The sequence below is a fragment of the Arthrobacter sp. UCD-GKA genome, assembly GCF_001863355.1.
Classification (GTDB): Bacteria; Actinomycetota; Actinomycetes; order Actinomycetales; family Micrococcaceae; genus Paeniglutamicibacter.
The window spans coordinates 113212-170544 of the sequence record NZ_MOLR01000001.1; the positions used below are offsets into that span (position 1 = coordinate 113212).

The window sequence follows — 57333 nt, forward strand, 5'->3', positions numbered from 1 at the left end:
ACGCTGCGGCTCAAGGGCCGCGGCGTCAAGACCTCCAAGGCCACCGGCGACCTGCTGGTCACCCTGGACGTGGTGGTCCCGCAGAACCTCTCCAAGGAAGCCAAGGCGGCCGTCGAGGCCTTCGCCGAGGCAACCAAGGGCGAGAACCCGCGCGAGTCCCTGGTCGCCCGCGCAAAACTCTAAACACCTCAGGGCCCCGCGCCGCTTGACCGGCGACGCGGGGCCCTTGGCCCCACCGGGATATTGGCTACGGTGGATGAAACCGGATGAAAGGCAGGGATCATGGGCAATGACCGACTAAGGCCGATCTTCGTCATTTCAGTTGCAGCCGAATTGGCCGACATGCACCCCCAGACGCTGCGCCAATACGACCGCCTCGGCCTGGTTTCCCCCTCCCGCCAGGGCGGCAAGCAACGCAGGTACTCCGAGCACGACGTGGAATTGCTCCGCGAGATCCAGCGCCTGTCCAAGGACGGGGTCTCGCTGGAAGGCATCAGGCGCATCATGGCCCTGGAAAACCAGGTCGCCGCCCTGCGCATGCGGATCGGCGAACTGAGCAACGAGGTCTTCGCCCTGCGCAGCGCCCACCAGGCCGCGGGCCTGGGACGCGTCTTTGCCGCCGGGAGCACCGGGGACGTGGTCTCCCTGGCCCGCGGGCAGCGCCCGCGCGGCCGCAGCCAGGCCGTGGTCGTGTGGAAGCCGCGCGGCAAGTAGCCGCCGCACCGGGACGCCCCCTATGCCACCGACCGAGGACTATGCCCGTCTCTCCGCCGCGGCCCAGCGCCGCTTCGAGGCGTTGTGCAAGATCCGCGGACGGCTGCGCACCTCCCACCGCCAGGCCCTCGACGGGACAGCCCATGCGCTGCGCCCCGGAGCCATGGACCCGGCCATTCCCGCACGCCACCTGCTGTACCTTGATTTGTCCGGCCGCGAGCCGCTGGCCGCGGTTGCCGTGGGCGAGCTGGACACCGCCACGCACGTGACCTTCCAGCTTTCCGGAACCGGCATCAGGGCGCGCAACGCGTTGTGGGGCAGCGTCCGGGAAGCCGGGCAGCTCTACCTGGAACAACTAAAGGTCGGGATCGCCGAACCCGCGGTGGTCGCGTGGCTGGGATACCCCGCCCCCAACTTGGCCAGCGCCCTGCTGGACAATGCCGCCCGGCGGGGCCTGCATCGGCTCGGGCAAGACCTGGGCACCTTTGCCCGCTTGAGGCCCGACGCCCCGCACCTGGCACTCGAAGCCCACTCCTACGCAGCCACGCTTGCCGCCCAGGTTCTTGACCCGGCATCCGGGTACGCGGTCCACGCCCAGGCGCTGGCCACCATCGGTTCGGCCGGGATTCCCCGGCACCTGTCCCGCAGCCCGGGGCGGCTGAACGTGCCGCCACACAACGTCTACGAGGCCATCGCCCCGGGCGACCGACTGGCGTGGTTAGGCCGCGCGCTCTCGGGCCGCAAGATGCTTTCCGGCCACGAGTTCAGCGTCGGTGCCATCCCGGAACTGGGACTGCATGCCGCCACCGGCCACAACACCTCCCAGCACCTGCCGGGGAATCCGGCCTCGCCCCGAGGCTACCGGGACCCCGACACGCTGTCCCTGCGCAATCTGGCGTTGATCACCACCGGGCAGCAACCGCTGGCTTAAGCACGGCGGGCGGTGCCGGACCGAAACCCGACACCGCCCACAGCAACACCGACCGGCTACGGCGCCTTGCGGTAGGCCAGGTCGAAGATCATCCGGCCGGCCTTGAGCGCCTTGCCCTCGAAGCTGGTCAACGTGCGGCCCTCGAAGCGGGGAGCCCAGCCCCCGCGCTCGTCGATGAATGCGGGATCCTTCTCGTCCTTTTCCAGGCCCAGGCGGCGCACCTTGGTGAGGTTGCTGTCCTCGCCGGCCAGCTCGCCGGGGTGCAGGCTGGTGAACGCGTCGGCCGCGTCAAAGACCTCGCGCATTTGCTCGGCGTAGTTGGACCAGTCGGTGGCAAGGCGGACCACGCCGCCGGGGACCAGCACGCGCTCAAGCTTCTTCACGAACGAATCCTTGATCAGGCGGCGCTTGTGGTGGCGGATCTTGTGCCACGGGTCGGAGAAGAAGATCCAGACCTCGTCGGCTGAGGCCGCCGGAAGCATCGAGTCCAGGACCTCCGGCGCATTGGCCTGGACCGCGCGCACGTTGGTCAGCTCGTTGTTTTCCACCCGCACCATGAGCGCTGCCAATCCGGGGCGGTACACCTCGACGGCCAGGAAGTCCTTGTCGCGGTGCTCGCTGGCGGCAAAGGCCATGGCTTCGCCCAGGCCCGAGCCGATCTCCACGATCAGCGGGGCCTTGCGGCCGTAGATGGCTTCCTGGTCGAACTGGTAGCCCTCGGCCACGGAGGTGTCTGCCTGCTCGCGCGGCGGCTCGATGATGTACTTTTGGGCGGTGCGTTCCCAGGCGTCGGCACGGCGGCCCTGCAGGCGGTTGCCGCGGCGGACAAACGAGACGGGTTCGGTTCGGTAAAAGGCGAGGTCTTCGACGGCGCGGCCGCTGACCGGCATCTTGCGCTCTGGGGGAATGCTCATGGGCTTAAGGGTAGCGAACTTCACCGGGTGGCTTTGGCGCCCTTGGCACCGGAGGCTTTTGCCGGTTGCGGGCCGCGGGCGTAGCTCTCTCCGGCCTTGAGCGCCGAATCGCCCATGAGCTCGGTGACGGTAACAAAGGTGTACCCCTTGGCGCGCAGGCCGGCAAGGATCTTGGGGACCGCCGCCACGGTGCTGGAATGGATGTCATGCATCAACACGATCGACCCCGGCGTGGTCTGGGAAATCGCGGCGTCGACGACCTTTTCGGTGTTGCGGTGCTTCCAGTCCAGGGTGTCGACGTCCCACAGGATCACCGGGGTGCTCGCGAGCCGGTCGCTGATGGAGTTGTGTGCGCCGTAGGGAGGGCGCATCAGGGTGGCGGGCTGGTCGACGGCCTTGGCGATCGCCGCGTTGGTGCGGTCAATCTCACGTTGGATCTGCGCCGAGGACAGCGAGGTGAGCGAGCGGTGGTTCCACGTGTGGTTCCCGACTTCATGGCCCTCGGCCACCATGCGGGCCAAGATCTCGGGTCGCAGCTTGGCATTGGGGCCGACGACGAAGAACGTGGAGGGCGCGTTGCCCTCGCGCAGGGTGTCGAGCAGTTTCCCGGTCTTCGGGCCCGGTCCGTCGTCGAAGGTCAATGCCACGCACTTCGTTGCCGTGCAGTCGACGGCACGTTGCGGTCGCCGGTTGCGATCGGCCCCCTCGGATTTCTTGCCGGCATCGGGAACGGATTCCGGACTCGTCGCCGCGGCACCGCCGTCGGGTGCCTGGCTGGCCCGGTCCTGCAGCAGGCCCAGCTGCACCCTGGGGCTCGGAGACGTTGCGGCCGTGCGGGCCAGGGTTCCGAACCCGGAGAGCAACGCGGCAACGTGCTCGGCATCGACCTTCACGACAATGGGGCCGGCCGAGCCGGGGCCGACACTGTTGTCATCGAATTCCACCAGGGCGTTTCCATGCGCGTCGAAATTCACGGAGTCCAGCCAGGCATCATCGAGGTCCAGCAGGCTCCCGACGAAAACCCTGGGATCGGCGGTTGCTGCCTGGGCGATGAACTCCTTGAACTGCGCCCAGTCCTCGTCGCTGTCAAACAAGTCCCTGGTTCCCAGTGCCGCTGGTGCGTCTTGGGTGAACCACTGTGTCACATACCGGGTTCCGGCACCGGCGCCGGTGGACTCATAGGTGTTGACCCGGATGCCCAGGACCCGGGTGGAAACGGCCGTGAGATGGCTGCGCATGTTCAGTTCCGCCACGGGCCGTTCCCCCGTAGCCACATCCGGAACATTCGTGGACTTGAATGCATCGACCTGCTCCGTGACAAGGTCCGACTGGGACCGGGCCACCGCGGGGACGGAAGAAACCTCGAAATGCTTGGTGAAGATGCGGCGGTGCTCATCGGTCGCGGTCACCGCATTCAGGTCTGGAACCAGGAACAGGGGAAGGGCGTCGGAGTTTTGGCCCTCCGCGTTGGATGACGCGTTTGCGGCTTCCTGGATCGAATCCCGCGGGGACTTGGGGGATCCTGGTGCCGGTGCGCAACCTGCCAGAAGTACGATCACAAGGAGTCCGGAAAGAAGCAGGGAAGATTTTCGAGCAAACGCATACGGCATCCAATAATCTTGCCTGTTTGCCGTACGCTTATCGAATCCTCGGGGCCATCGGCGCGAATCGTTAGAAAGCGTTATCAAGCAATTGGGGGACGACTCAGGGTATTACCCCATGGCGCGGCACGGGCTCATGGGCGAAGCTGGATACATGCGAAACACTCTCTCCGTGGTCCTGAACGTCATCTGGCTTGTTTTCGGCGGTATCTGGCTGGCGGCGGGATACATGCTGGCCGGCATCATTTGCTGCCTGCTCATTGTCACCATCCCCTTCGGCATTGCTTCCTTCCGGATTGCCCTTTATGCACTGTGGCCTTTTGGGCGCACGGTGGTGGACCGAGGCGGGGTAGGAGCTTTTTCAACCATTGGAAATGTCATCTGGGTATTGGTGGCCGGCATTTGGATCGCCATTGGCCACGTGCTGACCGCGATCCCGATGTTCGTGAGCATCGTCGGCATCCCGCTGGGCATCGCCAACCTCAAGATGATCCCGATTTCCCTCATGCCCCTGGGAAAGGAAATCGTTCCCAGCACCCAGTACATTCCCACGTACCGGTAGGTCTGCCCTCGCGACTGGATCCGTGCAACATCCGTGGGCGAGAGGAATCCCACGGATGCGGCGCGGAAAACTTCCGCACCCGTTTTGTCGCCGGCCCCTTGAATCATGCCGAACACCTTTCTAGCCTTTGGGGGTGGGAAACAATTCCCCACACCAACCGGATGGGATCATCACATGAAAGACCTGATCAACTGCCTGTGGTTTGACGGCCAGGGGCTGGAAGCCGCCCGGTTCTACACCGGGATCTTTCCGAATTCCGGGATCGTCTCCCACCTCGACATGGACTCGCAGGGGAATCCGTCCAGCGAACCGTTGACGGTGGAGTTCAACCTCAATGGCCGATCCTTCGTGGCCCTCAACGGAGGCCCGCTTTTCAAGTTCAACGAGTCGATTTCCTTCCAGATCATGTGCGAGGACCAGACCGAAGTCGACTACTTCTGGGACAAGCTCACCGCCGGTGGAGAGGAAAGCCAATGCGGATGGCTCAAAGACCGTTTCGGCGTTTCCTGGCAGGTGGTCCCGGTGCGGATGGTGGAGCTGCTTGGCGATCCGGATCCGGAGGTTACGCGTCGGGTGACGGAGGCGTTCATGCCCATGCGGAAGTTGGATATCGCCGTGCTTGAGGCCGCCGCCCGGGGATAGACCGGTCTGCGCATCCCTGATGCGCAGGTTCCGGGCGAATGCCCGCGGCCTTTTTGGATTCCTGCCCGGTATCGCCTCGAGGGGCGGTGCCGGGGTTTCTCCGTGTCGCTGGTCGTACAAACCCCGCAGCGCCGGGGAGCGGCCATCCCGGGACCTCTTCGTCCCCGTGGCAGCACCAGCAGTTGTTGCGCCGCGGGCCTTGGCAAAAAGTCGCGGGCAACAGGAGACGGGCGGACATTGCGTTGGTAGTGTAAGCACCAGCCGGGCGGACACGTCCACCCGTACAGCAACCACAAGGGGGACCAATGACCCAGCTCGATCCAGCCTACGCGGGGACGTGGCGATTCGATCCAGGGCACACTCGCATCGGCTTCAATGCGCGCCACGCGATGGTGACGAAAGTGCGGGGCGCCTTCAACGAGGTGGAGGGAACAGTCCACATCGATGCCGAAGACATGAGCAAATGCAGTGTCGAGATGACCGTGAAAGTCGCCAGCGTCGACACGCGCAATGCCGACCGCGACCAGCACCTGCGGACCAACGACTTCTTCGACGCACCCAAATACCCAAACATCGTTTTCCGCTCCACGCGGATAGACCAGGTCGACGAGAACAGCTTCATCGTCAACGGCGAACTGACGATCAAGGAGACCACGCGAGAGATCGCGGTACCCCTCGAATTCACCGGCGTCGAGACCGATCCATTTGGCAACCTTCGTGCGGGCTTCGAGGGCAGCCGACGCATCGACCGCCGCGAGTACGGCGTGAGTTGGAACAAGGCGCTTGACTCCGGGGGAGTCCTGGTATCCGAACGGGTCCTGCTCGAGTTCGAGATCTCCGCCATCAAGGATGCAAAGGGCGGGGCTGGAGCCACCTAGCCTCTCCTGCCGGACGGCCTGTTTGGGCCCCGGCCCCCGGGGCCGAACCTCACGTAACCGTCCCGCGGCCGCACCGCAACCTGTATGGCAAAGCGCCGGCGACCCGTGTCCGGGTCGCCGGCGCTTTGCCATTCACGGGAATATCCCTCGCCAGAGCATAGTTGAGTGGAGTAGACTCAAGTTTGAGTGAATGCCCAACCATGAAAGGAAGAGCGTGGACACCAAGCTAACAACCAAAAGCCAGGAGGCGCTCGCCGCGTCGGGAATGAACGCCTCCACCGCTGGGAATCCCCAAGTGGAACCCGCCCACCTGCTCAAGGCGCTGGTCGACCAGCGAGAATCGGTCGCGGTCGCCCTGTTGAAGGCCGCCGGTGTCGACCCGGACCAGGTCTCGGTCCAGGCCAGTGCCGCCATCAAGGCGTTGCCCAGCTCCTCGGGAAGCAACGTGGCGCAGGCCCAGTATTCCCGCGGGATCCTGCAGGCCATCACCGCCGCCCAGCAGGCCGCCGCTTCCTTGGGGGACAGCTTTGTCTCCACCGAACACCTGCTGCTTGGACTCAGCGAGGACACCGGGGCCGCCGGCAGGGCGCTGCGCGAAAGCGGTGCCACCCGCCAGGCCCTGGACAGCGCGCTGCCCGGCATCAGGGGCGACCGCAAGGTCAACAACCCCGATCCCGAAAACACCTTCCAGGCCCTGGAAAAATTCGGCACCGACATGACGGCCATCGCCCGCTCGGGCAAGCTCGACCCGGTGATCGGGCGCGACGCCGAGATCCGCCGTGTCGTCCAGGTGCTCTCCAGGCGCACCAAGAACAACCCGGTGCTCATCGGGGAACCCGGAGTCGGCAAGACCGCCGTGGTCGAGGGCCTGGCCCAGCGCATGGTCGCCGGAGACGTTCCCGAGTCGCTGCGCGGCAAGACACTGATCGCCCTGGACCTGGGTTCGATGATCGCCGGGGCCAAGTACCGCGGCGAGTTCGAGGAGCGGCTCAAGGCCGTCCTGGAGGAAATCAAGTCCTCGGACGGGCAGATCGTCACCTTCATCGACGAGATCCACACCGTCGTTGGCGCGGGAGCCTCCGAGGGGGCCATGGATGCGGGCAACATGCTCAAGCCCATGCTGGCCCGCGGCGAGCTGCGCCTGATCGGTGCCACGACGCTGGACGAGTACCGCCAGAACATCGAGAAGGATCCGGCGCTCGAGCGCCGCTTCGCCCAGGTCTATGTGGGGGAGCCGAGCGTGGATGACACCATAGCGATCCTGCGTGGGCTCAAGCAGCGCTACGAGGCCCACCACAAGGTCACGATCGGCGACTCCGCACTCGTGGCCGCAGCCACGCTGTCCAACCGCTACATCGCCGGACGCCAGCTCCCGGACAAGGCCATCGACCTGGTCGACGAGGCCGCCAGCCGGCTGCGCATGGAAATCGACTCCGCACCCGAGGAAATCGATGCACTGCGCCGTGCGGTGGACCGGCTGACCATGGAGGAGCTTGCCCTCGACGGGGAGACCGATCCCGCCTCCCGTGAACGCCTCGATGCGCTGCGCGCCGACAAGGCCGACAAGAAGGAGGAGCTTGATGCGCTGAACGCCCGTTGGGAGGCCGAGAAGGCCGGACTGAACAGGGTCGGAGACCTGAAGGTCAAGCTGGACGAGGCGCGCTCGAGCGCCGAGAAGCTGCAGCGCGAGGGCGACCTGGAAAGCGCCTCGCGGCTGCTCTACGGCGAGATCCCCGCGCTGGAAAAGGAGATGAAGGACGCCGCCGCGGCCGAGGCCACCGCCGGCACGCAGGAATCGATGGTCGCCGAGGAAGTCACCGCCGACGACATCGCCGAGGTCATCTCGGCCTGGACCGGCATCCCGGCCGGGCGCATGCTGCAAGGCGAAAGCCAGAAGCTGCTCGAGATGGAGGACTTCCTGGGCCACCGGCTGATCGGCCAGCGGAAGGCCGTCGCCTCGGTCTCCGATGCGGTGCGCCGCGCCCGGGCCGGGATCTCGGATCCCGACCGCCCCACCGGCTCGTTCCTGTTCCTGGGCCCCACCGGCGTGGGCAAGACCGAGCTGGCCAAGGCCCTGGCCGACTTCCTATTCGACGACGAACGCGCGATGGTGCGCATCGACATGTCCGAGTACGGGGAGAAGCATTCCGTGGCCCGGCTGGTCGGCGCCCCTCCGGGGTACGTCGGCTACGAGGAGGGCGGACAGCTCACCGAGGCGGTGCGCCGCCGCCCCTACTCGGTGGTGCTGCTCGACGAGGTGGAAAAGGCCCACCCGGAGGTCTTCGACATCCTGCTGCAGGTGCTCGACGACGGGCGCCTGACCGACGGGCAGGGACGCACCGTCGACTTCCGCAACGTCATCCTGATCATGACCTCCAACCTGGGCTCGCAGTTCATGGTTGACCAGACGCTGGAGGAAGACACCAAGCGCGCGGCCGTGATGAACCTGGTCAACGCCTCGTTCAAGCCCGAGTTCCTGAACCGGCTGGACGATGTGATCATGTTCGACGCACTCTCGCTGGACGAGCTCGGCTCGATCGTTGCCCTGCAGGTCGACGCGCTGGCCAAGCGCCTGGCGGGACGCCGCCTGGTGCTGGAGGTCAACGACGATGCACGCGACTGGCTGGCCTTCACCGGCTTCGACCCGGCCTTCGGCGCCCGGCCGCTGCGCCGCCTGGTGCAACGCGAGATCGGGGACCGGCTGGCCCGCCAATTGCTGCTCGGGACCATCCTGGACGGCGACACCGTGGTGGTGGGCGTCGGCGAGGACGGCAACGGGCTGACCCTGACTTCCCGCCGCAACTAAGGATCCAAGGTCAACGGCCGGTGCCCGAGGCGCGAACAGCGCTTCGGGCACCGGCCGCGTCGTGCCCGGCCTGCTTCCGCGAATGGGGTGGCAGCGGGTGTCAGGTGTTCAATGCCGCGGATTCGGAAGGCAGCATCGAGACCCGAACGCTGCCCTCGTTCAGTGACAGGAAGCAGGCGACCAGCCGGTCGCCGTTCTTCCAGGTGGCTTCGGACGGCCGCGAGAATTGATATGACCAACCCGTGTCCAGGGGGCTGGCGGGATCCAGTGCAATCGACTTGCACAGTTCCTCGGACCGCGACAGGATTCCTGCCGGACCGGGGAACTGGTCCCCGTCCATGGTGAAGGTGCCGATCAGCTGTGCGTTGTGTGCGGTCAGGCAGGTCACCACCGTGGAGGTTTCCAGCGGGCCGTTGAATCCCTGAAGGCAATCGCCAACCTGCAACTGGTCCGCCGGGACGTCCGTGGCAATGACCCCGTCGATGCCGGGGGATGCGTTTCGTGTCACTTCGGCGACCGGCGCCGCGGCGTCGTGGTGGCCAAAAAACCTGTTGGCTCCGTAGATGACAATCAGCATGATTCCCAGTGCCCCGAGCAAGGCCCAAAGGGCCGGGGCACGCCACCACGAACGCGTCTGTGACATGGCACTTAGAGCAGGAAGCGCAGCTCTTGGCTCTGGCGGTGGCGGATCAGGCAAGCAAGCTCCCGGGCGGGTGGCAGTCGACTTGGTGGACAAAATAATACTCTACCGGCGGAACGGTGGTTCCGGGCAGGCACTCGCCGCGGAATCATGTTAACCTTGAAATACGAAAGAATTAGTCACATATTCTGGGGCCTCCGCCTGACATAGGTGGACCACCTCCAGATCTACTGAAAAAAGGGGGTCACGCCATGGGGCGCGGCCGTCAGAAGGCAAAAGCGACACGACAGGCCAGGGACATGAAATATTTCTCCCCGGCCACTGATTTGTCCGCCTTGGAACGCGAGCTTGGGAAGAGCCGTGGTCACAGCACCACGACACCAAGCCCTGTCGACGTACCCTTCGAGTCCGATTATTCGGATTACGAAGACAAGTACGCAGACGATGACGACGAGGACGACCAACGGCGCATCAGCTGATGCGCCGACTCCCTGAAGTGACCCCAGAGCAATCTGTGGTTATCGGTTCTCCAATACGTGAACACGGCAGCCGTGGCCACTACGCCCCCAGCGGCGCTAGTGACCGCGGCCTTTGCCTTGCCCGGGAAACAGCGATGGGACCACATGCTGCATGAAGGCGAACTAGGCATCCGGATGGCGCATCGTGCCGCCATCCGTTCCATCGAACGCGTGGTGGGGGAGACCGCACCGCTGCAGGATCCGCAGGTCGCCGCCGCCGGCATCCGCAGGATGCTCGAGGCCGGCTCGGTGCTGGTGCTCACCGGCGCCGGGGTCTCGACCGACTCCGGGATCCCCGACTACCGGGGGCCCCAGGGGTCCCTGCTTCGCCACCGGCCGATGACCTATCAGGAGTTCCAGCACGAGCCCAGCGCCCGCCACCGGTATTGGGCACGCAGTTTCGTGGGATGGCGGCACATGGCCCAGGCCTCGCCCAACCCCATCCACCGACGCCTGGCCCAATGGGAAGCGCAGGGCAAGATCAGCGGCATCGTGACGCAAAACGTCGACGGGTTGCATGTCGCGGCCGGCTCGCTGAACGTCATTCCCCTGCACGGGGACCTGCAGCAGATCAGCTGCCTGAATTGCGGGGCCCTGGAGGACCGGAAACACCTCGATGCGAGGCTGCACGAAGCCAACCCGGGGTATCTTGAACGCGTCGACCTGGATCCCTCGCTGGTGAACCCTGACGGCGACGTGTCGCTGGATGATGCGCACGTGGCCGAGTTCCACATGGTCGGCTGCCTGGTGTGCGGCTCGCAGGCCTTGAAGCCCAACGTGGTCTATTTCGGGGAAAGCGTCCCGGCTGAACGCAAGGTCCGGCTCAAGGCGATGGAGGCGCACTCCGCCTCGCTGCTGGTGGTCGGTTCCTCCCTGGCGGTCATGAGCGGCTACAAGCTGCTGCTGGACGCCCGCGGCGCCGGCAAGCCGGTCGGGCTGATCAACGGCGGCCCCACCCGGGGAGACGCCAAGGCCGATTACCGGTGGCGCAGCAACATCGCCGAGGCCCTGGCCATCCTGGAAGAACCGCTCGGCGGGACCACGCGCCGACCCATGTAGGGCTTCCGCCTCCGCTGTCGGGCGCTGGCAGTCGACGCAGGCCAGGCGTTGGAGCCGAGGCCGGCGGCGAGCCAGGCCGGGTCGAGCGCCCGGAACAGGGGTTTCCCCTGCCGCGGGAGGCATCCCCACCGTCTGAACCCGTCTGCCGGTCGGGACCGAGGACTTAAAAGAGCGAGGGACCGCACCCATCGGGTGCGGTCCCTCGCTCTTAAGGGCCTTGTGGCAGTTAGCCGGCGAAATTGCCGCGCATCAGCACCGCACCGCCGTCGACGCCCTTGGCGCCCTGGACGTAATCCAGGCCGGCGGCCTTGGCTTCGTCGGTGACGGTTCCGACCTTGCCCATGACCCAGGAGGTCATGCCGCGGGCGTTGAGGCGGGCCAGCGCAGCGTCGGCCACCGCGGCGTCAACGATGGCAACCATGCCCACGCCCAGGTTCAGCGTGCGTTCCAGGTCCGGCTGCGGCACGGAACCCAGCTCGGCCATCACCTTGAACACGGCCGGAAGTTCCCAGCTGTTGCGCTCCACGGTGGCCATCAGGCCCTGGGGAAGCACGCGGGCAAGGTTGGCCGCCAGGCCGCCTCCGGTGACATGGCTGAAACCGTGGATGTCGATGGCGCCGTCGACGTTGAACGTGCGGATCAAGTCCAGGCAGTCCATGGTGTAGATGCGGGTCGGTTCCAGCAGTTCCTCGCCCAGGGTGCGGCCGAACTCCGGCACGTGGCGGTCAAGCGCCCAGCCGGCGKGCGCCACAACGCTGCGGACCAGCGAGTAGCCGTTGGAGTGGATGCCCGAGGCGGCCAKGCCGATGACGACGTCGCCGTCCTTCACGCGCTCCGGGCCCAGCAGGCCGTCGGCCTCGACGATGCCGGTGGCGGCACCGGCAACATCGTATTCGTGCTCGCCCAGCAGGCCCGGGTGCTCGGCGGTTTCCCCGCCGACCAGCGCGGTGCCGGCGATGGTGCAGCCCTCGGCGATGCCGCGGACGATGTCCGCGATGCGCTCGGGGACGACCTTGCCGCAGGCGATGTAGTCGGTCATGAACAGCGGCTCGGCGCCGACCACGACGATGTCATCGACGACCATGCCGACCAGGTCCTGGCCGATGGTGTGGTGGATGTCCATGGCCTGGGCGATGGCGACCTTGGTGCCGACTCCGTCGGTGGAGGTGGCCAGCAGGGGCTTCTTGTAGGAAAGGAACTTCGAGGCGTCGTACAGGCCTGCGAATCCGCCGACACCGCCTAGGACGTTGGCGTTGTGGGTGGCCTTGATGGCGCCCTTCATCAATTCAACGGCGCGGTCACCGGCCTCGACATCGACACCGGCCGAAGCGTAGGTGATTCCGGAATTCTCAGGGGTGGCGCTTGTCATCTCTGATGGTCCTTTACTTAGTTGCGCGGTGTTTTGTCTTCGGCGGTGAGAGCCGACTCGAACTCTGCATCCGGGCCCGGCTCACATCCTGCCTGGTTGCTACGTTCAAGCAGGTTCTTGCCCCGCAGTGCTGCTTCGGGCAGGGCGATCGGGTAGTCGCCGGTGAAGCAGGCGGTGCACAGGCGCTCGCGCTTCTGCTCGGTGGCACCGATCATGCCGTCCTCGGAGATGTAGGCCAGCGAGTCGGCGCCAATGGACTTGCCGATTTCCTCGACCGCGGCGCCGTTGGCGATGAGCTCGGCGCGGGTGGCGAAGTCGATGCCGTAGAAGCAGGGCCACTTGATGGGCGGGGAGGAGATCTTCACGTGGATCTCCGCCGCTCCCGCCTCGCGCAGCATCCGCACCACGGCGCGCTGGGTGTTGCCGCGCACGATCGAATCGTCGACCACGACCACGCGCTTGCCCTTGATGACCGGTTCCAGGGCGTTGAGCTTGAGCTTGATGCCCAGCTGGCGCAGCGTCTGCGAGGGCTGGATGAAGGTGCGGCCCACATAGGCGTTCTTGACGAAGCCGTGGGCGAAGGGGATGCCCGACTGCTCGGCGTAGCCGATGGCAGCCGGAGTGCCCGACTCGGGCACCGGGATGACGATGTCCGCCTCGGCGGCATTCTCGCGTGCCAGCTGGCGGCCCATTTCCACACGGGTCTCGTAGACCGAACGTCCGTTGATGGAGGCATCGGGGCGGGCCAGGTAGACGTACTCGAAGACGCAGGCCGCGGGGGTGGCCGCGCCGAAACGCCGGGAGCGCACGCCCTCTTCGTCGATGGCGATGAATTCGCCCGGTTCGATCTCGCGGATGAAGCTGGCACCGACGGTGGCCAGGGCGGCCTGCTCGGAGGCCACGACCCAGCCGCGTTCCAGGCGGCCGAGCACCAGTGGGCGAACGCCGTAGGTGTCGCGTGCCGCGTAGAGGGTGTGTTCGTCCATGAAGACGAAGCAGAAGGCGCCGCGCAGCTTGGGCAGCAACGACAGGGCGGTCTCTTCGAGGGATTCGCCTTCGGCGCCGTTGAGCAGCGCCGTCACCAGTGCGGTGTCGGTGGTGTTGCCCTGGGCGATTTCGCCGCGGACCTTTTCCCCGGATTCTTCCTGCTCGTCCCTGACCATTTCCATCAGCTCGGCCGAGTTGGTCAGGTTCCCGTTGTGCGCCAGGGCAACCGTGCCCGCGGCGGTGGGGCCGAGAGTCGGCTGGGCGTTGGCCCAGTGGCTGGCGCCCGTGGTCGAGTAGCGGCAGTGGCCAATGGCCAGGTGCCCCTGCATCGAATTGAGGGTGTTCTCGTCGAACACCTGGGAGACCAGACCCATGTCCTTGTAGACATTGATCCGGGCCCCGTCGCTAGTGGCCAATCCGGCCGATTCCTGCCCGCGATGCTGCAGCGCATAGAGACCGTAATAGGTCAGCTTCGCTACTTCCTCGCCGGGAGCCCACACGCCAAAGACACCGCATTCATCCTGCGGGCCCTTCTCGTTGGGCAAAAGATCATGATTTAGGTTTCCGTCACCACGCGCCATAGCAATTATTCTCTCACGAGCCGGATGCCCGTTTGGGCGTGAAGTCTCCCACAAGCCGGCTTCTAGCGGTGTTCTGGGTCACCCATCGGCACGGCAAGCGCGCGACGTGCCTTTTTTCGTGTGATGCGATCCACAACCAGAAAGACGACGCCGGCGAGCAATACGCCGAAGAAGGCGAACGCGACCGACAGGAAGCCCGCCACCGCGGCCCGGGAGAAGTCGGTGGATTCCTCGCCGGTGAAGGCGGAAACAAACGCGATGACGATGCCCAGCAGGGCGCCGATGCCCATGAACGGCCAGAACTTGGGTGCAGCGTAGACCTCGACCTCGATGTCGCCGGCGGCCTTGTCTGCGGGGGTGGGATTGCTGGGGTGCTGGCTGGATTCCATACCCTCTAGGGTACTAAACCAGCGGCAGTTCGGCCGACAGGTCCGCCCGCAGCCCGGAGGCGGTGACCTTGCCCGTGGCAAGCGCGGCTTCCCAGCCGATCTTGCCCGAGGCCAGCGCGAGCCAGAGCGCCGCTGGCAGCTCGATGACGTTCGGGGGAGTGCCCCGGGTGTGCCGGGGACCGGGAATGCACTGGGTCACCCCGAACGGCGGGACCCGCACCTCCACGGAGTTGCCCTCGGCCCGGCTGGCCAGTTCCTCCAGGGTGTAGCGCACCGCCATGGCAATGAGCGGGCGCGGCAGCGCGTCCGCCTGGGCGTCGGCGGTGTCGATCCAGCGGCGGAAGGCACGGTTGCCCTCGGCCGGATCAATGCGTCGCTTGATGGCCATGGCTTTTCAGGAATCCAGCAGGTCCATGACCGGGGAGGCCAGGCGCAGCGCGCCGACCGGGACCCCGCCGCCGAGCACCGGGCTGGTCAACTTGGCCAGGATGTCGGTGAGCTGGTCGGTGGAAATGGCGCCGGCGTTGGCCAGCAGCGTGAGTCCCAACAGGTCGCTTCCGCGGCCCGAACCGTCGCTCATCTTCACCGCCACCGCTATCCCGCACGGTGCTGCCAGCAGCAGCACGCCCTCGGCGCCGAGCTTGGCAATGACGCCCAGGTCCTCCATCACCACGGAGTTGGGCTTGCCGTGGCCCTGGACGGCCCACGGATAGTCGAGCATCGCGGTGGCAATCGTTGCCGCCCGCGCATCGGCATGCTTGTTGCCGGGGGCCTGGGCCAGCTTCGAGGCGGCCCGGGCCAGCCCGGCCAGCGAGATCACCGGAACCGGCGCGCCGCAGCCGTCCACTCCCAGGTGCGAGATGGTTTCGCCGGCGTACTCCTCGATGACGCCGATGACCCGTTGCTGCACCGGGTGCCCGGGGGACAGGTAGGTCTTGGTGTCCCACCCGTTCTCGGCGCACGCCCAGAGGAACGCGGCATGCTTTCCGGAGCAGTTGAAGCTGATCGCGGATTTGCCAAGCCCCGCTCGGATCCGCTCGGTGCGGGTTTCCTCGTGCGACGGCCAGGAGGCCGGGCACAACAGGTCGGCTTCCGACAGGCCGGCCTTGGCCAGCATGGATTCGACCACCTCGGTGTGTTCGGTGCTGCCGTCGTGGCTGGCGCAGGCCAGGGCCACCTGCGCGCCGCGCAACGGGACCCCGGATTGCATGGAGGCCAAGGCCTGGAACGGCTTGAGCGCCGAGCGCGGATAGACCAGGACGTTGGGGTTTCCCAGGGCGTCGAGCACCTCGCCCGCGGCATTGACGACCACCGCTGTTCCGCGGTGGCGGGATTCAATGAAGCCGTTGCGTTCGAGCACAACGAGGTCCACGGTGTCGGAAGCAAGCAAGGTTTCGGCCATGTGACCTAGTTTACGGTGCGGGCAGGCTCAAGCAGCGCAACGACGAAGTCCGCGCCGGGCCGCAGGGGCCGCATGTCCCAGGTGGAAAAGAGCGTGCCGATCCGCAGTCCCGCCGCCGCGGCGTCCGCTTCGAAGGTCTCCAGTGCGTAGCCCTTCAGGGGTGAGAAGCCCACGACGAGCCGACCGTCCGGTGCCAGGTGTTCCGCCAGCGCGCCCAGCACGGTAGCGGCGGTGCCCGGGGCGACGAAGGCCAGCACGTTGCCCGGGGACATTACCAGTTCGAAGAGCTCGCGTTCTCCGGCCTCGTTGCGCACATCCAGTGTTGCGAGGTTGCCCTCCAGCCAGCGCGAGCCGGGAAAATCGGTGCGGGCCGCGGCCAGCAGTTCGGCATCAAGGTCCACCCCGGTGACCCGGTGGCCGCGCGCGGCCAGCTCTCCGCCGACCCGGCCGGTCCCGCATCCGGCATCCAGCACCCGCGAGCCGCGGGCAAGCATCGCATCGGCGAAGCGTGCCTCGCCGTCAAGGTCTGCGCCCGATGCGCGCAATTCCGCGAACCGGCCGATGTAGTTCCGGGCCTGGGCGGGGTCCCGGCGCGCCTGCTGCTGCCACTTGGTTTCCTGATCCATGTACACGAGCATAGGCGGGGCCGCCGGGCCTTCGAAGGCCAAGCCGGCGGCAATGCGTCGGGATCGCGACCCGGTGCGGGACCGGCCGGGCCGAACCCGGTAGGCTTAAGCCTCGTGAAGGTACTGGTTATTGGCCCCGGCGGCCGCGAACATGCACTGATCCGCGCTTTGGCTGCGGATCCCTACGTCTCCGACCTGCATTGCGCACCCGGCAATGCCGGGATTTCGCGTGATGTCACCACCCACCAAATCGATGCCCAGGACCCCGCCGCGGTGGTGGCCCTGGCCCGCGAGCTGGGTTCTGAACTGGTTGTGGTTGGCCCCGAGGCACCGCTGGCGGCAGGTGTTGCCGATGCGTTGATCGCCGCAGGCATCCCCGTCTTCGGTCCCACCAAGGCGGCGGCCCAGCTGGAGGCTTCCAAGGCCTTCGCCAAGACCGTGATGGCCGAGGCGGGAGTTCCCACCGCGATGGCCAAGGTCGCCACGAACACCGAGGAGGCAGCCGAGGCACTCGATGCCTTCGGAGCCCCCTACGTCGTCAAGGACGACGGGCTGGCCGCGGGCAAGGGAGTGGTGGTCACCTCCGACCGCTCCGAGGCCCTGGCCCACGCCGAAACCTGCTTCGAGGCCGGCGGCACCGTGGTCATCGAGGAGTTCCTCGACGGTCCCGAGGTCTCCCTCTTTGTCATCTGCGACGGCACCCACGCCGTCCCGCTGGCCCCTGCCCAGGACTTCAAGCGCATCTTCGATGGCGACGAGGGCCCGAACACCGGCGGCATGGGTGCCTACTCACCGCTGGCGTGGCTGCCCGCCGGCTTCGTCGACGAGGTCATGGACCGCGTCGCCTACCCGACGCTGCGCGACATGGAGTCCCGCGGCACCCCCTTCACCGGCGTGCTGTACTGCGGCCTGGCCATCACCTCGCGCGGCATCCGCGTGATCGAATTCAACGCACGCTTCGGCGACCCCGAAACCCAGGCCGTGCTCGCACGCCTGAAGACCCCGCTCGGTGCCCTGCTCATGGCCGCAGCCACGGGCGAGCTGGACGACGCCGAGCAGCTGCACTGGCGCCCCGAAACCGCCGTCGGCGTGGTCATGGCCGCCGAAAACTACCCGGAGGACCCCATCAAGGGCGCCGCCATCCGCGGATTGGATGCCGCCGAGGCACTCGAGGACGTCTCGGTGCTGCACGCCGGAACCACCGCGAACGAGGCCGGGGAAGTCATCGTCGCCGGCGGCCGCGTGCTCGCGGTCGTGGGCCTGGGTGCCGACCTGCATGCGGCCCGCGACAAGGCCTACGCCGGGGTCGCGGCCATCTCCTGGGACGGTGCCCAGCACCGCACCGACATCGCGTTGAAGGCCGCCAACGGCCAGATCAGCGTCGCGGAAGGAAGCAACTAAATGTCAGGCCTGCAAACCGAAACACTGGATCTCCCGGGCTGGACCCACTTCTACTCGGGCAAGGTCCGTGACCTCTACGTCCCGACCGGTTCCTCCTTCGAGGAAACCGACCGCGTGCTGGTGGTCGCCTCGGACCGGATCAGCGCCTTCGACTTCGTGCTGGAGTCCGAGATCCCCGACAAGGGCAAGGTGCTCACGCAGCTGAGCCTGTGGTGGTTCGAGCAGCTGTCCGAGATCCCCAACCACGTCATCTCCACCGACGTCCCCGAGGCCGTGGCCGGGCGTGCCATGGTGTGCAAGAAGCTGGAGATGTTCCCGATCGAATGCATCGCCCGCGGATACCTGACCGGCTCGGGCCTGGCGGAGTACAAGGCACGCCAGACCGTGTGCGCGTTGCCGCTGAAGGGCGGCATGGTAGACGGTTCGAAGCTGGAGCCGGCGATCTTCACCCCCTCGGCCAAGGCCGAGGTCGGCGAGCACGACGAAAACATCACTTTCGAGGAAACCGCCGCACGCATCGGCGGCCAGCAGGCCGCGGACCTGCGCGACGCCACCCTGGCCCTGTACCTGCGCGCCGAGGAGATCGCCCGCACCCGCGGCATCATCCTGGCCGACACCAAGGTCGAGTTCGGGATCGATCCGTCCAACGGCGAGATCACCCTGGGCGACGAGGTGCTGACCCCGGATTCCTCGCGCTTCTGGGACGCGGAGACCTACGCACCGGGCAAGGCGCAGCCCTCGTTCGACAAGCAGTTCGTGCGCGACTGGCTCACCTCGGAGGCCTCCGGCTGGGACAAGGCCTCGGGCGCCGAACCCCCGGCATTGCCGGCGGAAATCATCGAGCGCACCCGCGGGCGCTACATCGAGGCCTACGAGCGCCTGACCGGGCTCACCTTCACGGCTTAGAAGCCGCCTTCGGGTCCTCCAAGGGCAGGGGGCCTGGAACCGCAACTTGATGCGGTTCCAGGCCCCCTTGCCGCATCACCCGGGGACCGCGTGGCCTAGCCGGTGCCGGCCGCGGCGCCGCCGTGCACCAGGACGTTGGGATGCAGCCGGATGAACCCGCCGGCCTCGCGGTCTCGGGTGTCCGCATCGTCCCTGACAAGCACCGCCGTGCGCGCGGGGTTGCTGCCGGAGACCTCCACGATCTCGCCGGCGGCACCCGCACCGCCGCACCCGGCGACCCAGTCGGGATCGTTTCCCGCGGGCTGGATCAGGAGGCAGGCGGTGGTCTTGTCGGTGGTGGTGCCGGCGAAATACCTGACCCCCTCGTGCGCGGCCAGCAGTCGGACGCTTGCCGCGTCGAAGTCCTCCATCATCGTGATGCCCGGCGGCAGCGCATCGCCGGGGCCCGCGGCACGGTCAAGGGCCGCCACCCCGGTGTACCCGGAGCAGCCCGCCAACAGCAGTGCCCCGCCCAGGAGGCCCGCCACGGCCGGAACCCGATTCCTTCGCATGACAACCCCTGAACTCGTCGTCGCCGGCAACCCTACCGCGAAAGCCGCGCCGATGGCACCGGGGAGGGTCAGACCAGCGAGTCCTTCCAGGCCTTGTGCAGGGCGGCGAACCTGCCCTCGGAGCCGATCAACTCGGCGGGGGATCCGTCCTCGACGATCTTGCCGTCGTGGACCACCAGTACCCGGTCGGCAATCTGCACGGTGGACAGACGGTGCGCGATGATCAGCGCGGTGCGGTTGCCCAGCAGCGTCTGCAAGCCGCGCTGCACTGCGCGTTCGGAAGGGATGTCCAGCGAGCTGGTCGCCTCGTCGAGGATCAGCACCGCCGGGTCCGCCAGGAAGGCCCGGGCGAAGGAGATCAGCTGGCGCTGTCCCGAGGACACGCGACCGCCGCGCTTGTTCACGTCGGTGTCGTAGCCTTCCGGCAGCGCGGTGATGAATTCGTGCGCGCCCACCGCGCGGGCCGCCAGGATGATCTCCTCGGTGCTGGCCCCGGGCTTGCCCAGCGCGATGTTTTCGGCCACGGTGCCGGAGAACAGGAACGATTCCTGGGTCACCATCACCACATGCCGGCGCAGGTCGTCGTTGGCGATTCTTTCGATCGGCACCCCATCCAGCGTCAGGGCACCGGATCGCAGGTCGTAGAACCGGGCGATCAGCTTGGCCAGCGTGGACTTGCCGGCACCGGTCTGCCCGACCACGGCCACGGTCTGCCCCGCCGGGATGGCCAGGTCGAACCGGTCCATGACGACCGGGCCGTCGCCGTAGCCGAAGACCGCGTCCTGGAACTTCAGGGCACCGGCGACCTCGCCCAGGGGCTGGGGCCTGGCCGGTTCCACCACGGTGGGTTCCTCCTCGAGCAGCCCGGAGACCTTTTCCAGGGCCGCGGTGGCGGCCTGCAGCGAGGAGTAGAACATGGCGATGTTCTCCACCGGCTGGAACACGCGCTTGGTGGCCAGCAGCAGCGCCACCAGCACGCCCACGCCCAGGTCGCCGTCCAGGATGCGGAAGCCGCCCCAGGCCAGCACCGCGGCCACCGACAGGTTCCCGATGAGCACCAGGCCCGGCTGCAGCACCCCGAAGAGGTTGATGGAGCGGATGGAGTTGTCGCGGTATTCCCCGGCGACCTGCGCGTAGTTCTTGTCGTTGGCCTTCTCCTTGCGGAAGGCCTTGACCGCGCGGATGCCCGTCATGGTTTCCACGAACGTGCCGATCAGCTGCGCGGAGACCACGCGGGATTCGCGGTAGACGACCTCGGACCGGCGCTGGTACCAGCCAAAGAGCAGCGAAATGGGGATCGCGGCGATCATCACCACGATCCCGGAACGCCAGTCCAGCACGAAGATCGAGATCAGCGTGAACGTCACGAAGACGCAGGCGGAGACCAGCTCGGAGATGCCCTGGTCCAGCAGTTCGCGCAGCGTCTCGAGGTCCGAGGTCTGCCGGGAAATGATGCGCCCGGAGGTGTACTTCTCGTGGAATTCCAGGCTCAGGCGCTGGGTGTGCCGAAAGACGCGCAACCGCAGGTCCAGCAGCATCGCCTGGGAGATCTTCGCGGTGCACAGCACGTACCAGCCCAGCAGCGAGCCGGCCGCGATGGCCGAGAGCACGTAGGCGCCGCCGGTGATGCCCAGTGCCGCGAGGTTGCCGCCGGTGACCTGCGGCAGGCCCCAGTCGATGGCCCAGGCGATGATGATCGGGAAGGATGCGCGGGCGGCATTGGAGATGACCACCAGCACCACGGTGAGCACCAGCATCGGCTTCTGCCTGGAGGCCAGGGTGGCAAGCAGCCGCCAGGAGCGGGCGCGCACGCGCTTGCGTTCGTCCGCGGTCAGGGTGATGGCGTCCTCGTTGGACACTCCGGTGTGGGTGCTCATGCCCGTGGCCCGCCTTCCAGCAAATTTGTGTCTTCGTCTTCGAGGCTGGCGATCACGAAGCGGTAGTGCTCGTTGCGTGCCAGCAGTTCCGAGTGCGTGCCGACGTCGTCGATCGCCCCGTCCCGCAGCAGCGCGACCCGGTCGGCCAGGGCCACGGTGGAGGGCCGGTGGGCGACGATCAGCGTGGTGGTTCCGGCCAGGGTGATGCGCAGCTTCTGCGTGACGGCTTCCTCGGTGCGCACGTCCAGGGCCGAGAGCGGGTCATCGAGGATCAGCACGCGCGGCCGGGCGGCGATGGCCCGGGCCAGTGCGATGCGTTGGCGCTGGCCGCCGGACAGCGAGAGCCCTTCCTCGCCGATGACCGTGTCCAGCCCCTCGGGCAGGGTGCGGGCGAACCCGGCCTGCGCGGTGTCGATCGCCTCGTTGAGCAGCGCCGTGGTTTCCGCCTCGGGGAGCTCGGGGGCGCCGAGCAGCACGTTGTCGCGGATCGAGGAGGAAAACAGGATGGTGTCCTCGAAGGCGACGGCCACCGCGCGGCGCAGCTCGAGCAGGTCCCAGTCGCGCACGTCGACCCCGTCGATCAGCACCCGCCCGCCGGTGACCTCGTGGAGCCGGGGGATCAGCGCCAACAGCGTGGACTTGCCGGTGCCGGTCATGCCGACCAGGGCCATGGTCTCCCCGGGGTCGACAGCGAGGTTGACCCCGCGCAGCGTCGGGGCGCCGGTGCCGGCCGCGTCGGGGAAGGCAAAGTGGACATTGCGCAGCTCCAGGTCCCCGAGCCCGTTCGCCGGGGTGCGCGAAGCCTGCGGGGAGGTGATGGTGTTGGGCGTGTCCATGACCTCGAAGTGGCGGTCCAGGGCGGTCTTGGTCGTCAGCGTCATGCCCAGCAGCATGCCCATGCCTTCGACCGGTCCGGCCAGCACGGTGGCGGTGGCGAAGTAGGCGACCAGGGCGCCGACGCTCAATTCTCCCTGGGCGGTCAGCCAGAGCCCGGCGACCAGGCCCAGGCCCAGGGTGGTCTCGGGGATCGCGACGACGTAGAGCAGGAAGCTGGCCAGGGTCCTGGCCTTGACGACCTCGGTGTCGCGCAATTGCTTGGCCCGGGAGTTGAAGCCGTCGTACATGTGCCGGCCGCGGCCAAAGGCCTTGATGACGCGGATGCCGTGGACCGATTCCTCCACCGCGGTGGCCAGGTCGCCGGCCTGGTCCTGGCTCAGCCGGCTGGCCGCGCGGTAGGTGTTGCGGAAGTAGAAGGCCTTGATGCTGATGGGGATGGCCCCGGCGAGGTAGATGCTGCCCAGCACCCAGCTGGAGGAGAACATCAGGGTCAGCCCGGTGATCACCGTGACGGTGGAGACGACCAGCATCAGGGCGCCGAAGGCCAGCCAGCGGCGCAGCAGGCTCAAGTCCGACATGGAGCGGGAGAGCAGCTGCCCGGAGCCCCAGCGTTCGTGGAAGGCGACCGGAAGCTGCTGGAGGTGCTCGTAGAAACGCACCCGCATCTGGGTTTCCAGGCGGGCGGCCGGGGTGATCACGAATTGCCGGCGCAGGAACACCAGCAGCGCCTCGAGGGCGCCCAGTCCCGCGACCAGGCCCACGGCCAGCCAGACCTCGGAGTCCTTGCCCTCGGGGTGCAGCACGTTGTTCACCAGCCAGGCCAGCACCTGGGGGATGGTCAGGGCAACGATGCCTGCGGCCAGCGCACAGAGGAAGCCGAAGAAGAGCCGCGGCAGGATGGGCTTGACGAAGGGGGCAAGCCGGGCAAAGGTCCGGCCAAGCGTGGGTGTGCCCGCCGCGGGGGCGTGTCCTTGTTGTACTGCCACCGGTGTCCGACCTCAATCCCCGAGCGCCAATTCGCTACTGGGAATACCCTACAGTGTGGGGTTGGGATTGTTCAATCAGACGCGGGGGGCTAGTCCCCGGCGGTCAGCGTCAGCAAGATTGCTTCCGGAGGGCAAGCGATCCGCACCGGTGCGAAGCGCGAGGTTCCGATGCCCGCCGAGACGTTCAACGGCACGCTCTTGCCCGCATGCTCCCATTGCGTCAGTCCGCTGGCACGCCAGGTCGGCAGGTCGCAATTGGTCACCAGTGCGCCGTAGCCAGGGATGCATACCTGTCCGCCGTGGGTGTGCCCGGCCAGGATCAGGTCGGCGCCCGCGTCGGTGAACGTGTCCAGCACCCGTTGGTACGGGGCGTGGGCCAGGGCAACCCGCAGGTGGGGAGCGGCGCCGGACGACACCGAGCCGGCCGGCCAGCCGGCGAAGCGTTCCAGGTGCAAGTGAGGGTCGTCCACCCCGGTGAAGTCCAGGCGCGTGCCGTTCACGGCCATGGAATGGTTTCGGTTGGTCAGGTTGACCCAGCCGGCGGCACCGAAGGCGCTGTGCATCTGTTGCCACGGCAATTGGTACTTGGGGGAGTTGCGCGGCACATCCGAGCGCTTAGGCCATCAGCGGACCCAGTGCCTCCAGCAGCGAGCCCAGCCCATCCATGTGGCCCAGGTTGTCTCCGGTGTTGATGACCAGATCCGGTTGCAGTTCCGCCAGCGAGTGCAGCCAACGCCGTTTGAGTTCCTGGTTGGGCACCATGTGGATGTCCGACAGGTGCAGGATCCGGATCGGGGACGAGCCCGGTGGCAGCAGCGCCAGGGATTCCTCGCGGAGGGCAAAACGCGTCGTCTGGCCCAGGCCGTAGCCATAGAGGACACCGGCCGAAGCGGTTGCCGCTGCAGCCGCCAAAGCGGCCCCACGCACAGTGCGTGAGACCGCTTCGGCCAGCGAGGATGGGTTCGCCATGGAGCTAGTCATCATTCGTCTTCTTGGGAGGGGCTGGTGTCCTGTCGCTGTTTCCCTTTGGCTTGGCGCTTTCGGTTGCCTTCGGTTTTTCCGTGGCCTTGGGCTTTTCCGAGGTGTCCTTCGGAGCGGAGGACTCGGTCGTTGCCGGCTTCGAATCGTCCTTTTCTTCCTTCTTGGGCTCAGGCTTGGGTGCTGCCTTGGCGCTGCCGAACGACTTGGCCGGGTACAGGGTACCGACCTGCTTCATGTAGTTGGTCCACAAAGGTGAGGCCCAGGTGCCCGAGTCGGTCCAACGGCGGGCAACACCGTTGACAACCTTGCCCTGAGTCTTCATTTTCTTGTCTTTGTCGTAGCGGCCAACCCAGGCCGCCGTCGACATGCCGGTGGTGTATCCAACGAACCAGGTGGAGTTGGCATCGTTATTGGTACCGGTTTTGCCGGCGATCGGGAGATTGATTTGGCCCTTGGTGGCCTTCTTGCCGATCTTCTTCATGGTGCCGTTCATGTCGGCAGCCACCTGTGGGTCCATCACTTGTTGACAAGACACGGGCTTGACCTTGTACTCATTGCCCTTCGCATCTGTGACGGAGGTCAGCGCGCGGTTCTCACAGAATTCGCCCTTGTTGGCCCAGGTGGCAAACGCGGTGGCCTGAGCCAGCGGGGTAACCTGCGCAGAACCAATAACGAAGGATGGGTTCGCCGGGTTTACCGGCTGGCCGTAGGTGCTGACCTCTCGGGTCTTGGGATCAACGTTCTCTCCGTAATCAATAATGCCCAAGCGGGTTGCGGCATTAGCGATGTCACACAGGTCGATCTTCGAGGCCTCGGTAATGGTCGCGGTATTCACCGAATTGAGGAGCCCGTAGTCAACGGTCATTGATGAGGGCCAGGTGACAGCGTTTCGTGGAGCCCAACCCTTGGCGCCACCACCCGAAGTTGCATATCCGCTAGGAAGGCACGAAGCCTTCCACTTAAAACTACTCGGATATCTCTTCACCGGTGTGCTGAGCTTTTCCCACATATTGTGACCGGATTCGAGCCAGGCCATCGTGGTGTAAGGCTTGAATGTTGAGCCAGCCTGAAAACCACCTGCACCACCCATTGCCGCTTCAACGGCAAAGTTGTACATGGTGATGGGCCCCTTGTCCTTGTCGGTCGGGGCATACGTCTTGTTCTGGCCCATGGCCAGGATATTTCCGGTGCCCGGTTCAACGGTCACGATCGCGGCGCCCATGTTCGACTTGTCGTCGGCCGGGATCATGAGCTCGGTCTGCTTGACTGCTTCCTTCTGCAACCGCATATCCAAGGTGGTCTTGATGTTCATGCCACCGCGGTACAACAGGTTTTCGCGGTCCTTCTTGGTCTTGCCGAATGCGGAATCGGAAGTGATCAATCGCGTCACGTAATCACAGAAGTAGGCAGCCCCGTCCGCGGCAATGCAACCGGACTTCAGTTCCTTCGCCTTGATGCCCAGCTTAGACTTGACGGCCTTGTCGTAGGCCTTCTTGTCGATGGCACCGGTGCGCAGCATGGCAGCCAGCACGGTGTTGCGACGCTTGAGGCTCCGCTCGGGGTACTTTTCCGGGTTGTAGGCGTTGGGGAGCTGAACCATGCCGGCAAGCATGGCGGACTGCTGCAGGTTCAGGTCCTTGGCGTCCACCGAGTAGAAACGCTGTGCGGCGGCCTGGACCCCGTAGTTTCGTCCGGAGAACAACACCAGGTTCAGGTAACCCTCAAGGATTTCGTCCTTGGTCATTTCCTTCTCGATGGAGATCGCCAGCTTGGCCTCGCGGGCCTTGTCCGCGATGTCCTTCGTGCCGGAGATCGTCATCTCGGAGCGATCCACTCCGTTGACGACGTCGGCGTTCACCAGGAGGTTGTTGACGTATTGCTGCGTCAGCGTGGAAGCGCCCTGCTGGGAGGAAGAGGTGAAGTTGTTGACGGCGGCGCGGGCAATGCCTCGGACATCGACGCCGTTGTGCTCGTAGAAGCGCTCGTCCTCGATGGAGACGATGGCCTTCTGCATGACCTTCGAAATGTCCTTGAGCTTCACCGGTTGCCGGTTTTCCGAGTAGAACGTGGCGATGGTCGAACCATCGGACGCCAGGACCTTGGAAGGCTGGGCGATCGGCTCTCCCTTGAAGCTGGCCGGCAAAGCGTCAAACACTTCCGCACCTGCGGTTGCGCCGCTGCCGGCAAGGGAAGCGACCGGGACCATGAGTCCTGCCGCCAGTACGCCACATAAAGCGCTCACCCCAAAGAAGGCAACGATCTTGCCGAGGGTGGTAGCCGTATCAAAAAAAGGGGACTTTTTAGCTGCCATGCCCACTAGTTTACAAGGACGCGCTAACGTATCGGTTATGACCAAATGGGAGTACGCCACTTTGCCGCTCATTATTCACGCCACGAAGCAGATCCTGGATCAGTGGGGAGACGACGGCTGGGAGCTTGTTGCCGTCGTTCCCGGACCCAATGGAAATGCACCGGTCGCTTACCTCAAGCGCCCCAAGGCCTAATCACAGAAACGAGAAATACCCATGCAACAAGAGACTTCTTCAGCAGTAGAGGCACGCCTGGTCGAGCTCGGCCACGCCCTCCCCGCCGTCGTCGCACCCGTGGCCGCATACGTGCCGGCAACCATCACCGGCAATCTGGTCTACACCTCGGGTCAGCTGCCTTTTATTAACGGGGAACTCACAGCCACAGGAAAGGTCGGAGCCGCGGTTTCGGCCGAGGTCGCAGCCGGCCAGGCACAGGCCTGCGCGCTGAACGCACTGGCAGCCATCAAGGACGTCATCGGGGACCTGGATCGCATTGTCCGCGTGGTCAAGGTCGTTGGCTTCGTGGCCTCGGACCCGTCCTTCACCGGCCAGCCAGCCGTCATCAACGGTGCCTCCGAATTCCTCGGTGCCGTGCTCGGTGACAAGGGTGTGCACGCCCGCTCGGCGGTCGGCGTCGCCGCCCTGCCGTTGGACGCCCCGGTCGAGGTTGAACTGATTGTCGAATTTGCCTAACCAGCACGACACGGGCGGCCCCGTGAACGAGATTCCCGCGGTGAAACCGCGCAATCCGTCCACGGGGCTGCTGCGCCGGCTTTTTGACCTGCCGCCGGCGCAATATGACGCTGCAGAAAATTGGGTTTCCTTTGGAAGCCGCACGCCCCGGGCCGTGAGGCGCGCCTCATCGGTGGTGCTGATCCGCGACTCCCCAAAAGGTGTCGAAACTTACCTCGGATATCGCCCGGGCGGTTCTCCGCTCGGGAGTGTCGCCTTTCCCGGCGGAAGCCTGGAAGCCGACGACGAACGCGACATTCCCTGGTACGGCCCGACGCTCTCCGAGTGGTCAAAACGCCTGGGCATCCTTGACCAGCGGCTGGTTCGGGCACACATCGTGTGTGCCATCCGCGAGCTCTTCGAGGAAACCGGTGTGCTTTTGGCGGGCACCGACGAACTCTCCGTGGTGGAAAACTGCGACAGCGAGGATTGGATGGCCGTGCGAGAGGCGGTTGCGGGCCAGGACAAGTCGCTTTCGGACGTGTTGGCCAAGCGCGGGCTGGGCCTGCGCACCGATCTGTTGCGGCCGCTCTCGCACTGGATCTCCCCGAACTTTGCGCTGCGGCGCTTTGACACCCGCTACTTTGCCGCGGCGCTGCCCGTGCGCCAGGAACCGTCGCTGTTGCGCGGCAAGGGCATCTGGGCCACCTGGCAGGTGGCCGCCGAAGTCATCGCCCAACGCAACACCACCGCGCTGGGCGACGCAGCGGGGGCACCGGACACCAAGGGCCTGCCCTTGAGCATGATCACCACGCCGGCCGTGGAGGTCTTCCTGGAAAAGATTGCCTCCACCCGCGGCACCGTCGCCTATCTCTCGGTGCGGCGCGAGTTGAAGAGCTACCATCCGGAACTCGTCCAGGTGGGCGGGAAATTCTACTTGGATGTCACCACCACGACCGCCGCCGAGGGCGGCGGCCTGGGACGCGGCCGCTGAGCACCAGCGGCTTCCGGCACGCGGCGCCTAAAGATAGATCAATGCTCGAGGCTTAAACGGGTGTGGCGGGGTTCCCCTTCGAAGGGGAACCCCGCCACACCCGTTAGTGCACGGTTGCGTATTTAGCGTGAACGCTGGCGCAAACGCTGGATGTCCAGGATCACGACGGCGCGTGCCTCAAGACGCAACCAACCACGCTGCACGAACTCGGCCAGGGCCTTGTTCACGGTTTCGCGCGAGGCGCCCACCAGCTGGGCCAGTTCTTCCTGCGTCAGTTCGTGGGCAACCAGGATGCCGTCCGTTGCCGGACGACCGAAGCGGTCGGCCAGATCCAGGAGCGCCTTGGCGACACGTCCCGGAACGTCGGAGAAGACCAGGTCGGCCAGCGACTCGTTGGTGCGGCGAAGGCGCKAAGCCAGAGCCTGCAGCAACTGGACCGAAACCTCCGGGCTGGTCAGGATGACCTTGCGCAGGTTTTCGTGACGCAGGCCGGCAAGGCGAGTCTCAGAGACTGCCGTTGCCGTGGCGTTGCGCGGGCTCGGATCGAACAGTGCCATCTCGCCGAACAATTCGCCCGGGCCGAGGACCGCAATGAGGTTTTCACGTCCATCGGAAGAGGTGCGGCCCAGCTTGATCTTGCCCGAAACGATGAAGTAGAGCTGGTCGCCCTGGTCGCCCTCGCGGAATACCGAAGCACCACGGGACAGATCCACTTCAGTTAGTTCTTCAGTCAATGCAGAGAACACCTCGTCGCCCAATGAAGCGAAGAGTGGTGCTCGGCGCAGTACCTCGATGTCCATAAAATCTCCTGTCAACTGTCGTTAGCGCTCACCTAATTGTGCCGTACGGTTGGCCCATGTGACAGCTTCCACACGCCAAATAGGGCCAAATGTGGTTAGAATCGCGGGGAACGGAGGCCGCCCCGGACTAGACTCGGGGCAGCAGATAGTGTTTTGGGGCCTTGGTTTGGGCCGTGCAGCACGGTATGAAGAGTGGGAGTCCAAACTGAATGTTGGGATTGACATGGTTGGACCTGTTGCTCATCGTTTCCTTGATCAGCTTTTTGGCCTCTGGCCTGCGTAAAGGCTTCTTTGTCACGCTCGGGGCGATCATTGGTTTCCTTGCCGGCGGCATCGCCGCGTTTTACGGAATCCCCCTGGTTTCCACCTGGGTGGCCAACCCCGGATGGCGAATCTTCTGGATTGTGGCCTCCGGACTGATCTTCATCCTGATCGGCCAGGGAATCGGCATGGCCATCGGGGCAAGAATCCGCTTATGGCTGAACTTCCCGGTCCTGAAGTCCTTTGACCGGCTCCTAGGCGGCCTGGCCAACACCCTGATGGCCGCCTTGGTCATCTCCGCCATCGCCCTTTCGGCCGCCACCATGGGCGTGCCGTGGGTGTCCCAGCAGGTCGCCGATTCGCGGGTGTTGACCGCGATCCAGACCTGGACCCCGAAGCCGATCACCAACTTCGTCACCCAGGCCCGCGCGCAGGTCATGGGCCAGACCATCCCCGAACTCCTCGAGCCCTTCGCCCCGAAGGTGCCCATCGAGGTGCCCGAGGCCGAATCGCTGGGTGCCGGTGTCGACGCGGCCGCCGGGTCGGTGGTCAAGATCATTGGCACCGCCTACGCCTGCGGCGTCAACCAATCCGGGACCGGCTTCGTGTTCGCTTCGGACCGCGTGCTGACCAACGCGCACGTGGTGGCCGGAATCAGCGAGCCGTCGGTGACCACGCAGGACGGGCGGGTGCTCTCGGGCAATGTCGTGTACTTCGACTCCGTGGCCGACATCGCCGTGCTGGCGGTGCCTGAGCTTGGGCTGGAACCGCTGGAGTTCGGCAAGGACCTGGGACGCGGTGACACCGCGGCATTCCTGGGCTACCCCGGCGGCGGTTCCTTCCGCGCCATGGGCGCGGTCGTCGAGTCCCTGAGCACCATTTCGATCCAGAACATCTACGGGGCCGAACCGGCACCATTGCGCATCTACCAGCTGGCCGGGGATGTCGAGCAGGGCAACTCCGGCGGCCCGCTGCTCGACTCCTCCGGCAAGGTCGTGGGCATGGTCTTCGCCAAGGCCAAGGGCGGTGCCGAGGTCGGTTACGCGTTGGCGCTCGACGAGATCAACGCGGCACTGGACAAATCCGCCTCCTCCCGCGAACCGGTGCCCACCGGGGCCTGCTCCCCGCACTAGGGGCCATGTCGGCCAGGGCCCGGCCCGGCGGAAACGCCGCGGGTCAGAGCCAGTGGAGTTCGGACCCGTGCTGACCGGTGCGGGCCAGCGGAACCCGGTCCAGGGCCAGGGTGAAGTAGTTGGTGTCGGCCCCCGCCCTGGTCTGGTTCTCCGCATCCATGAAGAACGACTCGTTGGAGATCCAACGGCAGCCCAGCGCTGCGACGGTGTCGGCGAAGCGGACGCGCTGGGCCTGGTCCAGGTAGGCGAGCACCGCCGAGTGCATGACCACCGGAACCGCGTGCTTGGGCGCGGCATCCACCAGGTCGGCGATGCATTCGTTCAGGTCCCCGGCCAGCAACAGCGGCGGACCGGCCGAGGCCTGCAGGGCACCGGACTTCAACGCGGCCAGCGTGCCCAGTGCCGCATCCAGCCGTTCCAGGCGCTCTGCCTGCCCGGGCCAGACCAGGGCCCGCAGCCATGCCACGGTGTCGGGATCGGTGCCGTCGAGCGGATTCAGGTCCACCCCTGCCCGCCAGGCGATCTCCGGCAGCTGCCGCGGCAGCGGGGGATTGCCGGTGGTCGAGCAGCGCAGCAGCGGGGATCCGTTCCCGAACGGCGCGGCCCCGTCGTAGGAATACGAGTACAAATCCGGCAGCAGGCACAATCCGGCGGAGGGGCCGACCTCGATCAGCGCCAGCGGACGCTGCTCCTGGGCGGCGACCAGTCCCAGCGCCGGCAGCAGCGTGGCGCAACGTGCCGCCTCGTTGGTCTGGGTTGCATGGGTCATGATGACCGCGCGGATCCCTGACCAATGCGCGGCGAGGTACCCTTCCAGGACCCCGAACGGCTCGTCGGGGCAGCCGTGGAAGCGGGCGGAGGCAAAGACCAGGTTCGGCTGGCGCTTGGATTCGGGCAGCGCGGAAACCAAGGCCAGCAATTCCGGGCTGGTGGCCAGGCCCGTTGCCCACTGGACATAGAGCTCGCTGTGGCCGGGGAACCAGCGGCGCGCGTAGTCACGGTAGAGGGAAGCTGTGCTTTCCGTTGCCTGGTTGCTCACGTTCGTGCCTCACGTCGCCGGATCCAACGGGTTCCTGGGATGCTGCGTTCGTCTCCAGCTTCGCCCGGAACCACCCCGTGGCACAAGGGGGTCGTTTCCGGCGCGAAGGGATCCGGGCACCGACCCGGCGCGGTGCACGCCCGGAGCCGTGCCCTCATCGGCGGGCGCCGCCGGCCAGCCGGTGGGACTCGACCAGCAGCTCGTGGAGCTGCGCGGTATCGACGAGCTCGAGCCGCAGCAGCACCAGCAACGGTGTTCGTTCATGGTGCGGCGTCCAGAAATAGGTACCGGGTTCCATGGCCACCAGCGCCTCCCGCTCGGCGGTCTTGACGGTGAGCACGCCGTCGTCCCAGATGCGGGCCATCAGCGTTGCGGCGAACCAGGCCGGCCGCTGCCAGCTCATCCTTTCGGTGACGCCGGGAAGGGCCAGGCACAGCCGGCGGACGTCGTCTTCGGTGCTCATCTCCACACACTACCCAGCCGGCCGGCATCTCGAACAGGGGCCGGGGGACCCGGCTACCGGGAGGCGAGGTGGATCAGTTGCTGCACGCCCAGGACGTAGCCGTTAACGCCCGCGCCCACAATGATGGAGGCGGCCACGGGGGAGATGTAGGAGTGGTGGCGGAACGCCTCGCGCTTGTGGACGTTGGAGATGTGCACCTCGATGGCCGGCAGCTGCACCCCGGAAATGGCGTCAGCCAGGGCAATGGAGGTGTGGGTGAAGGCACCGGGGTTGATCACGATGCCGGCGACCTGCCCGCGGGCGGCGTGGATCGCGTCTATCAGCGCGCCCTCGTGGTTCGACTGCAGGAACTCGACCTCGAAGCCTGCCTGCGCGGCGGCGGCACGGCACAGCTCCTCGACATCCTTCAGGGTCTCGTGCCCGTAGATCTCCGGTTCCCGGGTGCCCAGGAGGTTCAGGTTCGGGCCGTTGAGGACCAGGATGCGCGCAGGTGTTTTTTCACTCATGCCTCCAGCTTAGGCAACCGGGGCGGGGCGGGCCGCGGCGGCAAGCCGGGTTTGCGTTAAATGACGCGGCGGGCGGGGGACGGCCCGTGGGCCTTCCCCCCGCCCGCCGGCGGGTGGCGCGGTGCTACTTGCGCATCGAGTCGGCGATCTGCGCCATCACGGTGTTGTCCGCCAGCGTGGTGGAATCCCCGACCTCGCGGCCCTCGGCGACGTCCTTGAGCAGGCGGCGCATGATCTTGCCCGAACGGGTCTTGGGCAGCTCCGGGACCACCAGGATGTGGCGCGGCTTGGCGATCGGGCCGATGTCCTTGGCCACGTGGGCCCGCAGCGTGGCGACGACGTCCTCGCCGGCCTCGGGCTCGATCTGCAGGATCACGAATGCGACAACTGCCTCGCCGGTGGTCTCGTCCTTGGCCCCGACCACGGCGGCCTCGGCCACGTACGGGTGGGCGACCAGGGAGGATTCGATCTCGGTGGTGGACAGGCGGTGCCCGGAGACGTTCATGACGTCATCCACCCGGCCCAGCAGCCAGATGTCCCCGTCCTCGTCCTTCTTGGCACCGTCCCCGGCGAAGTACATGCCCTCGAAGCGGGACCAGTAGGTCTCCTTGTAGCGGTCCATGTCGCCCCAGATGCCGCGCAGCATCCCCGGCCACGGGTCGCGGATGACCAGGAAGCCGCCCTCGCCGTTGCCCACCGATTCACCGGCCTCGTCGACCACGTCCACGGTGATGCCGGGGACCGGGGTCTGCGCGGAGCCGGGCTTGGTGGCGGTGACGCCGGGCAGCGGGGCGATCATGTGCGCACCGGTCTCGGTCTGCCACCAGGTGTCAACGATCGGCGTCGGGTGTTCCTTCTTTTCCCCGTTGGCACCGTTGTTGGAGCCGATGACCTCGCGGTACCACATCCACGCCTCGGGGTTGATGGGTTCGCCCACCGAACCGAGCAGGCGCAGCGAGGACAGGTCGTAGGAATCGGGGATCTGCCGGCCCCACTTCATGAAGGTGCGGATGGCGGTCGGTGCGGTGTACAGGATGGTCACCCCGTACTTGGCCACGATTTCCCACCAGCGGCCCTGGTGCGGGGAATCGGGGGTGCCCTCGTACATGACCTGGGTGGCGCCGTTGATCAGCGGGGCGTAGGTGACGTAGGTGTGGCCGGTGACCCAGCCGATGTCGGCGGTGCACCAGAACACATCCGACTCCGGGTGCAGGTCGAAGGTGTCGCGGTGCGTGGCCGCGGCCTGGACCAGGTAGCCGCCGGTGGTGTGGATGATGCCCTTGGGCTTGCCGGTGGTGCCGGAGGTGTAGAGCACGAAGAGCGGGTGCTCGGATTCATGTCCGACGGCGGTGTGCTCGGTGGAGGCGGTCTCAACGACATCGCTCCACCACTTGTCCAGCGAATCGTTCCAGGCGACGTCCTGCCCGTTGCGCTTGACCACCAGCACGTTCTGCACGGTGTGGCCGGGGGCCGCAAGGGCCTCGTCGACGGCCGGCTTCAGGGCCGAGGGCTTGCCGCGGCGCCAGGTGCCGTCGGCGGTGACCACGAGCTTGGCCTCGGCGTCGTCGACGCGGGAGCGCAGCGCGTCGGCGGAGAAGCCGCCGAAGACCACCGAGTGGATCGCGCCGATGCGGGCGCAGGCCAGCATGGTGATCACGGCCTCCGGGATCATCGGCAGGTAGACGGCGACGCGGTCGCCCTTGGCCACGCCGAGGGACTCGAAGGCGTTGGCCGCCTGCTTCACTGCTGTGGTGAGCTGTGCGTAGGTGTAGGAGCGGGTGTCGCCCGGCTCGCCCTCGAAGTGGATGGCCACCCGGTCGCCGAGCCCGTTTTCGACGTGGCGGTCCAGCGCGTTGTAGGCGGCGTTGACCTTGCCGTCGGCGAACCACTTGGCCACCGGGGCGCCGGACCAGTCGAGGACCTCGGTGAAGTCGGTGTCCCAGGTCAGCACCTTGCGGGCCGTCTCGGCCCAGTAGCCCAGGCGGTCGGCGTTGGCCGCCTCGTACTGTTCCGGCTTGCCGATGGCATTGGCCACGAACTCGGCGCTCGGGGCAAAGGCACGCGTCTCGTGCGAGAGGTTGTCAAGCGTGGAGGTATGGGTGTCCGACACGGTTTTGGTCCTTCCAACAACTAAAGTGGGGTCTGGTGATTCAGGTTACAGCCGCGGGGCTTCCCCCAGTGTGACCCGTCACAAGTATGACAGTGGAGGGGTGGTGATTGTGCGTTGAGCGGCAAATATTCACGATCAATGGTTGCCGGCGCCCAAGCCTTCGGACCCCGGAATCCTCCCCGGGAACGGCGCCGCCGGGGCGTCGGGCCGAACCCGGATAGGACCTTGGCGGACGATGGCGTAACACGGCCGGTATTCGCGGTGCGCCGAATCGCGTCCGTTGGACGGCGGCACGGATAGGGTTGTAGCTAGCCTTGACTACAAGGCGCAACCGGTCGAAGCGCACGCCGTCCGGGCGCCGATGCAGGGCCAAGGAAGAAACACGAACAAGAAGCGGGGTCTTCACATGGACAAGGTGCATACCAAGGCAGAGGGTTCGACGCCAGGGCGCACGCCCAAGGCTGTTCTGGGGCCGCTGACGATGCGCGACGGGTTCGTCATCCTCGGCGGGCTGCTGGTGCTGGTGGGTTCGCTGGTCCCCATCCCGTGGACCAAGGCCGTCTCGGTGAACATGTGGATCTTCCCGGGCCTGCCCTTCCACCTGCTGGTCTCGCTGTTGCTGCCGCTGCTGGTCGCCGCCGGGTTCACCTGGCGACGGCTCACCGGGCGCACCCGGGTGCGCATCGGGTCGCTGAGCCTTGACCAGGCCGGATCGGTCGTGTCGCTGTTTGCCGCCGCCTACTTCTTCAACTCCTACGTGGCCTCCATGTCCCCGGCCTACCTGATCGGGCTCGTCGGGGCGCTGGCCATGATCGCCGGCACGACGCTGGCCAGCTACCTCGGGGCCTTCCGCCGCGACTTCGTTTCCGGCGGCGAAACGGTGCTGGGTTCCGACGTCCTGGCGGCGGTGACTCCGGCCGCGAAACCGTCCGCAGCCGCCGCGTCGACCGAGCCGGAAAGCTTCGGCGCCAGCAGCGCCGGTGCCCCGGCTGCCCCGGCTGCCCCGGCGGCCCACGGGGCAAACCGCCCGGGCATGCCGGTGACGGGCAAGGACGAGGCACGCCGCGGGGCCGCACCTGCTGCGGTTCCGGCACAGAAGGCCGGCGCGTCCGCAGCCGGTGCGTCCACAGCCGCTGCTGCTGCCTCGAGCGCAGCCGCCTCTTCCGAAGCATCCGCCCCGGCTTCGGCATCGGCCACCGGCGCCACGGATGGCGCAACTGCTGGCGCAGCGAACAAGACCGACCACGCGCCGTTCACCAAGGATGCCGGCCGGGCACCGGCCTCCGGATCCAACGCGTCCGACACCGACGCACCGGCCCCGGGCCAGGACACCCCTCCGGCACCAGCCACGGAAGCCCCCATCGTCAATGGTTCCCGCGCCGGGGCCTCGGCCAACGAACCGGAACCGGGCAGCGCCAAGTCCCCGGAAGCGGGCGAGGCTGCCGATGCCGCACAGGCCACGGAAACCGATTCCAAGCCATCGACCGGCAGCAACGAGAACCCGGACGCAAAGACGGCTCCCGGCACGGGTGACGGCAATGCCGCTGAAGTGAACGACCCGATGCCCGGGGCCGGCGCAGCCAAGTCCGGCACCGGCACGGCCGAACCTGCATCGACCCGGAAGCCGGAACCGGCCGCCCCGGGCCCGAACGCTGGCCGCAAGGACGCCCCCGAAGCCGGCCGGGACCTCGCGGAGGCCGCAGGCGCGGACGCCGCAATCCATCCGGAGACGGCGAACGAAGCAGCAGCCGAGGCGAAGCCCGCCAACGACTCCGCGCCCGTTGCCGCCGAGCCTGCCGCCCCAAAGCCCGCCGCCGCGGAATCCGCCGTCCCGGCGGCCGGAAACCCGAACCCGGCCACCATGGCCGTTCCGCGGGCCGGCGACATCAAGGCCACGGCCGCGATCTCGCGCACCGAGATCGACGCGCGCCGCGCCGCCGCCGAGCGCGCCAAGGCCGAGGCCGAGTCGTCCTTCGGGGCCCGGGCCGAGGTTGCCGCGGCCGATCCGGAGCCCGCCAGCTTCTGGTTCGCGTTGAACCACTCGCGCCCGGTCTTTCACCCGGTCAACGGCACCATGCTTGCGACGCTGAACCCCGGCAAATGGATCCTGTGCCTGGAGGACCGCGGCACGGAGTACCTCATCAACCTCGCCGAGGGACGCCCCGCGGTGCTGCGCGACCTCGACGACCTGCAATTCCCGGACAAGTAGGCATGGCAGTGCAAGAGACGGCGCTGGGGCGCAAGCGCCGGGCGCGGAAGATCAACCGGATCCTGGCCGAGACCTACCCGTACGCGGTCGCGGAGCTCGACTTCACCAACGCCTTCGAGCTGCTGGTGGCCACGGTGCTCTCCGCGCAGACCACCGATGTGCGGGTCAACGCGATCACCCCGGCGCTCTTTGCCGCCTATCCCGATCCGCTGGCCATGAGCCAGGCCGAGCCGGAGGCGCTGCAGGAGCTGATCCGTCCCACCGGGTTCTTCCGCGCGAAGGCGACCTCGCTGCTGGCCCTGTCCACCCGGATCGTCGACGAATACGACGGGGTGGTCCCCGCACGGCTCGAGGACCTGGTCACGCTGGCCGGGGTGGGGCGCAAGACCGCCAACGTGGTGCTCGGCAACGCCTTCGGGGTCCCGGGGATCACCGTGGACACCCACTTCATCCGCCTTGCGCGGCGCTTTGGCTGGACCACGGAAACGGACCCGGTGAAGATCGAGCACGCCGTGGCAGAGCTGTTCGAGCCCAGGGACTGGACCATGCTCAGCCACCGGGTGGTCTTCCACGGCCGGCGCATCTGCCTGGCCCGCAAGCCCGCCTGCGGCGCCTGCCCGCTGACCACGCTCTGCCCCGCCTACGGGGAGGGCGAGACCGACGAGGCCAAGGCCGCCAAGCTGCTCAAGTACGAGCTGGCGCCGGGGCGCGAGGACCTGCTGGAAAAGATGCGCGCCGGGGCGACCCGCCGGGAGCTGCGCGCACAAGGATACGGGCTGGAAGCATGAGCGTGCGCACGGAACTGCTGGAGATGATCGCGGCCAAGTCGCACCTGGTGGGCAACGGAACCCAGGACGCGACCAAGATGCCCGAAACCTGGGTGTTCAACCCGCTGGACCCGGAGACGGCCAGGCACGCGGCGGTGCTGATCCTCTTCGGGCGGCTCGACGACGTGCCGGCCACCAGCGAGGTCAAGTCGGTGCACGAGGACCTGGACGTGCTCTTCGTGACCCGGGCGGACACGCTGCGCAAGCACGCCGGGCAGGTGGCCTTCCCCGGCGGCAAGGTCGATGACGAGGACCAGGACGCGATCGCCGCGGCGCTGCGCGAGGCGCGCGAGGAGACCGGGCTGGACCCGGACGGCGTGGAGATCCTGGGCGTGCTGCCCGACGCGGAGCTGCCCATCACCAACTTCATCGTCACCCCGGTCATCGGCTGGTGGCACGCACCCTCGGAGGTGTTCGTGGTTGACACCGCGGAGTCCTCCACGGTCTTCCGCGCCCCGGTGGCCGACCTGCTGGACCCGGCCAACCGGGTCTCCTCGGTCGTGGAGCGCGACGGGCAGCGCTTTTCCGCACCGGCCTTCGACGTGGACGGCGGCTTCATCTGGGGCTTCACCGGGATCCTGCTGGATCGGATCTTCAACGACCTGGGCTGGACCGTGCCCTGGGACGAGGGCCGCGAGGTGCCGATCCACGTCGGCGACCGGCGCTCTAGCTGACACCGCCCGGCCCGGAGGCTACTTGGCCTGGTCGTAGGAATCGACGACGACCGCGGTGACAGGGAAGTCCACCGGGATCTTGCCGAAGAGCAGCTCGGAGGCCGACCTGGCCGACTCGTGCACCAGGTCCACCACGGCCTGGGCCTGCGCCGCCGGGACGTGCAACATGATTTCGTCGTGCAGGAAGAACACCAGTTCGCCGGTGTCCACCCCGGCCGCCCGGCCCGCGTTCATCCGGCGGCGCAGCTCGCCCATCCAGCACAGCGCCCACTCGGCCGCGGTGCCCTGGACGATGAAGTTGCGGGTGAAGCGGCCGCGGGACCGTCCCTCGGCCTCCACCGCGCGCTGCTCGGCCTCCGTGGAGGCGCGCGACCTGGACTTCAGCCAGCCCTCGGGCGCCTGAGGGGTTCCGCGGCCCAGGAACGTCGCCACGCCCGCCCCGGCCTCGCCCTGGGCCGCGGCCCATTCGACCAGGCCCACGGCCTGGGGGTAGGTGGCCTTGAGCTGGGGCATCAGCCGGCCGGATTCGCCGCTGGTGGCCCCGTACATCGCCCCGAGCATCGCGACCTTGGCATGCGCCCGGTCCCCGCCGAACCCGGCATCGGCAATCCCCTGGTACAAATCCCGGGCCGTTGCCGCCGCCGCGAGGGCGGTGTCGCGCGAGAGTGCGGCCAGGATGCGCGGCTCCAGCTGCGCGGCATCGGCGACCACCAGCACCTTGCCGGGATCGGCGCGCACCGCCGAGCGCACCTGGTGCGGTATCTGCAGCGCCCCGCCGCCGTGGGAGGCCCAGCGCCCGGTGACCACCCCGCCGACGATGTATTCGGGGCGGAAGCGTCCGCCATGCACCCAGCGGTCCACCCAGGCGTAGCCGTTGGCGGTGGCCAGCCGGGCGATCTTCTTGTACGCCAGCAGCGGCTCGATGACCGGGTGCTTGATCTCCGTCAGCTCCCATGCGCGGGTGTTGGACACCGCGATGCCGGCCCGGTTCATGGCCTTGAGCAGCTCGGCCGGGGAATCGGGGTTCAGTGCCGGGGCGTCGAGCAGGGTGCGCAGTTGCGCGGCCAGTTCCTCCATGCGCGGGGGCCGCACCCCGGCCGGAACCTGCGGGCCCAGGGCCTCATGCAGCAGCCGGTGGTGCTCCGCCACGTCCCAGGGCACTCCCGCATGGGTCATTTCCGCGGCGATCAGCGCCCCGGCGGACTCGGCGGCCAGCAGCAGGCCCAGCTTCGCCCCGCGCTGGGTGTCCGGCACCGCGGCGCGCTGGGCCAGGAACTCGGCGAGCACGTTTTCCAGCGCGCCGGAGCGGTCCTTGGGCTCGGAGAACAGCTCGCCCTGGTTCTCCGGCACCCGTGCCGGCGGCAAGAGGTGCGCCGGGGCGGCGTTGGCCGGATCCGGTTCCCGGCCGAGGGCCGAGAGGTATTCGCCGGGCACCGCGTAGGGCGCGTTGCGCAGGATGGCACGGACCAGCCCCACGTCGTGGGCGCGTTCGATGCGCACGCCCGCGGCCACCAGCCCCGGGTACCAGGCATGCACCGAGTCGAAGACCCAGCGCGGCCTGTGCGTGGCCTCCAGCTCCGCGACCACCGCGGGAAGCTGGTCGCCATAGACCTGCATGGGCGGGATGAGCGCGGTGCCGCCCGCGTCGACCAATTGGACCACGGCGGTGGCGGAACCGGCTTCGGGTTCGGGCTGGGAGATGGAGTGGGTGGCCACTACCGCAAATTGCTGCACGCTTCATTCTCGCAGTTCCTTGGGTGTCCGTCCGGTCCGCCCCTCCGCCGTCGCGCCTTCCCGCTTTCCCGCACACCGCCGGTCGGTGCCCGCGGGGAGTTGTCCGTCCCTCGGCCGCCGGGGGCTTCACCGGGGCGGTGCCGTGCGGCCACGCTGGGGGGCATGAATGAACAGAGACGATTTGTGGCCCGGCTGCCCGGGACGGGACCGCGGAACCTGCAGCTTCCGGCACTGCGGGCGGCCCGGGCGCAGGCACGGCCCCCGGAACCGGGGTTTGCCCGGGCACCCGGCGCCGTCCCGGGGCCCGGCCCTGCCGCGGCGCCGGCACCGGTGCCCTGGTTGGGCGAGCCCGACGGGTTTCCGGTGCGCTCCATGCCCGCAGTCATGCCCGTCGTCGCGCCCGCCGATTCCACCGTGCCGATGAGCCCCGCAAGGCCCCCGGGCCCGGCCGGAAACCGGCCGGCGGAACTGGCCCGCTGCATCCTGTTCAGCCGCGACGTGGAGCTGGCCCAGGTGCTGGCCGCCGTCGCCGTGGGTGCGGGGGTGCAGCTGCTGCCGTGCCGGGACGCCGCCCAGGTGGCCGAACACCGCGACGAGGTGATCCTGGTGGGGCAGGACTGCGTCGCGGACATCGATGCCCGGCTTGCCGCCTCCACGCTGGTGCTCACCGGCGGGGAAGAACACCAGGGCGTGCTGTGGCGTGCGGCCGCCACCTGCCCCGGGGCCCGGGTGGCGGTGCTGCCGCAGGCCGCCGCATGGCTGGGCGAATACCTCGGTGAGCTGGGCCTGCATGCGGGGCGCGCCCACACCACCATCGTTGCCGGGGCCGGCGGCGGGGCCGGGACCTCGACCTTCGCCGCCCTGCTGGCCGCAACGGCCACGCTGGACGGGCACCGGACGCTGCTGCTGGACGCCGACCCGCACTCGGCCGGGCTCTGGCCGGTGCTGCGGGCCAGGGAACCGGACGGCCTGGGCTGGGAGGACCTGCAGCATGCCCGCGGCCAGCTCTCACCGGGCCAGCTCGCCGAGATCCTCCCGCTGTCGGCGGGCACCGCGGTGCTCTCCTGGGTGCGGAACCCGGGCTGCTTTGCGCCCTCCGAGGCCCTGCTCACCGAGGTGCTGGCCGCCTCCCGGCGCATCTACGAACGGGTCGTGGTCGACGCCGGACACGTCACCGGGGTTCCCGCGTCCGTGGCCGCGCTGGCCAACTCCCGGCTGCTGCTGCTTTCCGCACGCCCCGGGAACGGCGCGGCGGGAACCTCGGCGCGGCTGGGGGAGCAGGCCGCGAACTGGAGGCTGGTCCTCACCGGGAAACTGGCCCCCGGCACGGACACCCGCGCGCTGGCCCGGAGGACCGGAGTGGAACTCGGCGGGTACTTCGCCCCGTCCCGCCGCATCGAACGCTGTGCCGCGGACGGGGCGCTGATGAACGCGCTGGCGCACCGCCCGCTGCGCCGCGCCGTCTCCCGGCTCGGGGAGCACTCCGGTGCTGCACCCGGGACGGCAGCGGGGCAGGCGGCATGAGCACCCCGGAACCTGCCGAAAACCCGGCACCCGCAGGCACCCCGGGCCGCGGGAGGCGACGCTGGGCCGCGCCGGCGCCCGCGCAGGACCAGTCCGCCGACCCGAGGGTGCTCGAGGAGATCCGCCGCCGCGCCATGGAATCGACCGGGGGCCTGAGCGAGGTGGACCTGGCCTCGGCGGTGCGCGCCTCGGGCAGCGTCATGGGGGCGGCATCCAGCACCGAGATGCTGCGCAGCCTGAGCGATGGCATCCACGGTCTCGGGGTCCTCGAACGCCTCGCCCAGGTCCCGGGCACCACCGACATCCTCGTCGACGCCGCCGGCCGGGTGTGGGTCGACGGCAGCGCCGGGCTGCATGCCTCCGAGCTTCGCTTCACCGATCCCGGGCAGATCCGCGCGCTGGCCGTGCGCCTGGCCGCGTCCGGGGGAAGGCGGCTGGATGACGCAGCCCCCTTCGTCGATGTCTCGCTGGGCAACTACCGCATCCACGCGGTGCTGCCCCCGATCTCCACCGGCGGCCCGCTGCTGTCCATCCGCATCAAGTCCAAGAGCAACCAGACGCTGGAATCCCTGGTCGGCGACCCGGACTGGCTGGCCGCCCTGGAGGCCGTCGTCGCGGCGAAACTGAACTTCCTGGTCTCCGGCGGCACCGGGGCCGGCAAGACCACGCTGCTGGCCGCGATGCTGGCCCGGGTCCCGGGAAACCAGCGGATCATCGTGGTCGAGGACTCCGCGGAGCTCGCACCCACACACCCGCACCTGATCGGGCTGCAGGCCCGCGGCGGCAACGTGGAGGGCGCCGGGGAGATCGGGCTGCAGGCCCTGGTGCGCCAGGCGCTTCGCATGCGACCGGACCGGCTGGTGGTCGGGGAATGCCGTGGAGCGGAGGTGCGCGAGTTCCTCGGCGCCATGAACACCGGGCACGAGGGGGCCGCCGGCACGCTGCACGCCAACTCCGTGGCTGCGGTCCCCGCACGGCTCGCGGCGATGGGCGCACTGGCGTCGATGGACGCCGCGGCCACCGCGCTGCAGGCGGCCAGCGCCCTGGATGTGCTGATCCATGTGCGGCGCGACCCTGCCACCGGGGCCAGGGGGCCGGTCCAGCTCGGCCGGCTGGTTCTCACCGATGCCGGGACGCTGGCGGTGCGGCTGATCCACGAATCCGGCACCTGCGATCCTGGAACCCTGGCCTGGTTCCGCTCCCGGCTGGAATCCGCCGGGGAAACGAGCCCGTGGTGAGCGCGGCCCTCGCGGCGCTCGCCGCCCTGGCCGTGCTGCTGGCTGGCGCCGCCGCCTGGCTGTGGCTCGGCGGCGGGAACGCCGGGGGCCACCGGCTCCCGATGCCGCCCGGCCACCCGGGAAGCCAGCCGCACGATGCCTTCGCCCGCCGGCCAGCGCGCCGCACCCTCCGCCGCGAACGCACCGATCTCGCGGCCGACACCGAGGAATACGCGAAGTTCCTGCGCCAGCTCGCCGCGCTGCTGCGTGCCGGCACCGGCCCGGCTGCCGCTTTCGGGCTGCTGGCCGAGCTCTGGGCCCGGGGGTCGACCCGCACCGCCATCGACCTTTACTCCGGGGCAAGCCGCGCCCTGGCCCAGGTGCACACCGGCGGAACACTGCAGCAGGGCCTGGCCGCCCACGCCGCCGCCCACCTGGGCAACCGGCGGCTGTGGACGCGCCTGGCCTGGTGCCTGGCGATCTGCGAGGAATCAGGCGCGGCCCTGGCCGAACTGCTCGACACCCTCGCCGAAGACGCGGAATCCGCCGCCGACATGCATCGGGCCCTGCACTCCGCGCTCGCCGGACCGCGTGCCACCAGCAGGCTGCTGACCTTCCTGCCCGGCATCGGGCTGGGCCTGGGACAGCTGCTGGGCATCAACCCGCTGGCGGTCCTCACCACGCATCCCGCCGGCCGCATCGCGCTGGTGGCAGGTGCCTGCCTGTGGCTGGGCAACCGCTGGTGGTGCGGCAGGATGCTGCGGGCCATCACCAACAAGGTGCCCTCGTGATTCCCGCACTTCTCGCGGTGCTCCTGGCGGGTGCCGCGGTGTGGATCTTCACCGGCTCCGGGTCGCTGCCGCAGGGCCCGTCCCGGGTCCGGACCCCGTCCGCTCTCCTGCGGCGCAACGGCACGCCGGACTTGGATCGTGCGGATGCCGGTCCCGATGCCGCTGCCGGTGCCGAAGGCCCCGCGGAACCACTGCCGCTGGTGCTGGAAATGTGTGCCACGCTGCTCGAATCCGGGCTGCCGATCCGCTTGGTGCTGCGCATCGTCGGCACCAACGTCCCGGGCTACGCCTCGCTGCTGCTGGTCTCCCGCGCCCTGGACCTGAACGTCGGATGGGAACGGGCCTGGGGCCAGGGTGCCGGGCCGGCGCGCGAACTGGAACAGGCGCTGCGCCTCACCCGGCTCTCCGGCGCCCCGGCCGCTGCCCTGCTGCGATCGGCCGCGGCCTCCGCCCGCAAGCGCGGGGTCCGGGAGGCCGAGGCCCGCGGCGCCGAGTTCGGCATCAAGCTGGTGATTCCGCTGGGGCTCTGCGCGCTTCCGGCCTTCATCTGCCTCGGCGTGGTGCCCGTGGTGATCTCCCTGCTCCCGCGCTTCTAGCTTCCCCGCACCTTTCGGCACCGCCTCGCGGACAGCGCACCTGCCGCCCACGCCGGCCGCCGCCGGTTATCCCCAGCCCGCATCCGCCCCGGCGAAGCGCCCGGGGGGTGGCCCCCACACTCGAAGTGGGATCCTCACGCCACACCCTCGTGGCGGCACGCGGGGAAACCCACCGTTCCAGGAGCAACCACACCATGACCGAACAAAGGACTAAACCATGGACAACCACCTGACCGAAGCCGCACCCGGACACATCGACCTGCATCGGGGCACCGAGCAGGCACCGTTGGCGCCGGCCGACGAGGAAGGCAGCACCACCGCCGAATTCGCCATCGTCACCCTGGCCGCGGTGGCCTTCGCCGGGCTGCTGGTGAGCATCCTCTCCAGCGGGGACGTGCGCGGATTGCTGATGGGCCTGATCCGCCAGGCCCTGTCCTTCTAGCCGGAGGCAGGCGCGCCATGGCCAAGGAATCGCAGGCAGGTTCCGCCACCGCCGAGGTGGCGGTGCTGCTGCCCGCGGTGGCCATCTTGCTGGCCGTCGTCGCCGGGGCCGGTGCCGTGGGCGGCCAGCAGGTCCGCATCCAGCAGGCGGCAAGTGCCGCGGCCCGGGAGCTGGCCCGCGGGACCTCGGCATCCGAGGCCGTCGGCACCGCCCACCGCATTGCCGGGGAACGGATCAGCGTGAGCACCGGTGAATCCGGCGGCTACGGGCACGTGGTCGTCCGCGCCGCGGTGGACCTGCCGCTGCTCGGGGCCATCGAATTGCAGGCCGAAGCCAACGCACGCACGGAGCAGCAACCATGAGCCCGCCCCCCAGCGCCCACACGCGCCCGGCCCCGGAACCGGCGATTGACAGGCACCCGGCCACGTTCGCGGGCCATTCCCCGGAGCGGCGCCAACGCGGCAGCGGCACCGTGCTGATGCTCGCGGTGGTGTGCGTGGCAGCGCTGGGGCTGGTGGCGGTGCTGATGTTCACCGCGGTCTCCAACGCCGGGGCCAAGGCGGGCACGGCGGCGGACCTGGCGGCACTGGCCGCCGCGGACACGGCCCGCCAGCTGCTGCCCGGGGACCCGTGCGCCGTCGCCGCCGCAACCGCCGCGGCGAACGAGGCAACCTTGGCCGGCTGCACGCGCCAGGGCCCTGGCGGCCAGGTCGTGACGGTGCGGGTCCAGGTGCCGGTGTCCCCGGTGGGCTGGCTGCCGCCGCTGACCCGGGCGCAGTCGGTGGCCCGGGCCGGGCCGCCGCCGCAACCCTGGCGCGGCGAGTGACCAGCGCGGCGGGCAACCCGGGCGGCCGGGCCGGCTATCCCAGCGGGAGCGGCCCGGCCGCCTGTTGCGCTTCGGCCAGGATCGCGGAAAGCAGGCGCACGGCCCCGGCCTTGTCCAGCGGGTTGTTCTTGTTCCCGCACTTGGGAGACTGCACGCAGGAGGGGCAACCGCTGGCGCATTCGCAGGCGGCAATCGCGTCCCGGGTGGCACCCAGCCAGGTGCGCGCCGCGTCGAAGCCGCGCTCGGCGAAACCTGCACCGCCCGGGTGTCCGTCGTACACGAAAATCGTCGGCATCCCGGTATCCATGTGCAGCGCCGTGGACACCCCGCCGATGTCCCACCTGTCGCTGGAGGCCACCAGCGGCAACAGCCCGATGGCCGCGTGTTCGGCCGCATGCAGCGACCCGGGGAATTCCTCCGGGGTGATCCCGGCGGCCAGCAGCCGGGTCTCGGGGATGGTGAACCACACCGACTTGGTGTGCAGGTCCCGGGCCTCCAGCGCCAGCGGCTCCTCGGAGAGGATCTCGTTGCTCATCACCGACTTGCGCTGGAATGACACCACCTGGGTGGTCACCACCACGTCGCCGAAGTTCGCGGTGATCGGCCCCCACGCCACCGCGCGGTCGTTGGTGACGACCTCGACCGTGGTGATGTCCCGGGCCTGGGTGTAGAAGTCCGGGTTGGCGCGGGTGACCATGACGCAGTGGTCGGTTTCGTTCAGCTCGTCGACCACATAGGTGGCGCCCTGGTGCACGTAGATGGCCCCGTCGTGCGCCTGGTAGTGCGTCTGCGGGGAATCCATGGTGCCCAGCAGCGCGCCGGTGTCGGACTCGATGATGCTCACCGGCCCGCCGCCGTCGCCGCGCAGCTTCACCATGGAGGCCGCGTGCTCGGGGTGCGTCCAGAACCAGCCGGCCGGGCGGCGGCGCAGGAACCCGCGCTCCACCAGCGAGTCCAGCAACCCGTGGGCGCTGGGCCCGAAGGCCGCTAGGTCTTCGGCGCGCAGCGGGAGTTCCTCGGCTGCGGCGCAGAGGTGCCCGGAGAGCACATAGGGGTTTTCCGGGTCGAAGACGGTGGCCTCGACGCCGGCCTCGAAGATCGCCTCGGGGTGGTTGACCAGGTAGGTGTCCAGCGGGTCGTCGCTGGCCACCAGCACCGCCAGCGAATCCTGCCCGGCGCGCCCGGCCCGCCCGATCTGCTGGAAGAACGAGGCCCGGGTCCCGGGCCAGCCGGCGACCAGCACCGCGTCGAGCCCGGCCACGTCGATGCCCAGTTCCAGCGCCGAGGTGGACGCGACCCCCAGCAGGGTTCCGTCGCGCAACGCATTCTCCAGCTCCCGGCGCTCGGAGGGAAGGTAGCCGGAGCGGTAGGCGGCCACCCGGTCGGGCAGCGAGGGATGGACCTGGTCGACCATCGAGCGGGTGATGGTGGCGATGGTTTCGGCCCCGCGGCGCGATTTGATGAACGCCAGGGTCCGCACGTGGGAGCAGACCAGGTTGGCCAGCAGGTTCGAGGTCTCGGCGATCACGGTGCGCCGGGTCGGTGCGCCGTTTTCCCCGTGCAGCTCGGTCAGCGGCGGCTCCCACAGCGCAACGGTCACCGAGCCCTTGGGGGAGAAGTCGTTGGTGACCTGCGTGGCCGGGGCGCCGATGAGCCTGGAGAAGGAGGCTGCCGGGTCGGCGCTGGTGGCCGAGGCGCCGATGAACACCGGGTTGGCCCCGTAGTGCGCGCAGATCCGGCGCAAGCGCCGCAGTAGGTTGGCGATGTTGGAGCCGAAGACCCCGCGGTAGGAGTGGGCTTCGTCGATGACCACGAATTTCAGCCGGCGCAGCACCCGCGCCCACCAGGTGTGGTTGGGCAGGATCCCGAAGTGCAGCATGTCGGGGTTGGAGAGGATGAAGTTCGAGTGGTCGCGGATCCAGCGCCGGGCCGAGACCTCGGTGTCCCCGTCGTAGCCGGCAGCCCGCACGGTGGGCAGCCGGTAGCCCTCGATCGCCTTGAGCTGGTCGGCGGCCAGCGCCTTGGTGGGTGCCAGGTAGAGCACCGTGGCGTCGTTGGGAACCAGGCTGGCCTGGTTCTGCAAGGCCGACGTGTGGATCGCGTTCAGGGCCGGAAGCTGGTAGGCCAGCGACTTGCCCGAAGCGGTGCCGGTGGCCACGATGATGTTGCTGCCCTCGTGGGCCAGGTTGGCGGCCTGCACCTGGTGCAGCCACGGGGAGGCCACGCCCGTGCGTTCGAAGGCGGTTCGCACTTCGGGGTGCACCCAGTCGGGCCAGGGGCCGGGCAGCGCGTCCCTGGCCTCGATGATCCGGGAATGGAGCAGCGCTTGGGGAGTTGGCCCGTGGCCCAGCAAGGCGATCTGTTCCGAGTATGCGTTCACCGCTTCATTGTGGCATCACCGGGCACAGGCCCGTGGCCACGTGAACAAGAAAGTGGTGGGCCTCGCATCCGCGAGACCCACCACTTCGAGGTGCCGGAGGCCGCTTAGGCTTCCTGCTTGCCTTCAAAAAGTACGACGTTGCCCAGGTTGGTCCAGCCCAGGGACTTGTACAGCTGCTGCCCGTCGATGCTGGCGATCAGCAGGCCTTCCTCGACGTCGTGTTCCAGGGCCAGGGAGACCAGGGCGCGCATGGTCAGGCTGCCCAGGCCGCGGCGCCGGAATTCCGGGGCCGTGATGATGCGGTCGAAGATGGCGTAGCCGTTGACGGCGGAAACGTGGCCGCTGGCCGCAACGACCTCCGGGTCGTCGACCGGGTGGATGGACACGTAGGCGTGCGTCTGGTCGCGTTCGATCTGGAAGGCGAAGCCATCGGTCGGACGCGGTTCCTCGACATCGTGGCCGCCCATCGCCGTGACCATCAGGACCTCGTCGGAATTAAGTACATTGAGCCCCGCCGCCCGGGCGGCCTCGATCAGGGTCGAAGTCTCGTCGGCAAACGCCGTCAGTCGACGCTTGGGATGCTTGTGCAGCGTCTCCGCGACGGCCACTAATTCCTCGTTGGAAGGCTCGTAAATGACATATTCCCAGTCACCCGACGTGTCATGGCGCAGGGCTGCATGGACGCGGCCCTCGTGCCTGCTCTCGTAGCCTCGTGCACCGGCCCAGCCAGATACCCATGTACCGATTAATTCATCGCTTGCAGTAGATCCCATGTTCCGACCCTACCCCGTGTCCTGCCTACTTGGCGTCCATTTGGGGGAACTGTTGCAAGCTTGAAACACTGCGTTAACCAGGTGATCACTGCCACCTCACGTGCGCCTAACGGGTTTTAGGCCATACCCTTAAGAGCGTGTCGCAGAACCGAATTGTCTTGTATTACGCCTTTGTCCCGCTGGCCGATCCCGAGGCCGTGCGCCTCTGGCAGCGTGCCCTTCTGGAGAGGTGGGGTCTGCGTGGCCGCATCATCATCTCCAAGGACGGCATCAACGGCACGGTCGGGGGTGGCATCAAGGAAGTCAAGAAGTATGTGAAGGCCACCCGGGAGTATCCGGCGTTCAAGAAAATGGACATCAAGTGGTCGGAAGGCTCTGCCGAGGACTTCCCCCGGATTTCGGTCAAGGTCCGTGACGAAGTGGTTTCCTTTGGGGCCCCCGGCGAGCTGGAAGTCGATGAAAACGGCGTGGTGGGCGGCGGTGTCCACCTCAAGCCCGAGGCCCTGCACGAGCTGGTGGAGTCGAAAAAGGCCGCGGGCCAGGAGGTCCTGTTCTTCGACGGCCGCAACGCCTTTGAGGCGCAGATCGGCAAGTTCAAGAACGCGATCGTGCCGGAGGTCGAAACCACCCACGATTTCATCGCAGAGATCGAATCGGGCAAGTACGACGGGATGAAGGACCAGCCGATCGTCACCTATTGCACGGGCGGCATCCGCTGCGAGGTTCTCTCGGCGCTCATGGTCAAGCGCGGTTTCACCGAGGTCTACCAGATGCAGGGCGGCATCGTCCGCTACGGGGAAACCTACGGCGACAAGGGGCTGTGGGAAGGATCACTGTATGTCTTCGACAAGCGCATGCATATGGAATTCAGCGAAGACGCAGTGACCATCGGAAAATGCGTGTGCTGCGAGGCCCCGACGAACAAGTTCGAGAACTGCTCGAACCTCTCCTGCCGGAACCTGCGGCTCTTCTGCGCCGAATGCGCCGCGACCGACGAACTGCGCCAGTGCCCCGACTGCGTCGCGGAAGCCACCGACCTGCTCAAGGCCTAGCACGGCATGTCCCCTGGGATAGGGGACCGCAATGCCTCGGGCCGCAATTTCCTTGAAGATCGGGCCTGCGCGGTCCCCTTCCGGCCAAGTGCCGGGGTGGACCGCCTTTTCGTACCCGCATGCCGGCCGTCGGCTGGTTGGCGATTGATCCGCGGCGCGACGTCCGGCCGGCACCAGCGCTCAGAAAAGGCGTGGTTCGGGGGTGCGCCAGTAGGTGTTGCGCCGCGGTTTTTGCTCGGGATCCATGAACTTGGGCAAGATGACGGAGAAGAGCCCGTCATCGTCGCGGATGACCTGGAAGAGCCCGGAATGTATGCCGTGATGGGCGTCGGGGCAGAACGGGGCTCCGAGGTGGATCGCGGTCCTGCCGCCGTCGGCGTAGAAATCATAGTGGTGGATCTCGAGGTGTTCGGGTGGAACCGTGCAGCCGGGCATGATGCATCCCCCGTAGAGTGCAATGATGGCCTCGCGCATGTAGTCGGGGAAGAAGCGTTCCTCCTGGCCGAGGTCCAGGATCCGGGACTTTCCGTTGAGGGTCATGGGCACGGCTCCGCCGTTGCACAAGGCCTGGCGCAGTTCCGCCGGGGTCAGTTTTTGGCCATGGCTGGTGATGCCGTGGGTATCGGCCAATCCGCGCAGTTCGTCCAGGGTCGCAATGATGAAGGTCGTCGGGGAGGGCAGGCCGATGGTCTTCTTCCCGGTGCGTGGTTGGCCCGCCGCCCGGATGAGGTTGAGCAGTCCCTGCAGGTGTCGTTGGGGCGGGGTGAGTCCGTCGCCTCCATAGGCGGTGGAGTTCATGGTTTCCGGGTCGAATAGCCCGTTCCGGGTGCCCGCGTCGCTGCCGGTGCCGTTTGCGGTGAACAGGTTGCCGACGATGCCCGGGCCCTCGGGGTCCAGTGAGAGCTTCCGGATGGTGTCCGGGTCGGTGAGCGGGGCGCCGGTGGCGGGGTCGGTGAGGAAATCCGGGAATCCGGAGCCTGTGCCGGCCTGGTCGGGTGTGCCCGGCTGGCCGTTGGAACCGTTGGAACCGTTGGAACCGTTGGAACCGTTGGAACCGTTGGAACCGTTGGAACCGTTGGTTCCGGCCTCGCTTGTCGTGGCCGGAGCGACTGCACCCGTTCCCGTAGTCGAGGTGGAGGCCAAGGCCTGGGCGAGCAGCCCGTCGCGGTCGCCGGCCTTGGTCTTCGGGTTGTCGGTGCTGGCGCACAGTGCGAGCAGGGCTTCGGTGTCCCGCGGCATGGTGCGCAGCAGGAACTCGCCGATACCGCCGGTGGTGCCGCGGTAGAACAGCCCGGTCTTTGCCCGCAGCAATTCCTCCGGAACCTCGGCAATGTCCTGCTCGAGGGTGGCTTGTATCCCGGCCAGCAGCTTCGCGGTGGTGCGGGGGTCCTCCCGGCGGACGGACTCGGCGACCTGGTGCTCCAGCTCCCCTGCCAAGCGGGCCGGTTCGGGGCGCTGGCTGATGTGCGGGGCGAGTTCCTCCAGTTTTCGCGCCGCGGCCCCGATCTGGCCGGGGTCGGCGGTCCCGTCGGCCAGGTCCCCTGCCAGCACCGGGAACTTCGGCGGGGTCGTAACCCCGTTGAGGTCGGTGCCCGGCAGCAGCCGATCGATCGACCGCATCCGTTCGCGGGCCGCGAAGAAGCTGATGTGCAGCAAACCAGTGAGCATCGCGGTGGTGTCCTTGAAGACCGGCCGCCCGGTCGGGACCGTGGCCGGGTCCGCCGGCAAGAGCACCGACCCCTCCACGTAGGGAACCGGGTCGTCGTGGATCTCGGTGATCTTGGTGAAGGCTTCTTGGGGGAGCTCGTGGGCCAGGGTGCGGCGTGCGGTGTCGGCGGCCAGCAGCTGGGTGTGGACTGCGGTGCGGTGCGCATCCTCGGCCAGCTGGGCGAACAGCACCGCCTGCACGGGGGACTTGGTGCGCGCGGCAATGCTGCGGCCCAGGTCCCTGACCAGCGCCTGGGCCTCAAGCAGGGCGCGCAGTTCATCGTCCGGGGACACGTGGTGTCCCGGGGCGCCGCGGGTGCCCGCGGCGAGTTCGATGAACCGGGTTGCTTCCATGTCCACCAGCATGCGCCGAACCCGGGAGCCGCGGGGTCGGATCCGGGAATCTGTGGATAACTATTTTTCCGGGACTGGTTTCGGGGACGACCGGCACCGGAAGGCACAAGGCGGGGGTAGCCCTTTCCAGCCAGCACGATCAGGGCGACGCCGACCACGGCCAGCCCAATGAGCCGGCCACCGCGCAGGCCAGGAAGGGGTCGGGTGGCTTCGGCGCGCACCGTGCGCGGCTGCATGGGCCCCGGGTGCAGGGCGCTGCGCACCACGATGTTGGCGCTTTCAACCAGGAAAAGGCCCACGGCAAACACCATGGCCAGCTGCTCCGGGGATAGTTGCGGATCCACGCGGGCGCGGTGGTGGTCAGCCATTGCGCGGCAGGGGTTCCGGAACAGGGCGTACCTGCTTCGGCGGACAGGAAGACAGCGGTTGCCGCCAGGAGTCCCGTTGCCGGCCACGGCCACAGCACCGCCGGGGCATTCTCGCGGCCGGCGGTGCGGGCCAGCCAGACACAACATCGTCCAAAAAATAGGTATTTAACTTATATTTTGGGGATCATGAGTTGGCGGATTCGGCCGGCCACATGCCGACGGCACCGTCCCCGGGGGAGATCATTTCGTGTTCCATGTGGAAAACACGCAGGCCGCGGGCCTCGTAGTTGGCGATGGCCGCCGGGCCGTCCAGGGTGCAGGTGTGCACCCAAACCCGGGACACCGGGGCGAAGCCTTCGAAGCGTGTATCCAGGTCCCACGCCCGGGAAATTCCCTCGGTCAGCAACGTGCCGCCCAGGCCCTGGCCGATGCAATGGGGGAACAAGCCGAAGTACATGATCTCGACCTCGGTCGCCGCACCCTCGGAGCGACCCACCAGCTCGATGTATCCGCCCGGTGCCCCGTCAACGTAAAGCACATGGGTTTCGGTGCCCGGGGCCAGCAACAGCGCTTCCCACTCGGTGCGGGTCAGGGCCAGGCGGTCGGCCCAGTTCCATCCGCTGCCCACTCCCCGGTAGAGGAACTTGCTGAACTCCGGGGTGATGGCCTCGACGCGTTCGATCCTCGCCCCGGCAGGCAGGGCCCGCCCGGAGGGGATCAGCTCGTCGGGGGAGAGCTGCTGCAGGTGCGTGGTGGTGACTTCAATCATGGGTTCCATCATAGGCAAGGCGCTACCCGGTTTGAGCGACGTCGATAGACTGTGAGGCGTGACTTCCACCATTGATTTTGCCCAGGTTCCCGATGCCCCCCGCAGCGACGATGTCGCGCTCCTGGACCGGTTTGCCGCCGACCTGCGGGCGGCCGGATACGGGCACGAGTCAATCACCGGCTTCCTGGGCGAGGTCGCCCACGAGGCGCTGATGCGCGATGCGCTCGTCCCTGCACTGCGCCGCATCTCCTCGAGGCCGGAGCCCGGCGCGCTGGGGACCATGCTCGGGCTGTTCATGCTGGGCGCCGATGCCGGACATGACGAGGTCGCCGCCGCATTCGAAGCCACTGGCGTCGACGGGCTGCTGCGGCTCGATGCCATCGAACCGTCCGACGAAGGCCGGGGACGGTGGCGGGCGAAAATCGACCTGCGCCCGCACGCCTCGGATGCCGACGCAGAGCTCTGGGTCGCCAGCGACCTCGGGGCCCACCAGCGCCCGGGGGTGCTGCGCCACGACCACGTGCTGGGCATCGGCCAGGCGTCGCTGACCCTGGCCCAGACCACCATCCGCCCGCAGGTGGACACCGCCCTGGACCTGGGCACCGGCTGCGGGATCCAGGCGTTCCACCTGCTGTCCCACGCCCGCAAGGTCGTCGCCACCGACATCTCGGCCCGCGCCCTGGGCTTCACCCGCTTCAACCTGCTGCTGAACCACGCGGCCCTGGACCTGGACCCGGCGAACCTGGCCGAGCGCGTCGAGCTGCGCCTGGGCTCCCTGCTTGAGCCGGTGGCGGGGGAGCGCTTCGACCTGGTGGTTTCCAACCCGCCGTTCGTCATCACCCCGCGCCTCGAGGGCCAAGACGACGCCGAGCGCTTCACCTACCGCGACGGCGGGATGCCCGGGGACACCCTGGTGGAGACCCTGGTGCGTTCGATCCCCGGGATCCTGAACCCCGGAGGCAGCGCGCAGATGCTCGCCAACTGGGAAATCACCGCCGCGGCATCCGCGGGGGAGGACCCGGAATGGAGCGACGGCCCGCGCTCCTGGCTCACCGGGGACACCGAGGCCTGGTTCATCCAGCGCGAAGCGGTCAGCCCCACGCAGTACGCCGAGACCTGGCTGCGCGACGCCTCGCAGGGGCGGGACGCACAGGAGTTCGCCCTGCAGTACGGCGCGTACCTGGATGACTTCGCCTCGCGCAATGTCGCAGCCATCGGCTTCGGCATGGTGTGGCTGCGCCGCCCGGCGGCCGGAAGCGCCGGATTCGGGAGGCTCTTCGAGTCCATCGGCTACCCCATTGAGCAACCCGTCGGCCCGTACCTGGCCCGCGACATCGCCGTGGCCGACGAGCTGGAGTCGCGCGACGTGGGTGCGCTCCACCTGGTGGTGGCGGAGGACGTCACCGAGGAACGCCACCAGCGTCCGGGTGCCGAGCATCCCGGGGTGATCTTGTTACGCCAAGGTGCCGGATTGCGGCGGACCGAAATACTTGACACCGCCCTGGCCGGCTTCGTTTCCGCCTGCGACGGGGACCTGGACGTATCGTCCCTAGTCGGTGCGTTGGAGTCGCTGATTGCCCCAGACGATTCGGAGTTTTCCGCAAGGCTTTATGAAGGGGTTGTTCGGCTCATTAAGCGTGGCTTCCTTTTGGAGATGCGAAACAACCGCTAAAGTTTTTTTATATGAGCCAGAACACTTCCCCGGGACCGGGTGCCAGCAACCCTGGCCTGTCACCGGCGCCGCCCCAGCCGGTGTCCATCAGCGACCCGCAAGCCATCCGGGCACTCGCCCACGAGGCGCGGTTGACGGTGCTCGAGGAACTCTTCGCCTCGCAGTCAACCCGCACCGCCACCGAGCTGGCCACGCGCTGCGAACTCACGCCCAGCGCCATGAGCTACCACCTGCGCGCCCTGGAGAAATACGGCTACGTGGTCCGCGCCGCCAGCGAGGGCGACGGACGTGAACGCCGGTGGAAAGCGGCCGGCAGCCAGCTCGTGCTCGGATCGCTCTCGGATTCGACCTCCGCGAAGAATGCCTACCTGAATGTGCAGCTCAACGCGTTCCGCGAACGGCTCTCCGCGGAGATCGCCCGTCGTGACAAAGAACGCAAGGAAGGCAAGGAGCCGGAGCCGGACCGCGCCCCGGTGCTGACCACCGGGGTGGTCTTCCTCTCGGAATCCCAGCGCAAGGATTTCATCGCCAAGGTCTACGACCTGCTCTACGAATACGAGGCCCTGGCCGAACCGGAGGCCCGCGGCGTGGACGGGGAACGGCTCTACTACATGCTTTCCTTCCTGCCCGAAATCCGTGACGGCCAGGTCCGCTGACACCACGCGGCTCGGGCGGGAAAACGGGGTCCCGTGGTCCCTGCTTGCCGTCGGGCGCAAAAATACGGCTAACCTAGAGCAGGGAATGTGCTGTGCGCCCACTTTGGTGCACCACTGGTTGCTAATAGGAGTGTTGTGCCCGCCAAGGCCAAGGAAAAGACCGGAATGAAGCTCGTGATCGTGGAGTCCCCGGCTAAAAGCAAGTCCATCGCCAAGTACCTGGGCGAGGGCTTTGAAGTCGACGCCTCGGTGGGGCATATCCGCGATTTGGCGCAACCCGCCGATCTGCCCGCGGAGATGAAGAAGGGGCCCTACGGCAAGTTCGCCGTGGACGTCGAGAACGACTTCGACCCCTACTACGTCGTGTACCCGGACAAGAAAAAGCGCGTTGCCGAACTCAAGGCCAAGCTCAAGGGCGCCGACGCGCTCTATCTGGCAACAGATGCGGACCGCGAAGGCGAAGCCATCGCGTGGCACCTGCTCGAGGTGCTCAAGCCCAAGGTCCCGGTCTACCGCATGGCGTTCACCGAGATCACCCAAGAGGGCATCAACCGTGCCATGGAGAACATCCGGGAGCTGGACACCGACCTGGTCAACGCCCAGGAAACCCGCCGCGTGCTCGACCGCCTCTACGGCTACGAGATTTCCCCGGTGCTCTGGCGCAAGGTGGCCCGCGGCCTGTCGGCCGGACGCGTGCAGTCGGTGGCAACCCGCCTGGTCGTCGAGCGCGAACGCGAACGCATGGCCTTCCGCAGCGCCTCCTACTGGGACTTGACCGGCACCTTCGCCACCGCCAACGGCGAATCCTTCGGCGCGAAGCTCTCCTCCGTCGACGGGGCACGGGTGGCCACCGGCCGCGACTTCACCGACCGCGGCGAGCTGAAGACCCCCAAGACCGGCTCCGTCGCGCACCTGGACGAGGCCAAGGCCCAGGCCCTGGCCGCCGGTTTGGCCGATGCGGACTTCGCCGTCACCAACGTCGACGAGAAGCCCTACACCCGCCGCCCGGCCGCACCGTTCACCACCTCGACGCTGCAGCAGGAAGCAAGCCGCAAGCTGCGCTGGAGCTCGAAGTCCACCATGCAGGTCGCCCAGCGCCTGTATGAAAACGGCTACATCACCTACATGCGTACCGACTCGGTGTTCCTGTCCAACGAGGCGGTCAACGCCGCCCGCAAGCAGGCCGCCGAACTCTACGGATCCGAATCCGTGCCGGCCTCCCCGCGGCTCTACAAGGCCAAGTCCGGCGCCGCGCAGGAGGCCCACGAGGCCATCCGCCCGGCCGGCGACTCCTTCCGCCGCCCCGCCACCGTGCGCGCCCAGCTTTCGGGCGACGAGTTCAAGCTCTACGAGCTGATCTGGAAGCGGACCGTCGCCTCGCAAATGGCCGACGCCAAGGGCTTCACCGCCACCATCAAGCTGGCCGGGGAATCCACCACCGGGCAGGTCGCGGAATTCTCCGCCTCCGGCACCGTGATCACCTTCCGCGGGTTCATGGCAGCCTACGAGGAGGGCCGCGACGCCGCCCGCGAGGCCGAGGCCGCGGAGGCCGCCGAGGAGGCGCGCCTGCCGCAGCTGAAGGTCGCCGACGCGCTGGCCGGAACCGGCATCGACGCCATCGGGCACACCACGTCCCCGCCGGCACGCTACACCGAGGCCTCGATCGTCGCGGAGCTCGAGGCCCGGGAGATCGGGCGCCCCTCGACCTTCGCGCCGACCATCTCCACCATCATGGACCGCGGCTACGTCACCAAGCGCGGCGGCGCCCTGGTGCCCAGCTGGATCGCGTTCTCCGTGATCCGCCTGCTGGAGGAGCACTTCGGCAAGTACGTCGACTACGACTTCACCGCGCGCCTCGAAGACGACCTGGACGAGATCGCCCACGGCCAGAAGGGCCGCACCGCCTGGCTCAAGGACTTCTACTTCGGCTCGCCCGAGACCGGGCAGGTCGGCCTGGAATCGGTGGTCAACAACCTCGGCGACATCGACGCGCGGGCCATCAACTCCATCGAGATCGCCCCGGGCATCGTGCTGCGCGTGGGCAAGTTCGGCCCGTACCTGGAAAAGCCGCTGCCGGCCGACGCCCCCGAGGGCACCGACCCGCAGCGGGCCAACGTGCCCGAGGACCTGGCCCCGGACGAGCTCACCGCCGAAAAGGCCATCGAGCTGATGGAGACCCAGGGCCCTTCCGAGCGCGTGCTGGGCACCGACCCGGAGACCGGGCGCACCATCGTGGCCAAGGACGGGCGCTACGGCGCCTACGTCACCGAGGTCATCGTGGAGCCCACGGCCGAGGAACTGGCCGCCATGCCGGTTG

At 67.9% G+C, this 57333-nt stretch carries 52 protein-coding genes and 1 pseudogene (2 of these 53 cut by a window edge); 29 read left to right on the forward strand and 24 right to left on the reverse strand.

Annotation, left to right across the window (positions count from 1 at the left end; all coding sequences use genetic code 11):
- The 3 genes from BLJ79_RS00520 to BLJ79_RS00530 all read left to right on the forward strand — a co-directional run.
- Positions 1–183 carry the 3' end of a DnaJ C-terminal domain-containing protein gene (locus BLJ79_RS00520; protein WP_071212721.1) on the forward strand. Its footprint begins 786 nt before the window's first position, so the window shows 183 of its 969 coding nt (coding positions 787–969); its start codon lies beyond the left edge, outside the window; it ends in the stop codon at positions 181–183.
- A gap of 99 nt (positions 184–282) precedes the next feature.
- Positions 283–714 carry a heat shock protein transcriptional repressor HspR gene (locus BLJ79_RS00525; RefSeq protein ID WP_071212722.1) on the forward strand — a complete coding sequence of 144 codons (432 nt, stop codon included), beginning with the start codon at positions 283–285 and terminating at the stop codon, positions 712–714.
- A gap of 22 nt (positions 715–736) precedes the next feature.
- Positions 737–1645 carry an alpha/beta hydrolase gene (locus tag BLJ79_RS00530; protein WP_071212723.1) on the forward strand — a complete coding sequence of 303 codons (909 nt, stop codon included), beginning with the start codon at positions 737–739 and terminating at the stop codon, positions 1643–1645.
- Positions 1646–1701: 56 nt separating this feature from the next.
- Here BLJ79_RS00530 and trmB read toward each other — a convergent pair whose 3' ends face one another.
- Positions 1702–2559, reverse strand: coding sequence for a tRNA (guanosine(46)-N7)-methyltransferase TrmB (gene trmB, locus BLJ79_RS00535; protein WP_071212724.1), 858 nt, complete (start codon positions 2557–2559; stop codon positions 1702–1704).
- Between the two features lie 20 nt (positions 2560–2579).
- The gene (locus BLJ79_RS00540) at positions 2580–4118 is read right to left on the reverse strand and encodes a polysaccharide deacetylase family protein (RefSeq protein ID WP_071212725.1); all 1539 of its coding nucleotides are present in this window, start codon (positions 4116–4118) and stop codon (positions 2580–2582) included.
- Between the two features lie 196 nt (positions 4119–4314).
- Between BLJ79_RS00540 and BLJ79_RS00545 the strand changes: the two genes are divergently transcribed.
- The 4 genes from BLJ79_RS00545 (at position 4315) to clpB (ending at position 9048) form a co-directional block, all read left to right on the forward strand.
- Positions 4315–4722 carry a YccF domain-containing protein gene (locus tag BLJ79_RS00545; RefSeq protein ID WP_071212726.1) on the forward strand — a complete coding sequence of 136 codons (408 nt, stop codon included), beginning with the start codon at positions 4315–4317 and terminating at the stop codon, positions 4720–4722.
- A 105-nt stretch (positions 4723–4827) separates the two neighbouring features.
- On the forward strand, positions 4828–5364 hold the full coding sequence (locus tag BLJ79_RS00550; protein WP_353615463.1) for a VOC family protein: 537 nt from the start codon (positions 4828–4830) through the stop codon (positions 5362–5364).
- Between the two features lie 305 nt (positions 5365–5669).
- Positions 5670–6242, forward strand: coding sequence for a YceI family protein (locus BLJ79_RS00555; RefSeq protein ID WP_071212728.1), 573 nt, complete (start codon positions 5670–5672; stop codon positions 6240–6242).
- A 214-nt stretch (positions 6243–6456) separates the two neighbouring features.
- Complete coding sequence (gene clpB / locus BLJ79_RS00560; RefSeq protein ID WP_071212729.1) at positions 6457–9048, forward strand: ATP-dependent chaperone ClpB; 2592 nt, start codon at positions 6457–6459, stop codon at positions 9046–9048.
- 100 nt (positions 9049–9148) lie between these two features.
- Here the strand turns inward: clpB and BLJ79_RS00565 are convergent, their stop codons facing one another.
- Positions 9149–9691: a hypothetical protein gene (locus BLJ79_RS00565; protein WP_139194654.1), complete on the reverse strand. Its 543-nt coding sequence runs from the start codon at positions 9689–9691 to the stop codon at positions 9149–9151.
- A gap of 248 nt (positions 9692–9939) precedes the next feature.
- On the opposite strand from BLJ79_RS00565, the gene BLJ79_RS00570 reads away from it, so the two are divergent.
- Both BLJ79_RS00570 and BLJ79_RS00575 read left to right on the forward strand, forming a co-directional pair.
- Positions 9940–10167, forward strand: coding sequence for a DUF3073 domain-containing protein (locus BLJ79_RS00570; protein WP_071212731.1), 228 nt, complete (start codon positions 9940–9942; stop codon positions 10165–10167).
- 174 nt (positions 10168–10341) lie between these two features.
- On the forward strand, positions 10342–11265 hold the full coding sequence (locus tag BLJ79_RS00575) for a Sir2 family NAD-dependent protein deacetylase (RefSeq protein WP_071213209.1): 924 nt from the start codon (positions 10342–10344) through the stop codon (positions 11263–11265).
- Positions 11266–11491: 226 nt separating this feature from the next.
- On the opposite strand, the gene purM is transcribed toward BLJ79_RS00575, so the two are convergent.
- The 6 genes from purM to BLJ79_RS00605 form a co-directional block, all read right to left on the reverse strand.
- Entirely contained in the window at positions 11492–12634 is a 1143-nt protein-coding gene (gene purM, locus BLJ79_RS00580) for a phosphoribosylformylglycinamidine cyclo-ligase (protein WP_071212732.1), read from the reverse strand.
- Between the two features lie 17 nt (positions 12635–12651).
- Positions 12652–14202, reverse strand: coding sequence for an amidophosphoribosyltransferase (gene purF, locus BLJ79_RS00585; protein WP_071212733.1), 1551 nt, complete (start codon positions 14200–14202; stop codon positions 12652–12654).
- A 62-nt stretch (positions 14203–14264) separates the two neighbouring features.
- Complete coding sequence (locus BLJ79_RS00590; RefSeq protein WP_071212734.1) at positions 14265–14591, reverse strand: hypothetical protein; 327 nt, start codon at positions 14589–14591, stop codon at positions 14265–14267.
- Between the two features lie 13 nt (positions 14592–14604).
- Positions 14605–14979 (reverse strand): sterol carrier family protein, encoded by a 375-nt coding sequence (locus BLJ79_RS00595; RefSeq protein ID WP_071212735.1) that lies wholly within the window; start codon positions 14977–14979, stop codon positions 14605–14607.
- 6 nt (positions 14980–14985) lie between these two features.
- On the reverse strand, positions 14986–15993 hold the full coding sequence (locus BLJ79_RS00600) for an asparaginase (protein WP_071212736.1): 1008 nt from the start codon (positions 15991–15993) through the stop codon (positions 14986–14988).
- Between the two features lie 5 nt (positions 15994–15998).
- Complete coding sequence (locus BLJ79_RS00605) at positions 15999–16619, reverse strand: class I SAM-dependent methyltransferase (protein WP_071213210.1); 621 nt, start codon at positions 16617–16619, stop codon at positions 15999–16001.
- A gap of 114 nt (positions 16620–16733) precedes the next feature.
- On the opposite strand from BLJ79_RS00605, the gene purD reads away from it, so the two are divergent.
- A complete protein-coding gene (purD, locus tag BLJ79_RS00610; RefSeq protein WP_071212737.1) occupies positions 16734–18020 on the forward strand; it encodes a phosphoribosylamine--glycine ligase in 1287 nt (428 codons plus the stop codon).
- Positions 18021–18926, forward strand: coding sequence for a phosphoribosylaminoimidazolesuccinocarboxamide synthase (locus BLJ79_RS00615; protein ID WP_071212738.1), 906 nt, complete (start codon positions 18021–18023; stop codon positions 18924–18926). It begins immediately after the preceding gene.
- Positions 18927–19021: 95 nt separating this feature from the next.
- Here the strand turns inward: BLJ79_RS00615 and BLJ79_RS00620 are convergent, their stop codons facing one another.
- The 5 genes and pseudogenes from BLJ79_RS00620 to BLJ79_RS00640 form a co-directional block, all read right to left on the reverse strand.
- Positions 19022–19453, reverse strand: coding sequence for a hypothetical protein (locus tag BLJ79_RS00620; protein WP_071212739.1), 432 nt, complete (start codon positions 19451–19453; stop codon positions 19022–19024).
- A 92-nt stretch (positions 19454–19545) separates the two neighbouring features.
- Complete coding sequence (locus BLJ79_RS00625; RefSeq protein ID WP_071212740.1) at positions 19546–21354, reverse strand: ABC transporter ATP-binding protein; 1809 nt, start codon at positions 21352–21354, stop codon at positions 19546–19548.
- Positions 21351–23177 (reverse strand): ABC transporter ATP-binding protein, encoded by a 1827-nt coding sequence (locus BLJ79_RS00630; RefSeq protein ID WP_083410902.1) that lies wholly within the window; start codon positions 23175–23177, stop codon positions 21351–21353. Before BLJ79_RS00630 ends, BLJ79_RS00625 begins: the two co-directional genes overlap by 4 nt.
- An 89-nt stretch (positions 23178–23266) precedes the next feature.
- A pseudogene (locus BLJ79_RS00635) lies at positions 23267–24146 on the reverse strand (metallophosphoesterase).
- 4 nt (positions 24147–24150) lie between these two features.
- Entirely contained in the window at positions 24151–26541 is a 2391-nt protein-coding gene (locus BLJ79_RS00640; protein WP_071212741.1) for a transglycosylase domain-containing protein, read from the reverse strand.
- Here BLJ79_RS00640 and sp36 point away from each other — a divergent pair.
- Genes sp36 through BLJ79_RS00650 form a run of 3 tightly spaced genes read left to right on the forward strand, consistent with a single transcriptional unit; the run spans position 26507 to position 28133 of the window.
- On the forward strand, positions 26507–26662 hold the full coding sequence (sp36, locus tag BLJ79_RS24005) for a Sp36 family protein (RefSeq protein WP_181578252.1): 156 nt from the start codon (positions 26507–26509) through the stop codon (positions 26660–26662). The genes BLJ79_RS00640 and sp36 overlap by 35 nt on opposite strands.
- A 21-nt stretch (positions 26663–26683) precedes the next feature.
- Positions 26684–27160, forward strand: coding sequence for a RidA family protein (locus BLJ79_RS00645; RefSeq protein ID WP_071212742.1), 477 nt, complete (start codon positions 26684–26686; stop codon positions 27158–27160).
- 22 nt (positions 27161–27182) lie between these two features.
- Positions 27183–28133 carry an NUDIX hydrolase gene (locus tag BLJ79_RS00650; RefSeq protein ID WP_286135213.1) on the forward strand — a complete coding sequence of 317 codons (951 nt, stop codon included), beginning with the start codon at positions 27183–27185 and terminating at the stop codon, positions 28131–28133.
- Between the two features lie 122 nt (positions 28134–28255).
- Here the strand turns inward: BLJ79_RS00650 and BLJ79_RS00655 are convergent, their stop codons facing one another.
- Positions 28256–28933, reverse strand: a complete 678-nt coding sequence (locus BLJ79_RS00655) for a Crp/Fnr family transcriptional regulator (RefSeq protein ID WP_071212743.1) — start codon at positions 28931–28933, stop codon at positions 28256–28258.
- 209 nt (positions 28934–29142) lie between these two features.
- On the opposite strand from BLJ79_RS00655, the gene BLJ79_RS00660 reads away from it, so the two are divergent.
- A complete protein-coding gene (locus BLJ79_RS00660) occupies positions 29143–30327 on the forward strand; it encodes a MarP family serine protease (protein ID WP_071212744.1) in 1185 nt (394 codons plus the stop codon).
- A 43-nt stretch (positions 30328–30370) separates the two neighbouring features.
- On the opposite strand, the gene BLJ79_RS00665 is transcribed toward BLJ79_RS00660, so the two are convergent.
- The 4 genes from BLJ79_RS00665 to acs all read right to left on the reverse strand — a co-directional run bounded on the left by BLJ79_RS00665 (position 30371) and on the right by acs (position 34445).
- Positions 30371–31366, reverse strand: a complete 996-nt coding sequence (locus tag BLJ79_RS00665) for a DUF2332 domain-containing protein (protein ID WP_071212745.1) — start codon at positions 31364–31366, stop codon at positions 30371–30373.
- A gap of 154 nt (positions 31367–31520) precedes the next feature.
- Entirely contained in the window at positions 31521–31829 is a 309-nt protein-coding gene (locus BLJ79_RS00670; RefSeq protein WP_071212746.1) for an MmcQ/YjbR family DNA-binding protein, read from the reverse strand.
- 53 nt (positions 31830–31882) lie between these two features.
- Positions 31883–32335 carry a type II 3-dehydroquinate dehydratase gene (aroQ, locus tag BLJ79_RS00675; RefSeq protein WP_071212747.1) on the reverse strand — a complete coding sequence of 151 codons (453 nt, stop codon included), beginning with the start codon at positions 32333–32335 and terminating at the stop codon, positions 31883–31885.
- A 124-nt stretch (positions 32336–32459) separates the two neighbouring features.
- Positions 32460–34445 (reverse strand): acetate--CoA ligase, encoded by a 1986-nt coding sequence (gene acs / locus BLJ79_RS00680; protein ID WP_071212748.1) that lies wholly within the window; start codon positions 34443–34445, stop codon positions 32460–32462.
- Between the two features lie 406 nt (positions 34446–34851).
- On the opposite strand from acs, the gene BLJ79_RS00685 reads away from it, so the two are divergent.
- The 3 genes from BLJ79_RS00685 to BLJ79_RS00695 are packed head-to-tail and all read left to right on the forward strand — an operon-like array spanning position 34852 to position 38155.
- Positions 34852–36654, forward strand: a complete 1803-nt coding sequence (locus BLJ79_RS00685) for a hypothetical protein (RefSeq protein ID WP_071212749.1) — start codon at positions 34852–34854, stop codon at positions 36652–36654.
- Positions 36655–36656: 2 nt separating this feature from the next.
- Positions 36657–37442 (forward strand): endonuclease III, encoded by a 786-nt coding sequence (gene nth, locus BLJ79_RS00690; RefSeq protein ID WP_071212750.1) that lies wholly within the window; start codon positions 36657–36659, stop codon positions 37440–37442.
- Positions 37439–38155 carry an NUDIX hydrolase gene (locus BLJ79_RS00695; protein ID WP_071212751.1) on the forward strand — a complete coding sequence of 239 codons (717 nt, stop codon included), beginning with the start codon at positions 37439–37441 and terminating at the stop codon, positions 38153–38155. Before nth ends, BLJ79_RS00695 begins: the two co-directional genes overlap by 4 nt.
- A gap of 18 nt (positions 38156–38173) precedes the next feature.
- Here BLJ79_RS00695 and BLJ79_RS00700 read toward each other — a convergent pair whose 3' ends face one another.
- The gene (locus tag BLJ79_RS00700) at positions 38174–39889 is read right to left on the reverse strand and encodes a bifunctional 3'-5' exonuclease/DNA polymerase (RefSeq protein WP_286135214.1); all 1716 of its coding nucleotides are present in this window, start codon (positions 39887–39889) and stop codon (positions 38174–38176) included.
- A 162-nt stretch (positions 39890–40051) separates the two neighbouring features.
- On the opposite strand from BLJ79_RS00700, the gene ssd reads away from it, so the two are divergent.
- The 7 genes from ssd to BLJ79_RS00735 all read left to right on the forward strand — a co-directional run bounded on the left by ssd (position 40052) and on the right by BLJ79_RS00735 (position 45285).
- A complete protein-coding gene (gene ssd, locus BLJ79_RS22705) occupies positions 40052–41413 on the forward strand; it encodes a septum site-determining protein Ssd (protein WP_139194656.1) in 1362 nt (453 codons plus the stop codon).
- Positions 41410–42651, forward strand: a complete 1242-nt coding sequence (locus BLJ79_RS00710) for a TadA family conjugal transfer-associated ATPase (RefSeq protein ID WP_071212753.1) — start codon at positions 41410–41412, stop codon at positions 42649–42651. The genes ssd and BLJ79_RS00710 overlap by 4 nt, the downstream gene beginning before the upstream one ends.
- Positions 42648–43421 carry a type II secretion system F family protein gene (locus BLJ79_RS00715; RefSeq protein WP_139194657.1) on the forward strand — a complete coding sequence of 258 codons (774 nt, stop codon included), beginning with the start codon at positions 42648–42650 and terminating at the stop codon, positions 43419–43421. Before BLJ79_RS00710 ends, BLJ79_RS00715 begins: the two co-directional genes overlap by 4 nt.
- Positions 43418–44017: a hypothetical protein gene (locus BLJ79_RS23195; protein ID WP_083410905.1), complete on the forward strand. Its 600-nt coding sequence runs from the start codon at positions 43418–43420 to the stop codon at positions 44015–44017. Before BLJ79_RS00715 ends, BLJ79_RS23195 begins: the two co-directional genes overlap by 4 nt.
- Before the next feature lie 217 nt (positions 44018–44234).
- Positions 44235–44459: a DUF4244 domain-containing protein gene (locus tag BLJ79_RS00725; protein ID WP_083410906.1), complete on the forward strand. Its 225-nt coding sequence runs from the start codon at positions 44235–44237 to the stop codon at positions 44457–44459.
- A gap of 17 nt (positions 44460–44476) precedes the next feature.
- Positions 44477–44821 carry a TadE family type IV pilus minor pilin gene (locus BLJ79_RS00730; protein WP_071212755.1) on the forward strand — a complete coding sequence of 115 codons (345 nt, stop codon included), beginning with the start codon at positions 44477–44479 and terminating at the stop codon, positions 44819–44821.
- Complete coding sequence (locus BLJ79_RS00735) at positions 44818–45285, forward strand: Rv3654c family TadE-like protein (RefSeq protein ID WP_083410907.1); 468 nt, start codon at positions 44818–44820, stop codon at positions 45283–45285. The genes BLJ79_RS00730 and BLJ79_RS00735 overlap by 4 nt, the downstream gene beginning before the upstream one ends.
- 34 nt (positions 45286–45319) lie before the next feature.
- On the opposite strand, the gene BLJ79_RS00740 is transcribed toward BLJ79_RS00735, so the two are convergent.
- Positions 45320–47665 carry a DEAD/DEAH box helicase gene (locus tag BLJ79_RS00740; protein ID WP_071212756.1) on the reverse strand — a complete coding sequence of 782 codons (2346 nt, stop codon included), beginning with the start codon at positions 47663–47665 and terminating at the stop codon, positions 45320–45322.
- A gap of 104 nt (positions 47666–47769) precedes the next feature.
- Positions 47770–48438: a GNAT family N-acetyltransferase gene (locus BLJ79_RS00745; protein WP_071212757.1), complete on the reverse strand. Its 669-nt coding sequence runs from the start codon at positions 48436–48438 to the stop codon at positions 47770–47772.
- A 137-nt stretch (positions 48439–48575) separates the two neighbouring features.
- Between BLJ79_RS00745 and trhO the strand changes: the two genes are divergently transcribed.
- Positions 48576–49490, forward strand: a complete 915-nt coding sequence (trhO, locus tag BLJ79_RS00750) for an oxygen-dependent tRNA uridine(34) hydroxylase TrhO (protein WP_071212758.1) — start codon at positions 48576–48578, stop codon at positions 49488–49490.
- A gap of 180 nt (positions 49491–49670) precedes the next feature.
- On the opposite strand, the gene BLJ79_RS23200 is transcribed toward trhO, so the two are convergent.
- Together BLJ79_RS23200 and BLJ79_RS00760 are read right to left on the reverse strand one after the other, a co-directional pair.
- Positions 49671–51551, reverse strand: coding sequence for an HNH endonuclease signature motif containing protein (locus BLJ79_RS23200; protein ID WP_175475355.1), 1881 nt, complete (start codon positions 51549–51551; stop codon positions 49671–49673).
- A gap of 552 nt (positions 51552–52103) precedes the next feature.
- On the reverse strand, positions 52104–52688 hold the full coding sequence (locus tag BLJ79_RS00760; protein WP_286135215.1) for a GNAT family acetyltransferase: 585 nt from the start codon (positions 52686–52688) through the stop codon (positions 52104–52106).
- A 58-nt stretch (positions 52689–52746) separates the two neighbouring features.
- Here BLJ79_RS00760 and BLJ79_RS00765 point away from each other — a divergent pair, with 58 nt between their 5' ends.
- From BLJ79_RS00765 to topA, 3 genes are all read left to right on the forward strand, one after another.
- On the forward strand, positions 52747–54360 hold the full coding sequence (locus BLJ79_RS00765) for a DUF7059 domain-containing protein (protein WP_071212761.1): 1614 nt from the start codon (positions 52747–52749) through the stop codon (positions 54358–54360).
- Between the two features lie 11 nt (positions 54361–54371).
- A complete protein-coding gene (locus BLJ79_RS00770; RefSeq protein ID WP_071212762.1) occupies positions 54372–55016 on the forward strand; it encodes an ArsR/SmtB family transcription factor in 645 nt (214 codons plus the stop codon).
- Positions 55017–55151: 135 nt separating this feature from the next.
- Positions 55152–57333: the 5' portion of a type I DNA topoisomerase gene (gene topA / locus BLJ79_RS00775; protein ID WP_071212763.1), read on the forward strand. Its footprint extends 617 nt past the window's final position; 2182 of the gene's 2799 nt are visible here — the first part of the coding sequence; the start codon lies at positions 55152–55154; its stop codon lies off the right edge, out of view.

Coding starts and splice junctions, on each gene's coding strand:
- nth (WP_071212750.1), top strand. CDS start 36,657: ATGGCAGTGCAAGAGACGGCGCTGGGGCGCAAGCGCCGGGCGCGGAAG.
- sp36 (WP_181578252.1), top strand. CDS start 26,507: ATGACCAAATGGGAGTACGCCACTTTGCCGCTCATTATTCACGCCACG.
- BLJ79_RS00760 (WP_286135215.1), bottom strand. CDS start 52,688: ATGATTGAAGTCACCACCACGCACCTGCAGCAGCTCTCCCCCGACGAG.
- BLJ79_RS00730 (WP_071212755.1), top strand. CDS start 44,477: ATGGCCAAGGAATCGCAGGCAGGTTCCGCCACCGCCGAGGTGGCGGTG.
- BLJ79_RS00695 (WP_071212751.1), top strand. CDS start 37,439: ATGAGCGTGCGCACGGAACTGCTGGAGATGATCGCGGCCAAGTCGCAC.
- BLJ79_RS00615 (WP_071212738.1), top strand. CDS start 18,021: ATGTCAGGCCTGCAAACCGAAACACTGGATCTCCCGGGCTGGACCCAC.
- BLJ79_RS00625 (WP_071212740.1), bottom strand. CDS start 21,354: ATGAGCACCCACACCGGAGTGTCCAACGAGGACGCCATCACCCTGACC.
- BLJ79_RS00685 (WP_071212749.1), top strand. CDS start 34,852: ATGGACAAGGTGCATACCAAGGCAGAGGGTTCGACGCCAGGGCGCACG.
- BLJ79_RS00710 (WP_071212753.1), top strand. CDS start 41,410: ATGAGCACCCCGGAACCTGCCGAAAACCCGGCACCCGCAGGCACCCCG.
- BLJ79_RS00640 (WP_071212741.1), bottom strand. CDS start 26,541: ATGAGCGGCAAAGTGGCGTACTCCCATTTGGTCATAACCGATACGTTA.
- BLJ79_RS00770 (WP_071212762.1), top strand. CDS start 54,372: ATGAGCCAGAACACTTCCCCGGGACCGGGTGCCAGCAACCCTGGCCTG.
- BLJ79_RS00645 (WP_071212742.1), top strand. CDS start 26,684: ATGCAACAAGAGACTTCTTCAGCAGTAGAGGCACGCCTGGTCGAGCTC.
- BLJ79_RS00595 (WP_071212735.1), bottom strand. CDS start 14,979: ATGGCCATCAAGCGACGCATTGATCCGGCCGAGGGCAACCGTGCCTTC.
- BLJ79_RS00530 (WP_071212723.1), top strand. CDS start 737: ATGCCACCGACCGAGGACTATGCCCGTCTCTCCGCCGCGGCCCAGCGC.
- BLJ79_RS00725 (WP_083410906.1), top strand. CDS start 44,235: ATGGACAACCACCTGACCGAAGCCGCACCCGGACACATCGACCTGCAT.
- BLJ79_RS00745 (WP_071212757.1), bottom strand. CDS start 48,438: ATGGGATCTACTGCAAGCGATGAATTAATCGGTACATGGGTATCTGGC.
- BLJ79_RS00590 (WP_071212734.1), bottom strand. CDS start 14,591: ATGGAATCCAGCCAGCACCCCAGCAATCCCACCCCCGCAGACAAGGCC.
- BLJ79_RS00545 (WP_071212726.1), top strand. CDS start 4,315: ATGCGAAACACTCTCTCCGTGGTCCTGAACGTCATCTGGCTTGTTTTC.
- BLJ79_RS00605 (WP_071213210.1), bottom strand. CDS start 16,619: ATGGATCAGGAAACCAAGTGGCAGCAGCAGGCGCGCCGGGACCCCGCC.
- aroQ (WP_071212747.1), bottom strand. CDS start 32,335: ATGAGTGAAAAAACACCTGCGCGCATCCTGGTCCTCAACGGCCCGAAC.
- BLJ79_RS00550 (WP_353615463.1), top strand. CDS start 4,828: ATGCCGAACACCTTTCTAGCCTTTGGGGGTGGGAAACAATTCCCCACA.
- BLJ79_RS00565 (WP_139194654.1), bottom strand. CDS start 9,691: ATGTCACAGACGCGTTCGTGGTGGCGTGCCCCGGCCCTTTGGGCCTTG.
- purF (WP_071212733.1), bottom strand. CDS start 14,202: ATGGCGCGTGGTGACGGAAACCTAAATCATGATCTTTTGCCCAACGAG.
- BLJ79_RS00660 (WP_071212744.1), top strand. CDS start 29,143: ATGTTGGGATTGACATGGTTGGACCTGTTGCTCATCGTTTCCTTGATC.
- BLJ79_RS00575 (WP_071213209.1), top strand. CDS start 10,342: ATGGCGCATCGTGCCGCCATCCGTTCCATCGAACGCGTGGTGGGGGAG.
- ssd (WP_139194656.1), top strand. CDS start 40,052: ATGAATGAACAGAGACGATTTGTGGCCCGGCTGCCCGGGACGGGACCG.
- BLJ79_RS00525 (WP_071212722.1), top strand. CDS start 283: ATGGGCAATGACCGACTAAGGCCGATCTTCGTCATTTCAGTTGCAGCC.
- BLJ79_RS00555 (WP_071212728.1), top strand. CDS start 5,670: ATGACCCAGCTCGATCCAGCCTACGCGGGGACGTGGCGATTCGATCCA.
- BLJ79_RS00735 (WP_083410907.1), top strand. CDS start 44,818: ATGAGCCCGCCCCCCAGCGCCCACACGCGCCCGGCCCCGGAACCGGCG.
- BLJ79_RS00670 (WP_071212746.1), bottom strand. CDS start 31,829: ATGAGCACCGAAGACGACGTCCGCCGGCTGTGCCTGGCCCTTCCCGGC.
- trmB (WP_071212724.1), bottom strand. CDS start 2,559: ATGAGCATTCCCCCAGAGCGCAAGATGCCGGTCAGCGGCCGCGCCGTC.
- BLJ79_RS23200 (WP_175475355.1), bottom strand. CDS start 51,551: ATGGAAGCAACCCGGTTCATCGAACTCGCCGCGGGCACCCGCGGCGCC.
- BLJ79_RS00600 (WP_071212736.1), bottom strand. CDS start 15,993: ATGGCCGAAACCTTGCTTGCTTCCGACACCGTGGACCTCGTTGTGCTC.
- BLJ79_RS00570 (WP_071212731.1), top strand. CDS start 9,940: ATGGGGCGCGGCCGTCAGAAGGCAAAAGCGACACGACAGGCCAGGGAC.